Raw genomic sequence first — 55,177 nt, forward strand, 5'->3', positions numbered from 1 at the left:
TCGTTGTGGCTGTCGTGCTCAAGGCTTGTGCTCAGGGGTGGGCCGTGTCGAGCGCGCAGGCCTGCAAGCACCTCAGTCATGTCATCGATGGCGAACTCGTAAGCCAGGTTCGTCAGCCCTTTATCGGGATCGACTTCAAAGGTGGCCTGAGAGACGGGCAGTCGATCCAGAAACACATCGCGAGTCACGTAGCGACCGGACCGCTCTTCGTTCACGGTTTTCCCTTCACCCATATGGGTGGTCACCTGCTCCAACGGCATTCCCCAAGCCAACCCTTCAACGCACGCGTCCACGCGGCCTGCGCTGCACAACAACAGCAGCCCTAAACAGGCAGTGATCAGAAGGTTCTGGAGTTGGGGCAGCACCTTCATGCGGCGATCATTCACTGTGCAGATTTTGTTGGTTCGTGGGTCCGTTGCCTACTGCCTTTTGTGAAGGCAAGCCCTGAATCATCCGTTCAATCTTGAATTGCTGTCTCCTGAGCCGTCTTGGTGCCGATCAGCCCAGCTTCGGGTGCATCCCGAACCACTCGCAGCAGTAACCCAGCCTCAAGACCAAAGCGATCAAGACCGCAGAGGCTGCCGCCACAAAGGCGATTCCCAGAGAGACCTGCCGGTTCTTCTCGTCTTGCGCCGATCGGACCATTTGGAGGGAGAGGGTGTCAGTACTTAACCCATGTATTTTCCGCTTTTGCAAGGCGCACCTCAACTCCAGCAGCCAGTCCCGCTTTTCTCCCTGGACGGCTACAACGCGTGACTTCGGGGGCAGGAGCAGCGCTCAAGCGCTGGCTCGATGTACACGTCTCTGCGATGGATGGGGTTGTTTCAGCCTGTTTCGAGGCGAATGTTCCCCACCACGCAGGTCTTGTTGATCAGTGATGTCCGTGCTGCTCAGCTTCCTCGTGTTTGGCGCAGACCATCCACATGGACCCCATTTGATGTGCTCCCTTGCATCCGAACCTTGGAGCTGCTTCCTCTGCCTCCTGCTGGGTCTTGAACATCGCCTGTTTCGGCTGACCACCGTGGGGGTTGGCGAAGGCTGAACCTGCGGACATCACCAAGATGGAGCTGAACAAAAGAGCTGCGCGCTTCATCGGTTGATTGGATTCAACCCTCACGATGCAGTTGATGACATCAGTGCGCCGCAGAGGTTGTTGTGCCTCCAGCAACGGAGCAAAAGGGATGCCGTGTCTCGTTTAATCCAGGGCCACCATTTAGCTCCGCCCGCTTCTATGGCCTGATGCGAGGTTGTTGAAGAATCTTGTCCTCTTCTGTACGTCGCGGAGATTCAGTCTCAAAATACATGAGTCAAAAGACCTATGCATGCGTCACTTTCTTTCTCTCGCGCTGGCGGCTTTGATCGCTCTTATTGCCCCATCCATGGTATCCGCTGCTGATTCAGCGCATGGCGAGCAGATCTTCTCTGCCAACTGCGCTGCATGTCATATGGGTGGAGGCAACGTTGTTAACGGTCAACGCACGCTCCAACAGGACGATCTCAAGGCTTACCTGGCTAACTACAACGAAGGCCATGAAGAAGCCATCGCTTACCAGGTGACCAATGGCAAAAACGGCATGCCTGCGTTTGGCGGGAAGCTTGGTCCAGACGACATCGCTGATGTTGCCGCCTATGTTGAATCGCAATCGATCAACGGCTGGGCCTGAGCAGTCAACTCTACAGATTTGAGCCTTTGACGGTTTTTAATAGAGCCCCTGATTGGTCAAACAACCAGGGGCTTTTTCTTTGAGTAGATATAGAAGAGGGTATTTCCTTTGAAACGGACTCTTCCTCTTACAGGTTGTTTGATTGTTCGATCTGAGCGTGAACACGGCTTTCCTGATTCAGTTGTGAACAGCAAAGGGTGGAAGACCACTCGTTTTGAATTGATTTCTCCATTGCAGCGAGTGTTTAGGGCATTCAGTTGGGGCACTCATAGCCCTGTTGAGTGCCGGTGTTCGAGGGTGTCCACTGGCCTGCTCCATCGCTCTGCAGAATCACTGCATTGATGGGGAGCATGGTGGCTGGAACTGGTGTGAATCCTGCCGATCAATACTGGGCTTTCTGGCCGCTGCTGCCACTTGGCTTCCAGTTGTTGGAACAGGTCTGAAGGGCTGGTCCCCGAGTTGTCCCTGGAATTTTGTGCAACTGGGTGTGTTTATGAGCAACTCGCGATAATGCGGAGAGTCGATTCAATTCGCTGCATTGAGGAATCCATGAACGCTTCGCGTTTTGCGCATCTGTGTTCAGCTGCCGTGCGACAGAGCTTGGTTGGAGCCTTTGTAGTCGTCTCGCTGCTTTCAGCGAGTCAACCGCTTGAGGCGCATGGTGATGTGAAAGGGGATGCTGCGATGCCCGTCAACAGTGGGGCGACCGGGCCTCAGATGACGGTGTATCGATCGGCGAGTTGCGGTTGCTGTACGTCATGGGGATCCCACATCGTTTCAGCGGGATACCGCATTGAGGACCATGTCACCGAGGACATGGATGCCGTGAAGAAAGCGCGTGGCATCAGCCCACAACAAGCTTCTTGCCATACCGCGGTTGTGGAGGGGTATGTGATCGAAGGGCATGTGCCCGCTTCTGCGATTCAGCGTCTTTTGACAGAACGGCCCAATATCCGAGGTCTGGCAGTTCCAGGGATGCCAATGGGTTCTCCCGGGATGGAGGTGGCTGGCGTCGAGGCTGAACGTTTCGAGGTGCTTGCCATTGCCCATGACGGAACAACCTCCGTCTTCGCGCGTTATTAAGCGGTTTCAGGGAGACCGCTTCGGGGAACGGGGGTCATCGCGATGGTTTTAACAGCATCGCTGCACCCGAAACTGTGACGATGACGGTGAGCCCACCCAAGAGCATTGGGTAGACGGGCTGAAGATTCAGAACACCGAAATTCCCGGTGTGGATCTTCAGCAGCCAGAAGGCATCAATGTCTTGCTCCAAGAGCAAGCTGTAGAGAGATCCCGTGCCTGCGGTGATCAGCAACGGAACAGCGGCGATTGGAACCAGCCAACGGTGAACTTTGCGTGCTCGCCGTGAAAGCGGTCGTTGGTTCATTGCTTGCGAAGTTGGCGGTGGAGTTTACGCTCATCTGCGCAGGGCATCCACTTTCCGTTGTTCTGATGCAGCGTATTGCAACCAATCTCACTGGCACGTTGTTGCGCGTCAGCTTTGGATTGGTAGATGCCTTTGCTGTGAGCATGGCTGGCCATGGGATGGACAACGAAAGCAGCGACGAGGGCGAATGAGATGGAGATCCATCCCATCATCGTTGTGGTGAAGGCATTAAAAGTGATTGCTTTCACAGCGCGAAAAGGCCATCAAATTTGTAGTAGTCCGGCTTATTCAGTCCTCCGCTTTGCAGCATCTTGCGGAGTTCGATGATCTCTTTGCGCTGGGCGACGATGATCTCGCGCGCCAGGCGAAGGACGGTGGGGTTGGTGGAGTTTTGCCGAGCCTCATGGGCCATCTGAAGTGCGCCTCCATGGTGCTCAATCATTCCCTCTAAGAACCACTGCACCCTGTTGTCGCGCGTTGGCTTCGTTCCCGACATGCGCATCGCGGCAATCACATCAGGACTCATGCGCACCAGATCTGCCATGGAGTTGGGGTCCCCGTTAGGGCGCAATGCCACGGGATAAACCGGTGCATCCGGATACCAGGCTTTGCGCCATTGGCGCATCGCCTTGATCTCACGGGCCTGCTCGTTCCAGATGCTGTTTGCCAACGCCCCCACCCCAGGGGCGCCGATGTTGAAGACGTACTCACTCATCCGCAACGCCCCGGTGTGATGCTCGACCATGCCATCGATAAAGCGCAGGTCGTAGGTGCTGCCTGCTGGTCCCATGCCATGGGCATGGTGCTGATGGTTGCCGGAATGGGGGGGTGCAGCCTCTTTCGTTTTTTCAGGTGCTGGGTGATGCATCCCATGGTCCATTTGGGCCAATGCGACTTGAGGGGGCAGTGCCGAGATGGCGGCCAGAGCAAAAGCGATTCGACGCATGGAAAGAACAATCACGTCGCTATTGTGGAGTCTCCAGTAAGTGGAGAGTCAACCCTTCGTGCCTAAAGCGCCTGGCGATCTACTCAAGATTGGAGTTGTCTCTGCAAGAAGCAACATTTCGGTGAAAACGATTCGTTTTTATTGTGATGAAGGTTTATTGCTGCCAGTATCACGTACCGATTCCAGATATCGATTGTTTGATGAGTCTGTTTTTGACGATCTTAGTCTAATCCTTCGTCTGCGGGCCATGGACTTGCCTCTTGATTTGGTGAAAAAAGTAATTCAGGCACAGCGATCTGGAATCTGTACTTGCAGTGATCTCAAGACCACGATGCGCGAAAAATTAAGCGAGATTCATGAGCGCCTGGATGAATTGAAGGTGCTGGAGACTGAGATCAAAACGATGTTGAAGAGCTGGGAGCCTTGTGGCGGGGCTTGATCAGTCGCGTGATCAGCTCAGTACTCAGGCTTCGATCAAGATGTTGCCCATCATGCCGAGCTCCTCGTGATCGAGGATGTGGCAGTGATACACGCTCTTGCCAGCAAAGTCGCTGAAGCGGGTGCGCACGCGCACGGTTTCGCCAGGGCGCACCAGCACCACATCCCGCCAGGCCCGGTAGGGCTCAGGCCTGCCATTGCGGCTGATCACCTGCATCGGATTCACATGCAGATGGAAGGGGTGATCCATCACGCCTGTGTTCAGCAGCTCCCAGTCCTCTGTGTCTCCCAATTGCACGCGCGTGTCAATGCGCCCATGGTTGTAGCTCTGGCCGTTGATCAAAAAGGCCATGCCCATGCCTGGTGCCATGCCGTGATTCATCACAAATCGGCGCGTACGCAGCGGGCTGGGGAGCTCCTCCACCGCTAAGAGCTGCTGCGGCAGAGGCTGCGGCGCTACAACGCCATTGGTGCTCACCGTTGCGATGACATCAGCTTGTTCCTGGCCAGACACCGCTCTCCCCATGCCCATACCCATACCCATGCCCATACCCATGCCCATACCCATGCCGCCCATCATTGGGCGCCCCAGGCGCCTGTAGGGGAGGTTGTTCAAGCGAAACCGACCACCTTCGGGAGCCACCTGCACCAACACATCGGCACGCTCGCCGGGCACCAGCAGCAACTCCTGCAACGGCAGTGGTTGCTCCAGTGCACCACCATCAGTGGCAATCAGATGCATGGTGTGACCCTCCAGCGCCAGTCGCCAGAAGCGGGCATTGGAGGCGTTGAGAAGGCGTAGGCGCAGCAAGCCGCCGGCTGCAACCTGCAGCTCGGGCTTCACCTGGCCGTTCACGCTCAGAATCGAGCCTTCTCGGCCAAGCATCACACCAGAACCGGAGCGCTGGTTGGCGGCTGGAAGATCCTTGAGCACAAGCACTTCTTCCTGGGCCGCCTGCACTTCAGGGATGCGATCGAGATCGCCTCTCACCAGCAGCGCACCACCCAGGCCACCAAACACCTGGTCAGCCACCGTTCCATGGTGATGGGGGTGGTAGTAGAAGAGGCCCGCCGGGTGATTGTCCGGCAAGGAGAAGCTGCAGCTCTGTCGCTGGCCAGGAGCAACCCTCAGGAACACATTGTCGGCTGCTCCGCTGGGTGGAATGTGCAGGCCGTGGTAGTGCAGATTCGTTGGCTGAGTCAGGCGGTTGTGCAGCTGGATCCGCACCGCATCACCAGGCTGCAGTTCAAGCTGGGGGCCAGGGAGTAAGCCGTTGTAGGTGAGTGCCCGTCCTGATGTGCCAGGGATGCTGATGGACGTTTCCTGCGCTACCAGATCCAGCTCCAGCAGGCCAGCTTGAGAGCGCACTGGCGACGTCGCCGCCGCGTTGATGCTCCTCCGTGGATCTGCGGCCCAGCCATGGCAGCCATGGCGCAGAGCCGCGACTGAGGCTGCTGCAGTGCCACCGGCTGCCAGGGCGAGAAAGGAGCGCCGGCTGATCACAACGCACCCCCAGAAGCAAGAGCCATCACTGGCTGAATCAACATCGCCAAACCCATCAGCCCCATGATCAGATTCTCAGCGAAGCTCACCACCCCCAGCGGTGTGCGGGAGTTGCCGCCCACGCAGGCACAGTTCAGTGCCAGGTGATCGACGAACACGGCTTTGCCGACGGAGACCATGCCCATCACACCGAGAAGCACTGCTGTCACGCCAATCACAGCTTCAAGGCCCATACTCTCGGCCGATTGCAGCATCCCAAGTCCCACCAATAGCTCAACAGCGGGATACAGTTTTCCCCAGGCCTGCCAACGCTGCGTGAGCAGGTCATATTTGCGGAAGCTTGCAGCGAATGCCGCAATATCCATCAGCTTGAGCATCGCCAACAGGCAGATCGCCAGGCCCATGTAGCCCCGGATTTCGCCCCCTAATGCCAGGTTGATCAACAGAGCGCTCAGGAACACAGCGATCACTGGTGCGTAGGACACCTCTGCTGTTTCCGCGGTGACACCAAGCCGTTTCGCCAGCTCGGTGTAGCCCCCAATGCGCTCCGCGCCGGCAAACACCTGCGGCGTGGTGGTCACACCGTGGGCATGCTTGAAGGCTTCCACCTCCGCCTGGCTGCGCAGAGGATGATCCTCAAACGGAATCCCCTGGGCGCGCAGGAGCTGAAGCGCGCGCTGCCCCCACGGACAGGCATGCTCGGGCGTCTCCATCCTGTAGAGACGCACAGCGCTGAGTTCCGGCTTAGCCATCACCCTCCACCGTCTGGAAGGCTTGGGTCCGGCCGGATTCGGTGAAGGTGAACACCGTGTAGCTCTCTGTCTTGAACGGTGATTCCATGCCGGGCGAACCGAGCGGCATACCGGGTACGGCAATTCCGGCCACCTGTGGGCGTTCCTTCAGCAGCCGCTGAATCGCCGACACTGGAATATGACCCTCAACCGTGTAACCCCCAATCCGGGCGGTGTGACAGGACTGCAGCTGAGGTGGAACGCCGTAGCGCTGCTTGATGCTCGCAAGGTTGCTCGTCACGTAGTCCTTCACTGTGAAGCCGGCTTGCCTGAGGTGGTCCAGCCAGCCTTTGCAGCAGCCACAGCTTGGGGAGCGATAGGCGGAAACCACCGCAGGCACAGGTATGGCGGCGACTGGAGGCATCAACAGAGGCACAGGAGGACGGCGACTGCTTCCACCGTAAACACTCCAGTCGGTGGAGAGTCAATGGGGTGGCTCAGCCGCCGGAATCTCCAGGGAGAAGCAGCTGCCGCATCCAGTCCTGGAGTGCACCTGGATTGCTGCGCGATGGCGGACGGCGATGGCTTGCGCGATGGCCAGCCCCAGCCCACTGCCACCCTGGAGGCGTGAGCGAGACGGATCCAGTCGCGTGAAGCGATCAAAGATTCGGCCCTGCATCTCCTCAGCGATGCCAGGTCCGTTGTCGGTGATTGAAAGCTGGAAATGGCGACCCTGGTGCTTCAGGGAGACGTCGATCGCGCCACCTGCTGGGCTGTGCTGCATCGCGTTGCTCAGCAGATTGATCACAAGCCGGCTGAGTTCTGTCTCCGCCCCAAGCACCTTGGCACTGGACATCCATGACGTGTGAATCAGGCTCACCTGAGCAGCCGCAGCTGTCTCTGAAAAATCCTCCATCACATCGGCCGTGATCTCGGCGAGATCACACACCGTTGCCGGCTCCCGCTCGCAGGGTCGTTCAAGGCTGGCGAGCAACAACAGGTCGCCGATCAGGTTCTGCAGGCGCCGGCCCTGGGCCAGCACCCGATCCCAGCGTCCTGTCTCCACCACTGCCATCAAGTTGGCCAGCGGGGTGCGTAATTCGTGGGCCACATCGGCGCTGAACTGCTCCTGTCGCTGATAGGCCTCCAGTAATGGTGCCATCGCCAATCCAGCCAGCCACCAGCTGGCAGCGCCCATGGCCAGCAGCGCAACGAGGAAGACAGCATGTCCCAACCACACCAGCTGTTGTGCTTCCCGGTCCAGATCGTTCAGGCTGTGTGAAATCTGAAGGAATCCCCAGACGGGTTCTCTGTTGCTGTTGGAGTGATGCAGATGAATGGAGTAGGTGAGCCAGCGCCGGCCAGCGGGTTCTTGCGTGAGCTGCCAACCTTGATCAGCCGCTGGCGGGAGCAGGATCGGAGCCCCGGGGGAGCTGGCCAGCAGAGCACCGTTGGGATCGAGAACACGCAGCTTGTAGCGGTCGGAATCGGTGGCACTGATGGCATGGCGTTCAACCAATGAATCCGGTGCCTTGCAAGGCTCTCCTGCAATACAGAGGCCCGGTAGAACCGAAACAAGTGCGGGCGTGGGCCGGGCCGCCTGCGGCAGCAGGACAGGCTTGAGACTGTCGTGCAGGGTGCCGGCAAGAGCTTGCAGTTCACGCCGGATGGCGCTGTCCTGGCTCTGCAGCAACAGCCGTCCCATCGCGAACCCCGCGCCGTAAAGGAGTGCACCCATCACCAGCAAGGAGAGTCCCGCCAGTCTCAATCGAGCTTGAAATAACAGGCGATGCGCTGGCGTTTGGATGGTCATCACAGCAACACCGCAGCATGCGGGTTCAGCCGATACCCCTTACTCGGTATGGTTTCAATCGGAGAAGCAAGCCCATGAGAAGCAAGCTTGCGCCGCAGCAATCGCACCTGGGCGGCAACAACATTGCTGATGGGATCCTGCTGCAGATTCCACAGTTGGTTGCGCAAGCGTGAGCCGGAAATCACCTCACCGGGGTGTTCCAGGAAATAGCTCATCAGTTGCTGCTCTTTCGTGGAGAGCTCAATGCAAACCTCAGCTGCGGCTGTTGCCACGAGCAACTGCCCCGCGGCGAGATCCAGCCGGAAGCAACCGGCTTCCAGGAGCGGCGCCCGATAGCTGGGCTGTCGCCGCTGCAACGCCCGTACCCGTGCGAGCAGCTCCTCCATCGCGAAGGGCTTGCTCAGATAGTCGTCCGCGCCGGCATCCAGGCCCTCAACCCGGTCGGCTGTTTCGTTACGGGCCGTGAGCAGCAAGAGCGGTAGCGCCAGGCCCCGCGATCGCGTTCGCCTGCACAGATCGAGGCCGCTGAGCTCCGGGAGCATCCAATCAAGAATTCCCAGGTCGTAGTGGGCCTGATCACTCCCCAGAAGCACCCAGCCGTCCTGACCGCTGACGCAGTGATCCACCACATGGCCCTGGCCCTCCAGGACTGCCTGGATGGATCGCGCTAGATCCATCTCGTCCTCCACCAACAGGATCCGCATGGGCATCGGCGTGGCGGATCAACAGGGCACAGATCTTAGTGAGGGCAGTGGATTTCATCTGTTTTTCATCCCGGTTGTGCCAACTTCCGCCTATCCAGTGCTTCCCCAGGCCTTTGCTTCCCCGAATCCTGCAGCTGGCGGCCAGCGCCAGCCTTGCTGCCACAGCCTTACTCGCAGCGCCCATCGCCACGCCCCTGGCCCTGGCGCATGTGGGCCATGGCGATGAGTTTCAGCAGCAGGGCGACGCACGCCAGGTGCGCCGCAACGCCGAAACCGATGCCCTGTTGGGGGTGGCCACGGCAACGCCGGAAGACGGGCCGGATGGGCTCTCGGTTCCCTCCACTGCTCTAGTCGATGCGAATGGCAAGCCACTGCTGTTCGTGCAAACCCAGACCACCTACGACCCTGTTCTCGTGGTGACGGGTTCCAGACAGGGTGACCGGGTTGTGATCACCGAGGGCCTTGATCCCACCGACGAGGTGGTGATCTCTGGCGCCCTCTCGCTGTACGCCGAATCGAAGAAGACACCACAGGCTGAGCCGGCAGCAGATAACAAAGCCGCTGCGCCACAGGACAGCGCGACGGCGAGCCCGTCCGCTCTACCCATTCCCGCCCTGGCAGCTGGCGCGGTTGTCGTACTCACCGCTGGGGCTATCTGGCTGAACCGCCGCAGGAAGACGGATGCTTGAGCGGTTGCTCAACACAACGCTGCGGTTTTCGATCGCACGCCGCTGGCTGATCGTTGCCGCCGCGGTGGTGATCAGCCTCTGGGGCCTGCTGGCGGTGAGCCAGATGCCCCTGGATGTGTTTCCCCCCTTCGCGCCGCCGCAGGTGGATGTGCAAACCAGCGCCGCTGGGCTCTCACCGGAAGAAGTGGAAACCCGCATCACGCTGCCGATCGAATCGGCAGTGAATGGCATTGCCGGGGTGGAGACCGTGCGCTCCTCCTCCAAGCCGGGTTTGTCGATGGTGCAGGTGGTGTTCAACCAGAACGCCGACATCTACCGCGCCCGCCAATCCGTGGCGGAGCGGCTGCAACAGGTGAGCGCCCAGCTGCCTACCAATGCAGATCCCCCCGAGCTCTCCCCGCTGGTGTCGCCTCTGGGCACAATCCTGCAGGTCGCCTTCACCGTGAACGGCGATGGCGCCACATCGCTGATGGATCTGCAGCAGCTGGTGTTGCGCTCCTATCGCCAGTCGATCCTGGCGGTGCCCGGCGTCGCCCAGGTGACGATCTACGGCGGCGATGAGCAGCAATTTCAGGTGCTCCTTGATCCCCAGGAGCTGCAGGCTCAGGCTGTCTCGCTCAAGGCGGTGATGGAGGGTGTTGGCTCGGCGATGGCCACCAGCCCTGGAGGCTTTCTGATCGGGGGTGGCCAGGAGCGGTTGATTCGCCCCTTGGCTCAGGTCACACAGGTGAGCGATCTGGCGGATGCGGCGGTGAAGAGCGAGCAGGGACGATCGGTGCTGCTCTCAACACTGGGAGAAGTGAAGCGCGGTGCAGCGCTCAAACGCGGTGACGCCAGCTTCAACGGCAAGCCAGCTGTGGTGCTGATGGTGACCAAGCAGCCCGATGTGGACACCCCCACGGTGTCCCGGGCAGTGGAGCAGCGCTTGGCCGAGCTGAACCGCACGCTGCCGAGCGATGTGCAGGTCCAGACCACATTTCGTCAGAGTAATTTCATCGATAGTGCCATCCGCAATGTGAGCGAGTCGCTGCTCCAGGGGGTGGTGATCGTTTCGGTGGTGATCGTGCTGTTTCTCATGAACTGGCGCGCCGCCGTGATCAGCCTCAGCGCCATTCCGCTGTCACTGCTGATTGGCCTGATGTTGATGAAGAGCCTGGGCCTGGGCATCAACACCATGACCCTGGGTGGGCTGGTGGTGGCGATCGGTTCGGTGGTCGACGACTCGATCGTCGACATGGAGAACTGCTATCGGGGGCTGCGCCGCAACCGGGCCAGCGACACGCCCAAATCGCCCCTGCAGGTGGTGTTCGACACCTCGGTAGAGGTGCGCCAGCCCGTGCTGTTCTCCACCGTGATCATCGTGGTGGTGTTTGCGCCGATCTTTTCGCTCACCGGCGTAGAAGGGCGCATCTTTGCGCCGATGGGCCTGGCCTACCTGCTGTCGATCGCGGCCTCCACCCTCGTAGCGGTAACGCTCTCTCGCGCGTTGTGCGCCATCTTGCTTGCGCCTGCGGAGCTGCCAGAGGAGAACACCTGGCTGGCTAACCGGGCTGAGCGGCTCTACCGGCCAATCTTGGATCTAGCGCTGAGATCACCGCAGCGCGTGCTGGCCATCGCTCTGGCGCTGATCGTCGCCACCACAACGATCCTGCCGGCACTGGGCCGGGTGTTTCTACCGGAATTCCGCGAACAATCGCTGGTGAGTTCGATGGTGCTCTACCCCGGGGTGTCACTGGAGATGACCAACCGAGCGGGGCTTGCACTGACCCGTTCGCTGCAGAACAACCCGTTGTTTGCATGGGTGCAGGTGCGCACGGGCCGCGCCCCCGGTGATGCCGATGGGGCCGGCGTGAACCTAGCTCACGTGGATGTGGAACTGAGCGATCAAGCCATGGCCAATCGGCCCGCTGCCATTGCCGAGCTGCGGCAGGCTTTTTTAAAGCTGCCCGGTGTGGCGCCCAACATCGGCGGCTTCATCTCGCATCGCATGGATGAGGTGCTCTCGGGGGTGCGCAGCGCGATTGCAATCAAGATCTACGGCACCGATTTAGGCGAACTGCGCCGCATCGGTGAGGCGGTGGAGAAGGCCATCAAACCCATTGATGGAGTGGTGGATCTGCAGTTGGAACCGCAGCTGCCGATTCCCCAGGTGCAGATCCACTACGACCGCCCGCTTGCGGCGGCGCTGGGGCTCACGGTGGAGGAGCTGTCGCAAGCAGTGGAGATCGCGCTCAACGGCAAGGTGGTGGGCCACGTGGTGGAAGGGGGTGTGCGCAGCGATGTGCTCGTGCAGCTTCAGGAGAATGCTCGCCAGAACCTGGAGGCCATCCGCTCGTTGCCGGTGGCCTTCAGCAATGGCATGACCGTTCCTCTCGGCAGTGTTGCCTGGGTTGAGGAAGGTCTGGGGGCCAACATCGTCAACCGAGAAGATGTTTCCCGCATGATCGTGGTCTCCACCAACGTCAGCGGCCGGCCCCTCGGCACTGTCGTCAAAGACATCCAGCGCACCATTGCCCGTGAGGTGCCACTGCCTCAGGGCTACACGATCCGCTACGGCGGCCAGTTCGAATCAGAAGAACGGGCAACCGCGTCTCTGGTCTTCTACAGCGCTGTTGCCGCAGTGGTGATCGGTGTGCTGATGGTGATTTCGGTGAAATCAGTGCCCGCCACAGTGGCGATCATGCTCAACCTGCCCCTGGCCCTGATCGGAGGTGTGGTGGCGGTGTTGCTCACGGGAGGAGTGCTATCGATCGCCTCGTTGATCGGCTTCATCACGCTGTTTGGCATCGCCGTGCGCAATGGGTTGTTGCTGGTGGACAACTACAACCGCCGCCACGGCGCAGGGCAACCCCTGGGCGAGGTGATCCGTGAGGGAAGCCTGGAGCGCCTCAACGCCATCCTGATGACAGCCCTCTCCTCGGCACTCGGAGCCTTGCCTCTTGCACTCGCTTTCGGGGCCGGGAATGAAATCCTGCAACCGTTGGCTGTGGTGGTGCTCGGTGGATTGACCACCTCCACGGCCCTGACCCTGCTGGTGCTCCCGGCGCTCTATGCACGCTTTGGCCATTGGCTGCTGCCCGCCCGCGACGGTTCGGCGTCGTCTCTTGCCTCTCTCCCGTCATGAACCTGAGCCTTAACCACCTCACGCATCACCTGCGCCAACCCGGCGTGCTTCTTCCTCTGGCGATCTCCGCATCTCTGCTGGTTGGAATCGGTGTGGGTCGCCAGAGCAGCCGGCCGGTCTCTGCGCCATCGGTTGCGGCGATGGACCGTGCGGATGCCAATGGCAGCGTGGCTCTCAGCGAAGACCAGCTTCGGCGATTGGGATTGACCACTGTTCGCCCCGAACTGAGCTCGGGCACGGAACGTCCGATCACTGGTTTTGTTGAAGCAGCAACATCGTCGCGCTCAAGCGTGGGGATGCCTGTGGCGGGACGTGTTTTACGTCTGATGGTGTCACCGGGCACCCGTGTTCGTGCTGGCGAACCGATCGCAGAAGTCCAAAGCGCTGATGCGGCTGCTGTACGCGCCGATGCCGATGCAGCGCAGGCCACGGCGCACTCGCTCGCATACCTGTACCGCCTTGCCGAACCCATGGCACGGCAAGGTGCACTCTCGACCCAGGAGCTGGAAAGCCGCCGCATCGCCAGCGTTACAGCCGCGACGACAGCCAGGGCAGCCGCTGCCAAGGCTTCAGCGCTAGGGAAGCCTGATGATTCAGGGCGTCTGTTGATTCGCAGTCCAATTGCCGGTCAGGTCACTGCTGTGAGCACCTCACCCGGTGCCGTCCTGTCTGTGGGGGAAGACGTGGCCCAGATCAGTGATGTCACAGGGGGTGAGCTTCGCTTCCTCGTGTCACCGGGACTCGCCACGAACATCAGGACCGGACAGCTGCTGCGCGTTCGAGCGGGAGCTCAGACGCTGCAGGCACGGGTGATCGCTGTGGCACCTGATGCGCAAACCGCCGGGCGCGTGATGCTGCTCCGCGCGCAACCTATTGATGCTCAACTCCCACCGATCGGAACAGCTATCACGGCCTTTGTGCAGATCCCATCCTCCGAGCAACGGTTCATTGTTCCGCAGGATTCCATTGCCCTGATCAATGGATCACCGGTGGTCTTTCGCTATCAACGGGGGGCTGTGGAACAGGTTGCTGTGGTGGTGGCCCAGCAAACGGCGGGGCAAGCGGAAATCCTTCAGGGTGTTCGTCAAGGTGATGTGCTCCTGAGAGGCAACACGCAGATGTTGCGCAACGCACTGGATGCTTCCAAGGACAGCAGCCAGAACTGAGTGAAGTTCAGCAACCCGATCAAACCGATGGCATCCTTGAGATGCGGTCAACTCTCTGGCTTCGCTGCGGCCGTGCTGTTCGGATGCAGCGCCCCACTGATCAGTACGTTCACGGCCAGCGGTTCGTCCCTGAGCATTGCCGGGTTGCTCTACGCAGGGACGACTCTGGCTCTGGCGATTGTTCGGCTGATGAAAGGCCGAACCCAGGATGAAAGCCCCCTCCAACGGCGTGATGCGCCTGCCTTGGCTGGGTTGATCCTTCTGGGCGGGATCGTCGGGCCCGTTGCCCTGGTTCACGGCCTGGCGCGGTTACCAGCCGCATCGAGTTCACTGTTGCTCAACCTTGAGACCGTCTTCACCCTGGCCATCGCTGTTCTGGTGGGGCGTGAACATCTCGGCAAACGCGGCGCTGCGGCAGCAGCGCTCACCATCGCTGGGGCCATCGTTCTTTCGGATGGATCACTCGGCGGTGTCAATGCCACCGGAGCTGCCCTGATCGCTCTGGCGACCCTGGCCTGGGGGATCGACAACAACCTCAGCCAACGCCTGAGTCTGCGCGATCCGATTCAGATTGCCACCGTCAAGGCACTGGGTGCATCGCTGCCCATGCTCGTTCTTGCCTGGGTCCTGGGGCATCCCTTTCCACCTGCCGCCGTCTGCGGGCCATGGATCTACCGCTGGCGACGGTTGGCACTGTGCTGGGTGCACGGCGATCCGGGAATTGCACCTGCAACGATCTCCAGGCCACGATCCGCGGCAAGCTCACCGAGATTCAGCAGCGCGTCCACGAACTACAGAGCCTGGAAGCCGAACTCAACACGATGCTGAACACCTGGGAGCGCTGCGGCGGCCGTTGATGCGTTGCGCGATCAGCGCAGTGCTCAGGCTTCGGTTGAATCTGGTCTTTTGCTGCGGGTGCTCGATCGGTGATCAAGACCTGTGATCATGGGGGTGGAGCTATCGAATCCAGGGTGCGCGAGAGGCTTGGCCATGAATAGTCGTGCCGACCAGTACTGGGGTTTCTGGCCGCTGCTGCCGCTTGAGAGTGTTTATTTGCAGTGGATTTAAGGGTCGTGTCTCTGAAATGTCCCTCGTTTGTTGTGCAACTGGGCAGGAGTGTGTGCAACTGCAGCCTGGGGTTAGAAGCGATTGTTTTAGGTGTGACGGTTTTGCCTTGGATGGTGGCGATGCCGGTGCTTGATCGTCGGTGATGCAGGACCTGTACCTGGTGAGGTGACGTCGATCTCTCAAAAAATGCGCTTAAGGCAAGTCTTCTATAGAGCGTTTTGCCTTAACGGCATTGTTTAGGTAGCGGTAATTCCCCCAGAATCTTGGACCGACCGTCTCCGCAGCGCTTCCATTGGCCACCGAGCTGTTTGACGATGACGCCAATGGCTTTTACCGCGTTGGCTGCTTTGTGCTTTGAGCGACTGGCCCGAACTTGGAGAGTGCTGGACCGCTTAAACAGCTCTATTGCCTCTGGTGACTGCAGAACCTGACCACAGGCAACGATCTGGGGGTCGTTCTTGGGTCTAGGCGTCCCGTCACATAGCTGAACTAACCCTGAGCGCTGCAAGAGATCAACGACCTTGGCTGCGTTGGCTCCGACCAGATCAACGAGGCCACCGCCAACTGCCTTGCGTTCAATGGCTGCGACTTCTTCCGCGTTCAATAGACCAATCAGACCCTTAAGAATCAGCTGCTTGACAGGTGACAGCTCCTCAAAGGGTGTCATTCCCAGAATATTGGCTACTTTGGCGACCCGTTTACGTCCCCTCTGACCGTGCTCAAAATCGCCTAATGCTTCTAAGGTCCAACCGTCTTGATGTAAGTACGCCAAGGCATAGTCAGTGAACAACGCAAGTTCTGTGATCGACCGCTCGTAATAGGCGAGTGATGTAGCGATCATCAGCTCCTCGACCGGGCCAAGGGTGTTGATGTCGCGGTCATGTTCGAGCAACGCCTTATGGATGACCTTGGCATTCTCCTCTGGATCTGAAGTGAAGAACGGACAGCTCTGGTCGACCTCGGTGCGAGGCAGGTAGCCATAGCAAGTCCCCAGGGTCCGCTCTCTGCGCGCGCCTTGCGAGACGCAGTTTGGCGGCAGAGTCAGGCCACCAGCAACGAAGCCGACTTGATGGAAGTCACCGATAAAGGAGAAACCCGACTGAGCGACGGGCGTGACAATGACGACGTCCGCGATGCCCATGTCTTTCTCCATCAGGATCTTCCGCTGCTCGGTCTCGTCTTTATTGAGGCTGTCGATTACGACAACATGCAAACGTGAGAAGGTCACCGGATGGTCCAGCTGGGGTGAAGTGATCTCCTCGGCTGTCTCGATTTCGATGAAACGCTTAAGTGCCCAGGCAGATATGCCCCTAGTGGAGTCGTCTTTCTCCTCCCCCTTAGCGCCCGTGACAACCAGTACAGGCTTTGTTCTATCGGCGTCCTGAATCGTCTCCAGTAGCGCTGCTCTCCAGATGTTCTGCTTGTTCGTCCAGCGGAACACCCCGCCGTTTTCTTCCCTTGGGTTGCCGATCACAGGCAGAGACCTATTTACCTCGCGGACGCTGTTTATGAAGTCGATCTCAGGTGCGCCTAGCTGAGCATCCATCCCGTAGACCTGGGCGGCGTTGCGGATTGTCCAGACCAACCGACAGAACGTCTCAACGCGCTCCCCAGGCGACCCCCAGAACTCCCCTGGCCCAGCCTTGCCTAACAACACGGCCTCCATTACCTGGCGGAGCTCGTCGATGATCAACAACCCTGCTGCTGGCATGACACCGTCGCGCCAGAGCAGCTCGTTGCCATGGCGCTTGTGATCTAAACCCCAAGACTGGAGGCAGGCTATGTAGAAGTCCTCTAGAGACCCGCGACCTGTGGAAACGTCGCGGCCACCTGTGATCTGAGCGTTCTGTGCGTTGATTGTTCGACGGGGGCTGATGCAGCCAACAGAGAACTTCGAGCGATCACCATTCCGCTGGCGGCTTTCCCGGTGCATGTCGACTGCCTCCCCGAGGGCTTGCTTTGACTTGCCCTTCCCGGTCCGGCAGTTGGTCAGGATCGATCGTCCCTTGAGAGTTGCCCGTAGCTCCTCCTCACTGTTGATGAGCTCTGTAGCGGGGTCAGCAACGATTGAGGTGGAGGCCCTGGGACGTTCCCAGCCGTACCTGGTAGCGGCCATCGAGATGAGCCGCGCAGTGGCATCTGCTGGATTTACTGGCTCTACAAACGACGAGCACCACTCCAATAGGCCCTTGAGGTCATGCTCACCGACCTTGTCGTAATGGCCTTGGTCGTAGAGGAGCTGGGCGGCTTGTTCGGCTCCTAAAACAGATGTGAGATTGGCGACCAGTGGCAGAACCTTCGGATAAGTGGCCTCACCTGGAATGCGCTTGTCCCAGACCTGAGCAATCGTCGCGAGGATTTGCATGGCCTCGTCGCCCTCGTAACCGAGGACACGGCCAGCGGTGCAAGTGCAAGCGACTGCTCGCCGGGTGGTCGACTCTTTTCGGAAGTCATCGACATCCTTAGGGCCACACTCGATCTGCTCGAGGGAGCATTGCTTGCCGAGTTGCAGCACTGTGGCGACTTCTCCGGTCTTCTTATGAATTGCACCAGGCAGCCGCATGGCTTGAGTGATTCGGCTTACGGCGTCGTCGGCCTTGTAGTGGATGTCGTCTATGCGAGCCACATCTACTAGCCGTTCGTGGAAGCACCGGCACACCAGCTGATAGCGCTCCACGGTGATGACCTCATTTATTGAGAGATAGGCATGAAGCGATTTACCTCCTGTGTCGACGATCGTGAAGCGGACGTCGTAGGTGTGCTCGAAGGCCCGCAGCACTGCAAGTTGCTGATCCTTTGGCAGCATGTCGCACTCAACCTTGAGGCACGGCGAGCCCTGTGACTGCGCCTTGGTGCTGCCGCCAAACATCGGGTAAAAACCGAGTTGGTGACCCTGACGATGGAATCCATCAATTGACCAGTCCAGAATTTGTTCCTGGATCAGATTGATATCGACAGGCCTGCAGTGGGTTGCACCATCAACCTTTTGCCAGTGCCAGTTACCGCCATCTCCGCCATAGAGCGTGAGACATACCTCCGATGCCTTAATGCCTATCGCTTCAAGAAATTCGGGAATTCGCCTGATTTCTGCCTGGACTTTCTGAGAGTCATATCCGGGCTTACCAAGTCTCTGATGACCACCTTGCCGATCAGAGGAGTTGTGAGGACGTGATTTGCTTACCAACGACTAGAGAGCTGATTCTTCAAATTACTGGGGGTTACTTGAGCTTCTCTTTGCTTTTAGATCGAGATGTAGTTGAAGCCGTTTAGGTCTCTCTGACGCTTATTGGAACCCTCAAGGAAAGAGCAGCTAACGATGACCTCCTTTCCCCAGCTTCCCGGCGAGCCCGCAGATTCCTTCGAGCAGCTCCTTGTGCACCGGGAATTTGGACCTGCTCGTCAGTTCAGGCAGACAGCAGTTGTCGTGGGTTGCTCTGAGTCAACCCTTCGCCGACGAGCGGATCATTGGAACTGGAGTGAGCGCCTAGCTGACTACGACTCAGGGCAGCTGAAGACAGTCTCAGAAGCACGAACTGAAGCAGAGCTCGAGCGATATGAGGAACAGCTCGAGACCTTTAGACAAGAACAGCTCGCAAGAGCACGAACCGTTGCAGAACGAGCGGACGAGCTGCTTGCCTTGGTCGAGCGCAGCTTGAAGCACCATCTCGAGGCCGGCACTGTCCTCCATGGACGAGAGCTACCTTCCGTGATTGCCGCAATCTGCAAAGCAGTAGAGGGTTCAATGAACATCGAGGCAACGGCGCTCGGAATATCTGAGCTTTTGAATGACAACTGAGCTGATGCGAATCCTGAATATCACCTGAGTTGCAGGCGATTATCCGCAAAGGTGAGAAGACACAACTAAGTTCGCTGATGGCTTCACTTTCAGCTCCTTCGATCAACACGGGTAGTTTGTAGTAGATGGTTGATTCACATGTCGAACACTCCGATTACTTGGATGCGTACAAGAGAGTTGACCTCTTGTCTCGGGGTGCATCGCAACACTCTTGGGAACATGCTCAGGGCAGGTCTTCTTCGGGATGGGCTTCACCGCCGCAAGATCAACCCGTTGTCACCGCGCGGCGAATTCCTCTGGAATCAAGAAGCAGTTCTGATGACATTGGGGCGTCTGTGACGGCCTGAGTGCCATTTCAGGGACAAAATGAGACTTGCCACAGTGATTGCTGTCTTTTAAGTGGCTTGGCAAGCCTCTATTCCAGTTCGCCCGCAGCAACTTTTGCGCGAATCTTCCGTAGGAGCGTCTCAACATCTTCCTCAAGGCCCGGCACAGGCGCTGTAGCTCCCTGCCATCGATCGGCTCTCGCGAGATGGAATAAGGCGCATCGAAGTTCAGTAAGTGTTCGTGCAGTGTGAATAGAAGAGCGTTGATCTGTCTGCTTGATCAATGGGTCAACTTCGTAGCCGTTAATGGTGTGTGCGAAGTGGATCCATCGATCACTGCCACTTTCAGGATCAGGAATCTGGATGACTCTCAGATCTTCGTTGGAGATTTCTTTCATAGCCTTTATTGAACTCAGAGATCTACCCGAAGACCTCTCTGATGATCTCGTTCGAGCGGAAGCGGTGATGGTCGGAATACGTCCTCCTGAGCATGTCCTCAGATGTTGAGAGAAGACCTGCAATCTGTAGAAGGTCGAGCTGTTTCACCTCCAGCAGTCGTCGCGCAGCGTTGTGCCGAAGAGTGCGTAGCCCGATGAAATCGCGATCAGCTCTCAATCCGCGCTCTTCTGAGAATTCTCGCCAGATCCAGCCATGAATGGCGTTGAGCTCTTGTTCTGTTCTCCTCTGTTGTTCTTGGTTGGGTTTCTCATTCCATGGACTGGCGGCATCTCGGAGGCGTTGCGGAGGAGTGCTCAGTTTTTCAATCCCAACGGCTTCAAGAAGCTCTTTCCATGAAGGACAGAGTTGTGCCTGCCGATTCCTACCCCTTTTGCTATCACGGCATTCCACATAACCCCCAACGACTACTTCCACCCTTCCTGGAGGAGTCCACAACAGTTGTGAGGCCATTACCATCGCGCCACGAGCACCGGTGAGAGCAACCCAAGACGTCAGCCATGCGGCTGCATGAGCAAGCTCAGAGGTTTCAGCTCGATCCCAGAGTTTCAAGATGACGCGCTGTACCTCTTCAGGATCAATCGGTCGTCCCTGCCCTGCCTGGGGTTCTTGGTAAGCAAACTCTTTGCCTGGGTTGAGTTGCTTGCCATCTGTCGCGATCCCGAAGATCAGGCATGCAGAGGAGATGGCATCGCGACGACTTCTCGCTTCTGCTGGCCAACTTGCGATCCAACGCAGCAGATCCTCTCGGCTCGTAGCCCTGCCGTTGTTTTCGGAGAGCCACTGAACGCAGCTCTTAAGCCACTTCACACGACGAGCAGCGTGCTTCTCAGAGTTCCCGTCTGTTTCGATGCGGCTTAAAGCCTGTCTTTGATAGACACCAAGTGAGCTACCAACAGGACCACCCGCATTCCTTTTGACGTTGCTGTCGAAGTCGGCTAAGGCCTGATCGATGGCACGCGAAATAGCGAGGTCTGTGTCCTCATAGGACGCATTGAGTTTCAGCCACTTCTGATCTCCCCCCCCATCAGGTCGCGTCCTGAACGAGAGGTAGATCAGCTCCTGACCGTTAGGTCTGCTTTTGCGCCTGAGAGATAGGCCATACCGCTCTGAATGAACGGTCCGGAGATACTGGGAGAGCTGCTTCAGCCTTGCGCTGTTTCGGCGTTGCCCAGTGGTGTCTGTCATCTAGGGACAGGGCGGCTTGTCTGCCTATTTTATCCCTAAGTTGTCCCTAAAACCACTTGCACAAGGTTATGCCCACTTGCACAACCTGGAACAACGGAACAGTCAATTTGAGTGATGGCAAGTGATCTGAGTGCAACTGAGGGCATCTCGCCAGCCGACCAACGCTGGCCTTGGTGGCCGCTGCTGCCGCTCTATCCCTATGGCCGCCGCCGCACGGTGTTCAGTGAGCTGATCCCCGGTGAGCTCTGGAGCTTTGAGCAGCTGCAAGGGGTGTACTACGTGGCTGTGCCGATTCGTCTCACGGTGGTGAGGGTTCCCGGCGGCTTGATGTTGGTGAATCCCCTGCCGCCCACCCGGGAGCTTCTGAAGCAACTCGCGGATCTGGAGGCTGTGCATGGCCCCGTGCAGACCATCGTGATGCCGACGGCATCGGGGCTCGAGCACAAGCTTCCTCTAGGACCTCTGGCTCGCGCGTTCCCGCAGGCCGATCTGTGGGTGTGCCCTGGCCAGTGGAGTTTCCCTGTGCAACTTCCCCTCAGCTGGTTGGGGGGACCGAAACGTCGCACCCGGGTTCTGCTCGACGACGGGGTGCCCCATCCAGAGATCTGCCACTGGGTCTCTCTCGGTCCACTGGACCTCGGCGTGGGGCGATTTCAGGAGATCAGCTGTTTTCACCGTCCTTCCGGGGCCCTTCTGGTGACCGATGCACTGGTGGGGATCAGTGCTGAGCCCCCCGCGGTGTTCGATCCAGACCCCACCCCGCTGTTGTTCCACGCCCGCGAGCGGGGCGATGAGCCGCTTTTGGATTCAGTTCAAGCACGCCGTCGCGGTTGGGCCCGGCTTGTGCTGTTCGCCTCCTACCTGAGGCCGGAACCACTGGAGGTTCCTTCGTTGCTGCAGGTGCTTCGCCAGGCGTTTCGTCCGGGTTTGCGCTCGCCCCGTGAGCACTTCGGGCTCTATCCCTTCTCCTGGCAGGACGGCTGGCAGCAGGCGGCGGCGGCGTTGATGGGGGATCCAGCCCCGCGTCTGCAGGTGGCTCCGGTTTTGGAGCGACTGGTGCTGCCGCGGGCACGCCAGGCCCTGCTCGGTTGGTTGGATGAAGTGGCAGGCCTTGAGTCCATGCGTTGGCTCGTGCCAGCGCACTACAGCGCTCCTTTGGCGTTTACTCCTGAGATCGCCAATGTGTTCAAGGAGGAACTTCTCCAGAGGCCGTGGGCCCCAGATCAGGGAAGCTGGGACTTTCTTGCCGGGATCGACACAACGTTGTTGCGCTACAAGCTGGTGCCGCCTGACCCCTTCAAAGATTGAGTTCGTCGTCGGGGCCGATGGCCATCTCCTCGTCGCCAAACATCGCTTCTTCCAATTCCTTGCGCTGCTCCATCTGACGCAGGAAATACCCGGTCATCATTGCGGAGGCCAGCATGTTGGCCAGGTTGTCGCGATTGGCGGTGACCTTCACCTCAAATTGTTCGCCGGGGAGCATTCCCAGCAGACCCTGCACGTTGTGTCGAATCACATCCTGAATGTCGTTGCTCGCAGATTTCGCGACGCGCTGCAACACATCAGGTGATTGATCCTGCAGGTACTGAATCAGTCCGTTGACGGGTTGTCCGTCCTGGCTGTCCGTGGTCAGGAACTCCGGGTTGAACATCCCGCCGCTCTCCGTCAGGACCCTGAACCTATCGCAGCTGTGTGCTGCGTCACAGTTGAATCCGGTTGTGAGAACCGAATCGGACCGAACCGTGCCAGGGGCCAGTAGCGCCACACAGCCGTTCCGATCACCAGGTTGTCCGGAAGCGCCCCCCACAGATGGGAATCAAGGCTGGCATTGCGGTTGTCGCCCATCACCCACACCGTGCCATCGGGCACGGTGATTGGTTCCATGGCGTAGTCGATCGCTTCATCCAGCCAGGGTTCGTTCACCACGCTGTTGTTGCGCAGCAGCTGTCCATCTCGAACCTCGAGCTGATCGCCGGGCAGACCCACCACCCGTTTGATCAGCGCCGCATTCGGGTCGTAGCCGGCCGCTGCCAGTTGGGGGGGGACAGCGAAGACCACGATGCTGTTCAGGGGAAGGGTCTGGTGTGTGGCGCGATCGAACTTCGGCCTCAGCTTTTCCACCAGAATTCGGTCCTGAAGCTGAAGGGTTGGCAGCATCGACCCCGATGGAATCCAGCGCGGTTCCAGCACCTGCCAGCGCAGCAGCAGTGCCAGAACCACCCACAGCAGCAGGGAGATCCAGCCACTCCGGCGTGTGGCGGACTGATCGGGTTGGCTGGGCATCGAAGGGACGGACCCGGGGGTAGGCGTTGGACGAGGATCGCATCAGCGCTGCCGACCGGTCTGAGCCACGCCATCGCCAATCTCAAGGCAGCTGTGAGCCTCCTGGCCCATCTGCAGCAGCAGGGACTTCGGCAGATCGTTCTGTGCCCTGGCAGCCGTTCCGCACCTCTGGCCCTGGCGGCCGGCGGCTTGGCCAGGCAGGGGGAGCTGACGCTGGTGACCGCGATCGATGAGCGTTCAGCTGCTTTCCATGCCCTCGGGCTGGCCCAGGCCTCCGGTCGTGCCACAGCGGTGATCACCACCTCTGGAACGGCTGTGGCCAATCTGCTGCCCGCAGCCGTCGAGGCTGATCGGTCCTGCATTCCCCTGCTGCTGCTCACGGCCGACCGACCGACGCGCCTGAAGGACTGCGGCGCCAACCAAACCGTGAATCAGGAGCAGTTTCTCGCCCCCGTTTGCCGCGCGTTTCTGAGCAGCCCAGGCGAGGGGCTTCACCACGAGAACGACGTTCAGCTGCAAAGCCTGGCGTCGTCGCTCTGGCAGAGGGCGCTGGGATCGGCAGGGCCTGTGCACCTGAATCTGCCGTTCGAGGAGCCACTCCATCCCAACGAGGCCGAGCAGCAGGCGTTTTGGTCGGCGTGGCAACCCCTGCCGGCTGCTGGTGGCGGGCATCACCCTGCTGAGCCACGCTCCACCCCCTGGGATGGTCCGGTTCCGGACTGGTCCCGTCCGGGCGTGGTGGTGGCAGGACCCTGGCGTGGTCTGGAGGCGGATCGTCCGGCTTACCAGCGGGCGCTGCAGGAGTTGGTCCTCACCACCGGCTGGCCTGTGCTCTTGGATCCTCTGGCTGCCGCGCCCCAGGACCTCCCAGGGGTGATCCGCCATTGGGACCTGATGCTGCCGGCCGGTCTGCCCACGCCCGAGCGATCGCTTCAGGTGCTGCGCCTCGGTCCTCTTCCGGCCAGCCGCCGGCTTGAAGCCTGGCTGCGCGCGCTGGGGCCGGGGCAATGGCTCATCAGCGAGGGGGACTGCCGCAGCCTCGACCCCCTCGGCCTGGCCAGCCAGTGCAGCCTGGGGCTCTCCAGCTGGTGGCAGGGCGTCTCTGGCCAGCAGGTGTGCTCTGAGGAACGTCCCAGCGCCTTGCTCAAGGCCTGGTGTGCTCTGGATGCGGCCGTGGAGCGTGCGCTTGCCCAGCAGTTGCCCCAAGTCGGCCCCGTCAGTGAACCGGCCTTGATGCGGTGTCTGCCTCAGCTGTTGCCTCCAGCGACACCGGTGATGCTGGCCGCCAGCAGTCCCGTTCGGGACTGGCAGGCTTTTGCAGCTTCTGATACCGGCCAACGCCGTTGCTTCAGTTTTCGCGGAGCTTCCGGCATCGATGGGACCCTTTCTCTGGCCGTTGGTCTTGCACGGGAGCTCGGCCCCCTCGTGCTGCTCACCGGCGATCTCGCACTCCTGCATGACAGCAATGGCTGGCTGCTGGCGGCGGCCTCAGCACCGCCCTTGCTGGTGCTGTTGATTGACAACGGCGGCGGCGGCATCTTTGGGCAGCTGCCGATACCTGCCGGTTCGGCGGCTGAGTTTGACCATCTCTTCGCCATGCCCCAGGCAGTGGATCCGCTGGCGTTGGCCAGGGCCCACGCCGTGCCCTCCCGTCAGCTGGCCTGCCTCGAGGATCTTCCCCATGCCCTGGAGTGGGGATTGGACCAGAGGCGACCGGTGCTGCTGCGGGTCTGCACGGATCGGATTGCTGATGCAGCCTTGCGGCAGACGCTGCGGCGAGAGGTGGAGCAAGTGCTCCGCTGTGATCAAGGCAGTACAAAAGAACACTGATCCCCACCGCCTCCATGGCCGATCCCACCTCCCGATCCGTGCTTCCTGGTGATCCGGGAGTGGTGTGGCAGCCCTGGGGGGATTACAGCGATGTGTTGCTGGATCGAGCCCAGCCGGGCATTGCGCGGGTGGCGATCAATCGCCCGCACAAGCGCAACGCCTTCCGGCCTCGCACGGTGGTGGAACTCTGTGATGCCTTCACGCGCATCCGCGACGACAGCAGCATCGGCGTGGTGCTGTTCACCGGAGTCGGTCCTGCGGACGACGGTGGCTACGCCTTCTGCGCCGGTGGTGACCAGAGTGTGCGCGGTGATGGCGGCTATCTCGATGAGGACGGGCTGCCCAGGCTGAATGTGCTCGACCTGCAGCGGATCATCCGCAGCCTGCCCAAGGTGGTGATCGCCCTGGTGGCTGGGTATGCCATCGGTGGCGGACAGGTGCTGCATCTTCTCTGTGATCTCAGCCTTGCCGCAGAAAATGCCGTGTTCGGTCAAACCGGCCCGCGGGTCGGCAGCTTTGATGGCGGTTTCGGTGCGGGGTATCTGGCCCGGGTCGTGGGTCAGCGCAAGGCCAGGGAAATCTGGTTTCTCTGCCGTCGCTACGGAGCGGAGGAGGCCCGGCAGATGGGACTGATCAATGCCATCGTTCCGCTGCACAAGCTTGAAGCCGAAGGCGTGCGTTGGGCTCAGGAAGTGCTGCAGCACAGCCCCACGGCGATCCGCTGCCTGAAGGCGTCCTTCAATGCCGAAACCGATGGCCTGGCAGGCATTCAGGAATTGGCCGGTCAGGCCACCCACCTCTTCTACCGAACGGACGAAGGGCAGGAGGGGCGCAACGCTTTCCTTGAGAAGCGGGACCCTGATTTCTCAGCCTCCCCCTGGCTCCCCTAGCTAAAAAAGTTGCATCGTTCCCCTCGTTTCGGCGCCGCGATGCTCCAGCGCATCCTTCCAGCATCCATCGGATTGCTTGCCCTGGCTGCGCTTCCGTCGCTGCCCTGGCTGCGGTCTGTGCATGCGGCGGATGTTCCCCAGGCTGAGGCGTCTGAGGCTCCAACGCAACGGGAACCGGATCCGATTCCTCCGCTCGCGGCACCGGTCAGCGATGCCGTTTCGATGGCTCGCGTCCCAGAGGATCTCCTGCAGCGTGTGGGTCTGCAGCTCGTGCTTGATCGTCAGCATCGGCAGCTACTCGTGCTGCACGATGGTTTACTCACGCGCCGATTCCCCGCGGCCGTCGGCACTGTTGGCTGGGAAACCCCTGCTGGGCGGTTCCGGGTGATGCAGATGGTGAAGGAGCCGGTGTGGACGCACCCTGTCAGTGGCGAATTGCTGGGCCCGGAGGAGGCCACCAATCCGTTGGGATCCCGATGGATCGGCTTTTATCGCGACTGCAAGGGCCGCGAAGGCTGGGATGGTGAGCAGTATCTGGATATCGACGGCTGCACGGTGGCAGGGTTTCACGGCACCCCTTACCGATGGACGGTGGGACGGGCTGTGTCCCATGGCTGTGTGCGTCTCTATGAGGAGAACGTTCAGGAGATCTTTGAGATGGTGCGGGTCGGTACTCCGGTGACAGTGCTTCCCTGACCGACCTCAACCCAGCTGAATGCGCTTAAAGTCGCGCCTCACAATCGGTTGACCTGACCATGCGCGTGCTCTTTGCTGCCGCTGAATGTGCACCGATGGTGAAGGTGGGTGGCATGGGCGATGTGGTCGGCTCGCTTCCGCCCGCCCTGGCGGAGCTTGGTCACGATGTGCGTCTGATCATGCCCGGCTACGGCAAGCTCTGGAGCTCTCTGGATATTCCTGCAGAACCGATCTGGCGGGCCCAGACCATGGGCACGGAATTCGCTGTCTTTGAAACACGACACCCGACGAATGGTTTGCCGCTCTACCTCGTGGGACACCCTGTTTTTGATCCCGAGCGGATCTATGGCGGTGAAGACGAAGACTGGCGGTTCACCTTCTTCGCCAGCGCAGCGGCGGAATTTTCCTGGAATGTCTGGAAGCCTCAGGTGCTGCATTGCCACGACTGGCACACCGGCATGATTCCGGTGTGGATGCACCAGGATCCTGAAATCAGCACGGTGTTCACGATCCACAACCTCAAGTACCAGGGACCCTGGCGCTGGAAGCTGGATCGCATCACCTGGTGTCCCTGGTACATGCAGGGAGACCACACCATGGCCGCTGCGCTTCTTTACGCCGATCGGGTTAACGCCGTATCACCCACCTACGCCCAGGAAATCCGCACCTCTGAATACGGCGAGAAGTTAGAGGGCTTGCTCAACTACATCTCCGGCAAGCTGCGCGGCATTCTCAACGGCATCGATCTCGAGGCCTGGAATCCATCCAAAGACAAGGCTTTGCCGGCGACCTTCAGCTCCACCAACCTGGCTGGGAAAGCCACCTGCAAGCTGTTGCTGCAGGAACGGATGGGTCTGGCTGTGAACCCCGACACCTTCCTGCTCGGCATGGTGAGCCGTCTGGTGGATCAAAAGGGTGTGGATCTGCTGCTTCAGGTAGCCGACCGTCTTCTGGCCTACACCGACACCCAGATTGTCGTTCTGGGAACCGGGGATCGCGGACTGGAATCCGGCCTTTGGCAACTTGCTTCACGCCATCCAGGTCGGGTTGCGGTGTTTCTCACCTATGACGACGCCCTGTCGCGTTTGATCTACGCAGGCAGTGATGCCTTCCTGATGCCCAGCCGCTTCGAACCCTGCGGGATCAGCCAGCTCTACGCCATGCGCTACGGCAGCGTGCCTGTGGTGCGCAAGGTGGGTGGATTGGTCGACACCGTGCCGCCCCACGATCCCCGCCACAAGACCGGGACGGGCTTCTGCTTTGACCGGTTCGAACCTGTGGATTTCTACACCGCTTTGGTTCGGGCCTGGGAGGCCTTCCGCCATCCGGAGAGTTGGACGGAGCTCCAGCGGCGCGGGATGGAGCAGGACTACAGCTGGGCTCGCTCAGCACTGGAGTACGACCGCATGTACCGCGATGTTTGCGGGCTCAAGGAGCCCAGTCCCGACGCCGCTGCTGTGGAACAGTTCTCCCAGGGACAGGAGGCCGATCCCTCCCGTCACGGTGGAGCCTCGCAGACGCTCTCTCCCTCAGAAGAAGCCCCCATCGAAAGCAGTGAGGCGTCGAGTGCATCAACCCCGGTGCGCACCAGCCGCAACCCTCTCGCCAGGCTGCTTGGCAAACAGCGACGATGATGGAGTATGGCTGATCCCCCGGACAAAAGCGCTTTACCCGCTCCCTACGAGAGTCCATGGGAGGCCTTGCGCCGTGATGTGCCCGCTGCCCTGGCCGACCTGCGCCTCCGGGCTCAGGAACTCTGGCGACGCAATCGAGAGGGGGATCTCTCCACACCTGGGTTCTGGCCCCAGGACCTCGCGCCGCTGTTCTGGCCGCTGCTCCTGCTGCTGATTGTTGGTGTGTTGGTGTTGGGGGGACTGCAACTCCAGGGAGCCCTTGCCTCGAAAGAGGACCCGGAGCCTCCAGGTATCGAGCGCATTCTCACCACGCCGCTGCCCGAGGCCAGACCTCTGGCGGTGATTCCAGAGCCTGCTGCTTCTGAGCCCCTCGCCGTGCCGAGCGAGCCTGTACAGCCTGAGTTTCCTGAGCCCGTGGCCGCTGAGCCTTCGGCCGTCGAGCCAGAGGTCCCTCTGTTGCAGGTCACACCCCTTTTAAGCCTGCTCGCTGATGCGGATCGTGATTCCGCCATTCCCCAGGGGTTGCTGTTGACAGCCCAACCAGTTCCGGAGCGCAATGGGGCTGTGCTGACGCTTGATGCCCAGCAGTGGGTGGCCCTGGAACCATCCCAACGGCTTGATCGCGCTGAAGCCTGGTGGCAACAGCTCCAGGAGGAAGGATATGACGATCTCACCCTCGAAGATGCAGGCCACCATCTGCTGGCACGGCCATCCCGCGTCGGGAACGGCATGATCATGTTCGATCCGCTGAACACGCCGTGACACTGCAGCTCTCCCAGCTGGTGGAGCTCTGGGGGCAGCCCCTCTGGGCGGGTGGTCCTGCTCCGGATCTGTCGAAGGCCCTTGGACCGGTCTGCACCGATAGCCGCACACTCGAGCCGGGATCGTTCTTCATCCCGCTGCGCGGGGAGCGATTCGATGGCCATCGCTTCCTCAGCAGTGCTGTTGAGCGTGGTGCCCAGGCTGCTTTTGTGGCCAGCGACTGTGCCCATGCCGTGCCAGACGGCCTGCTGCACTGGAAAGTGGCGGACACGCTCGAGGCCTACCAGCAGCTGGCCACCTTGCATCGCCGCCAACTGAATGCGTCCGTGGTGGCGGTGACCGGATCAGCCGGAAAAACCACCACCCGCGAATTGATTCGCTCTGCACTGGCACCCCTGGGCGATGTGCAAGCCAGCGACAGCAACAACAACAACGACATCGGCGTGCCGCTCACCCTCCTGGGGGCGCACCGCAGCCATGCAGCGGTGGTAGTGGAGATGGGAATGCGCGGAGCCGGTGAGATTGAACGGCTCTCGCGCTGTGCTGAACCGCAGATTGCAGTGATCACGAACATCGGCACCGCTCATATCGGCCGGTTGGGGAGTCGGGCGGCCATCGCCTCAGCCAAATGCGAGATCACTGCGGCTTTATCGCCCCTCGGGATTGTGGTGATCCCAGCTGGTGACGCACTTCTTGAGGATGCTCTGTCGCGCTGTTGGACGGGCCGCATCTTGCGCGTGGCTCTCGATGGGGATGAGCCTGAGGATGGACCTGAGGTGAGTGGGCTGACCTCAGGAGACCTTCCCACCCCCGATCTTGTGGGTCATTTTCAGCCCGAGGATCAGTCGCTGGCCTTCAACGGCCTGCGCTTTCACTGTCCTCTTGAGGGACGTCACAATGCCCGCAACTTCATGTTGGCTCTGGCGGTCGCCCAAGAACTCAAGGTTCCTCTGCAAACCATTCAGGCCTTGGATGTGCAGGTGCCAGGAGGTCGGAACCGGCGACTGTCCTTTGGGGGAATCGCTCTGCTCGATGAGACTTACAACGCATCACCGGAAGCGGTTTTGGCCGCTCTGGAGTTGCTTGCTCATCAACCGGGACGTCGTTTTGCTGTGTTGGGAACCATGCTGGAGCTTGGCAGTCGCAGCGTTGATCTGCACCGGAGGGTGGCTCAGAAGGCCATCGATCTGCAGCTTGATGGATTGGTGGTCGTCGCGGGCGGTGAGGAAGGCGAAGCGATGGAGGTCGCTGCAGGCTCCCTCAGTCGATTTCAACGGGTTGAGACCCCTGAACAGGCGGCCCTTCCTCTGGCGGGATGGCTGAAGCCTGGAGACACAGTGCTTCTCAAGGCCAGCCGTGGTGTGGCGCTAGAGCGCCTGATTCCTTCCCTGCAGAACACACTGATCGGCTGATCAGGCGGCAACCAGGCTGGAGTGGCCTTCTTCGCAGCGGATCAGATCGATGGCATTGGGATGGTCTTTGATGTACTTGATCATCTCCATGGCCAGCACTCGAGCCTCAAAGGCATCGCCGGCGTAGTAGCAACCTTCAACGCGATTGCTGTTGGCATCGCGGTATCGCACGGTGTAACGCTTTTGGTCGTGCATGAATCCAGAGGATTGATACCACCAACCTCACGCATGAATGACCTTTTGCCATCATCGTGAAGTGAAGAGAATCTGGTGATTTGAATAAGTTTCTTGGGAGTTAATTCTTCCTTGATCTTTCCTTCTCAATGACGCAATTTGATGGTGATTCGCTGACCACTGCATCAGAACAATCCTGTTTCTTTCAGGAGTTCCAGCCCTCTTTGACCCATTGTTTGGCACGGCCCAGGGCGAGGGAACCATCAGGGACATCCTTGGTGATGGTGGAACCAGCACCGATCGTCACATCGTTGCCGATGGTGACAGGGGCGACCATGACGGAGTTGGCACCTGTCTTGCTTCGGTCTCCAATCACGGTGCGGTGCTTGTTGACACCGTCGTAATTCGCCGTGATGGTGCCCGCACCCACATTCACATCCGCTCCAAGCTCAGCATCACCGATGTAACTCAGGTGATTCACCTTGCTGCCTGCGGCCAGGGTGCTCTTCTTCACTTCAACGAAGTTGCCGATGCGGCAGCCTTCGCCGATGTCAGCCGCTGGCCTGAGATGGGCAAAGGGGCCAATGGCCACATCCCGGGCCACCTTGGCGCCGCGGACCACTGAATGCAGCACGCTCACATTCTCGGCCAGTTCGGAATCCTCCAGCAGGCTTCCAGGCCCGAGGCGGCAGTTGTCGCCGATGCTGCACACACCACGCAGATGGGTCTGGGGTTCGATCACAACGTCGCGTCCAAACCGGCATGACTCACTCAGGGTGCAGCTGGATGGATCCACGAAGGTCACGCCCTGATCCATCCAATGGTCGCGAAGACGCTGCTGGAGAAGGGTTTCGCACTGGGCCAGCTGACGACGGTTGTTGATTCCGTTCACTTCGTCGGCGTCGGCCACCTCCACATGCATGGCGCGCTCCAGCATGGAGACGGTATCAGTGAGATACAGTTCACCCTGGTCGTTGTCGGTGCTGAGGTTGGGCAGCACGGCGAGCAGCTTGCTCCAGTTGAAGCAGTAGATCCCAGCGTTGGTGAGGGAATTGCGTCGCTGCTCTTCGGTGCAATCACGGTGCTCAACAATGGCGCTCACGCGACCGTCGTCATCGGCGAAGACGCGGCCGTAACCGGTTGGATCCTCAAGGCGGGCGGTGAGCAATGTCACATCAGCACCGCTGTTGCGGTGCGTTTCCACCAGCTGCTCAATGGTTGCGGCCCGAAGCAAGGGAACGTCTCCATTGAGAACCAGCAATTCCCCGGTAAAGCTCTGAAGGGGAGCGATCAATTGCTGAACGGCATGGCCGGTTCCGTTCTGCGGTTGCTGAAGAACAAATTCCAGGCCTTCGATGTGATTCAGTTGCTCCTCTACGCGTTCGGCTTGATGCCCCACGATCAGGATGCGGCGTTCTGGTGCCAGTGTTCGCGCACTGGCCAGAACCCGTTCCACCAGCGTGGCTCCTGCCAGGGGCTGCAGCACCTTCGGCAGAGCACTCTTCATTCGAGTGCCTTTTCCTGCGGCCAGAACGGCAACGGCGAGCATGGTCTGCAGAACGAACCCGGGGGAATCTACCGGCATCAGCCGGTGGCGTCTTGCCGCCAGCGCCTTTGCCAGGCATTGGTTGCTTCGAGGTTGCAGCTCGCCTGCTCAAGGCTCCGGCGCTGCAGGATGGCAGTGCTGTCATCAGCGCTGCTGGGATCACGAAAGGGCACGGCGGCGCGGGTGTGGAGGTGCTCTTCCTCCATTGCCGATAGTGCTCTCCACCCAGGCCCTGCCTCAGGAATCGGCGGTCCCGGTCGCACGGCCATCGTGCCGCTGCTCCAGCCTGGCCGTTCGCCGGGCGCTGGCAGGAGCGAGTACAGCGTCAGACCGTGTCGTCGCAGGCTGGCTCTCACCGCCGCTGAACGGCTGTAGGTGAGCAGACGGCCGCCTGGTGCCAGACGTCCGGCCAGGCCTGCCAGGAACTCCTCACTCCACAGCTCTGGACAGCGCTGGGGCGAGAAGGCGTCCAGAAGAATCAGGTCAAAGCGCTGACTATCGGCAATCTGCCGCATCGTGCTGCGGGCATCTCCCCAGAGCAATCTGCCGCTGCTGTGGTCCTGATGCCAACCGCCGCGGTCTCGCATCTGTTCCAAAACCTTCAGAACGGATGCCGACCAGCTGCTGCGGAAGTGCGGCTGGGCTAAGGCCAGCTCCAGAGGACGCCGGTCCAGTTCCAGCCCCCACCACATCAGCTCGGGAGCTGCTGAGGGGAGCGCTTCCAGCACCGCGGCGCTGTTGTATCCGAGGCCCACACAGACATCGAGAACCCTGAGCGGTGTGCCGTTGCCGAATCGCTCGAGCTGGGCGGGAACCGCGAATTTTGCGATGGCTTCGTTGCGGGCGCCGGCTGAGTTGTGAAAGGCCTCGCCGAAGCGTTCGCTCTGCAGGCTGAAACTTCCGTCCGCCGTCGGGTAGGCGTGCAAAGGCCCGAGATCAGATGCGCAGTCGGGCAAGGTCATCCCAGAACGATGGGTAAGACACGGCTGCGGCTTCGCTTTGAGCCAGTGTTGAGTCACCGCTTGCCAGCAGCGATGCCACCGCCAGGCTCATGGCCACGCGGTGATCCGTTTCACTGTCAAGTGCGGTCCCGCGCAGGGAACGACCACCACGAATCACAAGACCATCCGGGTGTTCATCGATGTCAGCGCCCATGGCTTTGAGTTGTCGGGCCATCACCGCCAGACGATCCGTTTCCTTCACCCGCAGCTCGGCGGCTCCGCTGATGTGGCTTTCGCCGTCGCAAAAACAGGCCGCCACCGTGAGGATCGGCACCTCATCCACTAGTCGGGGCATGATCTCCTCTCCGAAGCGGAAGGGTTGCAGCGGGCCGCAGGTCACCCGCAGATCGCCGACGGGTTCTCCAGCCACATCACGGCGATTGAGCACGTCGATCTTGGCTCCCATCTGTTCCAGCACATCCAGCACGCCGGTGCGGGTTGGGTTCAATCCCACGTTCTCCACGGTGAGATCAGCGCCCGGAACCAGGGCACCGGCCACCAGCCAGAAGGCTGCAGAACTGATATCTCCCGGGACCACCACGTGCTGTCCCTTCAGCCGAGCACCTGGCTGCACGGTGATGTGCCGCCCCATTTCCCCTCCAACGGTGAGATCGGCTCCGAACGCCTTCAGCATCCGCTCGCTGTGGTCGCGGGAGTGGGCTGGCTCGATCACGGTGCTGGAGCCTTCGGCTGTGAGTGCCGCCAGCAGCAACGCCGATTTCACCTGGGCACTGGCCACAGGGGTTCCCACCACGGCCCCCCGCAGCCGGCGACCCTGAACCGCTAACGGCGCATAGTTGCCATCACCGCGGCCCCGGACCTCGGCGCCGAGCATGGCCAGGGGCTGACCCACCCGTTGCATCGGTCGTCGGCGCAGGGAGGCATCGCCGGTGAGCACGAAGTGACGCCCGTTGCGGCCTGCCAGCAGCCCGAGCATCAGGCGCATGGTGGTGCCTGAGTTGCCGCAGTCGAGCACGGTGTCTGGCTCCTGCAGTCCATCGAGGCCGACGCCGGTGACGCGAATCAGTTCACCTTCGGCGATCGGGCTGATGTCAGCTCCCATTGCCCTCAGGCAGGCGGCGGTGCTGATTGGGTCTTCCGCAGGAAGCAAGCCTTCGATTGTGGTTTCACCTTCGGCAATGGCTCCGAACAGCAGGGCTCGGTGGGAGATTGATTTGTCTCCAGGAACTCGCACACGACCCTTAAGGCTTCCGCCTGCTTTCAGTTCACGGGCAGCGGCGGTGGATCCCGTCACGTGATTCAGGAAGGTTTGGATGACGGCGATCCTATGGGTCGGTTCTGCAGCAGAGCATCGAGGGCATAGCCGAACAGGCTTGGATCCGGCTCCTTGGTCGCCAGATCTGCCAGGCCCAGCTCCTCCAGCCGGTCCGACACCCGTTGTTCGAGATCGTCGGGTCGGCTCAGGGGCTCTCCCCAGTCGTGGTTTTTCTCCGGTCCGATTTTGGTGGTGGCATCAATGGCCATGCGACCACCCAACCCCAGTTGTTCGCTTGCGAAGTCAAGGGTGTCAAACGGCGTGTTCTCGAGAACGAACAGATCCCGCTGGGGATCCACCTGAGCAGCGATGGCCCACACAACCTGCCTGGGATCACGCACGTTCAAATGGCTGTCGATCACCACAACGAATTTGGTGTAGGTGAACTGGGGCAGCGCACTCCAGAAGGCCATGGCTGCCCGCTTCGCTTGCCCTGGATACGCCTTGTCAATCGAGATCACCGCCAGCTTGTAGCTGAGGGCTTCCATGGGAAGGAAGAAATCCTTGATCTCTGGAATCTGCTGTCTCAGGATCGGTGTGTAGATCCTGTTCAGAGCGATCGCCAACATCGCTTCTTCCTTCGGTGGACGGCCACTGAACGTTGTGAGGAAGATCGGGTCGCGGCGCTGGGTCATGCAGTGGAAGCGCACCAGTGGGGAATCCTCGACGCCGCCGTAGAACCCCATGTGATCTCCGAAGGGGCCATCGGGCAACACTTCCCCAGGGGAGATCGTTCCTTCAAGCACCACTTCGCTGTGGCTGGGGACCTGCAGATCCAGGGTCTTGCAAGGTGAGAGCCGCACCCCTTCGCCGGCATAAATCCCCGCAAACAGCCACTCGCTCAGTTGCACGGGGATCGGCGTGGCTGCTGCCATCACCAGCAGAGGATGGACGCCGATGGCAACGGCCACCTCGAGTTTTTTGCCCATGGCCGCAGCCTTGCGCAGGTGGCGCGCACCACCGCGCACGCTCAGCCAGTGCACCGTCATGGTGTTCACCGACTGTCTTTGCAGTCGATAGACCCCCACATTCGGCACCCCGGTTTCCGGGTCCTTGGTGATCACAAGTCCAAGGGTGATCACGCCGCCGGCGTCGCCTGGCCAGGGCCTGATCAGTGGGATCCGGCCCAGATCCACCTCATCACCCTTGAAGATTTCCTGCCGGCAGGGAGGCAGCAGATCCCGATCGGGTCGCGCCTTCACCAGATCCCAGAACACCCTTGCGAACTTCTTGGTTTCCCCGAGACCTTTGGGGGGGCGGGGCTGTTGCAGCAGGGCCAGCCGTTCTCCAAGGTCTTCCAGTTGCTCCGGCCGCTCCAGGCCCATGCTCCACACCACCCGTTCCACCGTTCCGAGCAAATTCACGGCCACCGGCATGGAGGAGCCGATGACGTTCTCGAAAAGAAGTGCTGGTCCGCCACTGGCCAGAACGCGATCGGCGATGGCGGCCAGTTCAAGATCGGGATCAACGGGGGCCTGGATCCGCTTCAGTTGTCCGCGCTCCTCCAAGAGTTGGATGAAGGAACGCAGATCCCGGGTGCCGGGACCTGGGCGGAACAGAGCCATGAAGACGACACCTCATCGGTGGGTGGTCTCGGTACTGTGACGCACGCCGATCAAGAGCGTGGCCATGCAGGTTTCCTATTTCCATGTGGCTGCTGATGTTCCCGATGCCATCGGCACGCCGGATGGGCCCGATGCCGCTGTGGTGATCGATGTGCTGCGCGCCACCACCACCATCGCCTGGGCGCTTCACAACGGGGCCGAGGCGGTTCAGGCTTTCGCCGATCTGGATGAGCTGCGCTTGCAGTCGCGAAACTGGCCTGAGCAAACCCGCCTGCTGCTGGGCGAACGGGGCGGTCGGATGCTCGAAGGGTTCGATCTCGGCAATTCTCCTGTGGCCGTGACTCCTGAAGTGGTGCAAGGAAAACGTCTGTTCATGAGCACCACCAATGGCACGCGTGCTCTGCAACGCGTGCGCGAGGTTTCTGCGGTGATGACGGTGGCTCTCCCCAACCGAGACGCTGTGGCCCAGCGACTCCTTCAGGACAAGCCGGAGCGGGTGTGGATGGTGGGCAGTGGTTGGGAGGGCACGTATTCCCTTGAGGATTCCCTGGCGGCAGGAGCGCTAGCCGAGCGGTTGGCGGCTTCTGGTGCCGAGATCTCCAACGATGAAATGCAGGCCGCCCTCGCCCTCTGGTTGCAGTGGAAGCACGACCCTGAGGCCTGTCTGCGCATCGCGTCCCACGGACAGCGACTGACGCGGCTGGGGAATCACGACGCCGATTTCAGTTGCTGCGCCGCTCTGGATCAGCTGAATGTTGTGCCAACCCAGACCGAACCTGGGGTTTTGAAGGCCATCCGGGTCTGAGCAGCCATATCATTTGCTTCGACCGCATACCGATCTGTGAGTGATTTTCTGGCGGCTGCCGTGCAACTCACCAGCACTTCCGATCCAGAGACCAACTTCAATGCTGCTGAGGAACAGATTGATCTGGCGGCCCGTCGGGGCGCCGAACTGATCGGACTTCCTGAGAATTTCGCCTTCATCGGTGAATCCGACCAGCGTCTGGCGATCGCGCCGGCACTCGCCGATCAGGCGTCTCAGTTTCTGATCACCATGGCGCGTCGCTATCAGGTGGTGATTCTCGGCGGGGGATTTCCTGTTCCGGTGGGAGATGGTGCTCACACCTGGCAGAGAGCTCAGCTGGTGGGACGGGATGGTCAGATCCTGGCCAGTTACGACAAAATCCATCTCTTTGATGTGGATCTTCCTGACGGGAGTTCCTACCGGGAATCCAGCAGTTTCATGCCGGGTTCCTCACCGCCTCCAGTCGTGGATGTGCCTGGACTGTGTCGGGTGGGGGTGTCCATCTGCTACGACGTGCGCTTCCCTGAGCTGTATCGCCATCTCGTCGGCGCTGGCGCCGAGTTGCTGATGATTCCAGCTGCCTTTACGGCTTTCACGGGTAAAGATCACTGGCAGGTGCTGCTTCAGGCCCGCGCGATCGAGAACACGGCTTATGTGTTAGCTCCGGCTCAGACGGGGAGCGATGTCGGACGCCGTTTCAGTCATGGTCATTCCATGGTGATCGATCCCTGGGGAACCGTTCTCGCAGATGCCGGGGTGTCCCAGGGGGCTGCCGTCGCCCCAGTGGATCTGGATCACCTCGCCCGTATTCGCAGTCAGATGCCCTGTCTGCAACACCGCCGATCCCCGGTGTTCTGAGCTTGCTCATGCCACGGCTGCCTCTCCGTTTCAGTGCCTTGCTGGTTGCCGCTGCTTTGCAGTCGACAGGATGGTTGATGGGATTACCCGCAAGGGCGGCAAGTGCTCTCGCGGCGTGGTCTTTCGGGAAGGATGGGGTCCTTCAGCTGCGCACGTCGACCGGCGCCCGTCTGGATGCGTTCTTCGAGGCCGGTGATCGTCGTCAGGGGCCGCGGGTTTGGATTGATTTTCCCGGTGAGCTCAGCCGTCCCCGGCGGATTCCAGGTTCGGGGCCGGTGCGTGAGTTCCGCCTGGGCAAGCCAACACCCGGTGCCACCCGGCTGGTGATCGAGTTTCAGCCGGGGGTGACCCTCGACCCAGGGAACCTTCGGCTGGTGGGAACAGCTCCCGATCGCTGGAAATTACTGTTTGAGGGGCTTCCTACCCAGGGGCTGCGCTCGATTGGCGAAGGCGATCTCAACCGTGCCAGCAGCGGGCGTTGGGGCGGCGTGCGCATCCGGCCGACGCAAACACCTGTGAACGCTGAGGGCTTGCCTGACGTGGCCAGGGGGCGGTACCGGGTTGTGGTGGATCCAGGGCATGGAGGCCCTGATCCCGGTACTGTGGGCATCAACGGAATTCGTGAGGCTGAGATCGTTCTCGATATCTCCCTGCAGGTGGCCCGCCTTTTGGAAGCCAAAGGGGTTCAGGTGACCCTGACGCGCACCGCTGAAGTGGATGTGGATCTGCCCCCTCGGGTTTCACTGGCGAACCGGATTGGGGCCACGGCATTTGTGAGCATTCATGCGAATGCGATCAGCATGTCGCGCCCGGATGTGAATGGAATCGAAACGTTCTACTTCTCGGATCCTCGATCGGCCCGCCTTGCGGCCCATATCCAGCAGCAGGTGCTGAATGTGTCACCAGGCAGCCCGAACCGAGGGGTGCGTCGGGGGCGATTCTTCGTGATTCGACGTACCACCATGCCTGCAGCGCTGGTTGAAACAGGATTTGTGACCGGCGATATCGATGCCTCCAGGCTCGCCACCGCGTCCCATCGCCGCCGGCTGGCACTGGCCATCGCCGCCGGCATCCTTGAGTATCTGCAGGGGGTCCGTTGAGCATCCGTCTCGGCTTTTTTGACAGCGGCCTTGGGGGGCTCACGGTGCTTCGGCGCGTGCTCGAACGTCATGGGGGAGTTCCCACGATCTATCTGGGAGACACAGCCAGGGTTCCCTACGGCAGCCGTTCTCCATCCGAGATCCGAGCCATCGCCTCCGAAGTGGTCGCTTGGTTGCGTGATCAGCAGGTCACCACTGTGGTGATGGCTTGCAACACCACCAATGCCCTCGCCAGGGACGTGACTGAAGGACAAGCAGGCGTGCCCGTGGTCGGGCTGATTGGTGCCGCCGCCGCGATGGTGCGGGACTCGCGGGTGGGCGTGTTGGCCACACCAGCGACCGTGGCCTCCGGGGCTTATAGGGAAAGCATCGAAGCCCTTCATCCTGGAACGCTTGTGGTTCAGCAGGCCTGCCCAGACTTTGTTCCGCTCATCGAGGCGGGAGACCTGGGTTGTGACGCCCTGCGCAGCGCTGCCATCCACTACCTCCAGCCACTCCTGGAGGCCTCCGTGCAATCGATCGTGCTCGGATGTACTCACTACCCTTTGCTCCTTCCCCTGCTCTCCAACCTCTTGCCTGAGTCGATCCGACTGATCGATCCGGCCTTGGGTGTGGCAAGCCAGCTCGATGCACTTCTTGGCAAGCCTGTGCCCGGTGGCCTTGATCAGCCGCTGGCCCTTGAGGCCACTCGCATCTGTGTGACATCCGATCCGCAGGGATTCGCTGATCGTTCCACGCCCTGGTTGGGCCAACGCCCGAAGGTCGAACAGATTGCCCTGCAGTCGCCGGTCGAGGCCTTCTAGGATCTCGCCACCGAGAGGACCCATGACCACCGTCACCGAGTTGCTGCAGCCGGTCGAAGCGGATCTGGAAATCCTGCTGAGCGACCTGCGCAGCCTGATCGGTGCCGGGCACCCGATTTTGCAAGCTGCTGCTGAGCATTTGTTCAGCGCAGGGGGAAAGCGTTTAAGACCCGGCATTGTGTTGCTTGTTTCCCGGGCACTGTCCCCGGAAGGTGAGCTCTCGCCAAGGCATCGTCGTTTGGCTGAGATCACCGAGATGATCCATACAGCGTCTCTCGTGCACGACGACGTCGTGGATGAAGCGGGCACTCGCCGGGGCGTTGAAACGGTGCACAGCCGTTTCAACCATCGAGTTGCTGTTCTTGCAGGCGATTTCCTCTTCGCTCAGGCCAGTTGGCACCTTGCCAATCTGGACAATCTCGATGTTGTGAAGCTCCTCAGCCGCGTGATCATGGATCTGGCTGATGGAGAGGTAAAGCAGGGATTGTTCCGCTATGACACCGGACAAACGTTTGAGACCTACCTCGAAAAGAGTTACTGCAAAACGGCCTCTCTCGTCGCCAACAGCGCGCGGGCGGCAGGCGTTCTGAGTGGGTGCACCGAGCCCCAGCTGGAATCCCTCTATCACTACGGCCGGCAACTGGGTCTGGCTTTTCAAGTGGTGGACGACATTCTCGATTTCACTGGAAGTGAACAGCAGCTGGGTAAACCCGCTGCCAGCGACCTCTCCAGCGGATATCTCACGGCTCCTGCGCTCTACGCACTCGAGCAGAATCCCTCGCTTGGTGTGTTGATTGAGCGCGAATTCAGCAATGAGGGTGATCTGGATGAAGCCCTTCAGATCGTGCGGCAATCGGATGCCATCGCCCGAACCCGTCAGCTCGCTGAACGCTTTGCTCAGGAATCCCGTGAAGCGCTGAGCTGGCTGCCGGAATCCCCGAGCCGGACTGCTCTGCTCGAATTGCCTGATTTTGTGCTCAGTCGTCTCTACTGAACGATTTTGCGCAACTGGCGCTCCGCCTCGGCCAGTGCATGGATACAGATGATGTCCTCAAGCGGTGAGGACGCGCTCAAAGCATTGGTTGGCATCAAGCGCCAAACCGTGCAACCGGCTTGACGCGCTGATTGGCAACCGGCATCGGAGTCTTCGAAGGCCCAGCAATCCTGCGGTCGCACATTCAGCTTCAAGGCAGCGAGCTGGTAGGGGTCTGGAGCTGGCTTCCCTGCTTTGAGAGCGCTGTCGTCCCCACACACCTGCACCTCCAACAGATTCACCCAGGGATGGTGGCGGATCTTCAGTTGCAGGGAGTTGCGGTCACTGCTGGTGACCAGGGCCATCGGCAGATTCAGGGAATGGATGTAGCGCAGGAGAGATTCGGCTCCCGGCATTGCCGGGGCTGTGCTCAGCAAGTCAGCGGCGAGCGGTTGACGCACCGCGAGCAACTGCTCTGGGCTGATGGGCTGACGGATCCAGGAACAGACTTGCCGGGCATTCTCAAGTCGGCGCTGGCCTTGCAGCTGGGCAAGCTGTGCATCGCTCAGATCCGTTCCAAAGTGAGCTGCCGCCTGCCGCCAGGCGATGGCGTGGAGGGGTTCTGTATCCAGAAGCACGCCATCGAGGTCGAAGAGAAAAGCCTCAGGCATGCGAGCCATGGTCCTCCAGCCTCCATTCTGTCGCTCGTTGCTGCAGGGTTCAATCACGGGGATTGATGCCTGGCAACGCTTGGCAACGACCCACTGTCTGTGGCGCTTCATGCTGGATAACCTTGCCGTGACACTGCAAGCGGCTGCTGGCGATGAGCGAAGGTTCCACGATCGAAAGCGTGCTCAAGGAGCAGCGCGTTTTTGCTCCGCCCATTGAGCTCACCCAGTCAGCCCGGATCGGTGGCATGGAGGCCTACCAGGCCATGGCCGATGCAGCCAGGAAGGATCCAGACGCGTTCTGGGGTGATGCGGCTCGTCGGGAACTCGACTGGTTCACACCGTTTGAGCAGGTGCTCGACTGGTCCAATCCTCCCTTTGCTCGCTGGTTTCAAGGGGGCACCACCAACCTTTCGCACAACTGCCTTGATCGCCATCTTCACGGTGAGACGGCCAACAAGACGGCCCTGATCTGGGAAGGGGAACCCGGCGATGTCCGCCGCTTCACCTACCGAGAACTGCACGCTGAGGTGTGCAAGGCGGCCAATGCGCTCAAATCCATGGGCATTGGCAAAGGGGATCTGGTGGCCCTCTACATGCCGATGATTCCGGAGGCGGCGATTGCCATGCTGGCCTGTGCCCGCATCGGCGCTCCCCACTCAGTGGTCTTTGGTGGCTTCTCCGCAGAAGCGCTTCGAGACCGCCTGATCGATGGAGAGGCGAAGGCCGTGATCACGGCTGACGGTGGCTTCCGCAAGGACAGGCCCGTTTCACTGAAACCTGCCGTCGATGCCGCCCTGGCCGGCGGTGCCTGTCCATCGGTGACCTCCGTGCTGGTGGTGCAGCGCACCCAACAGCCGGTGGAGATGGCCCAGGGCCGCGACCAGTGGTGGCATGTGCTCGTGGATGGCCAGTCCAGCGAATGCCCAGCGGAGCCGATGCAGAGCGAAGATCGGCTCTTCGTGCTCTACACGTCTGGATCCACTGGCAAACCCAAGGGGGTGGTGCACACCACCGCGGGATACAACCTCTGGGCCCACCTCACGTTTCAGTGGATCTTTGATCTCCGCGACAACGACGTGTACTGGTGCACAGCGGATGTGGGCTGGATCACCGGTCACAGCTACATCGTGTATGGCCCGTTGTCGAACGGGGCCACCACAGTGATGTACGAGGGTGCGCCACGACCTTCGAAGCCTGGGGCGTTCTGGGAGGTGATCCAGAAGCACGGGGTCACAATCTTCTACACCGCTCCCACAGCGATCCGGGCGTTCATGAAGAGCGGCCGAACCGTGCCGGATCAGTTCGACATGAGCAGCTTGCGATTGCTCGGAACCGTCGGTGAACCCATCAACCCTGAAGCCTGGATGTGGTATAGGGATGTGATCGGTGGTGGCCGCTGTCCGATTATTGACACCTGGTGGCAGACCGAAACCGGCGGCGTGATGATCAGCCCTCTTCCTGGGGCCACCCCGACCAAACCTGGCTCAGCCACCCTCCCGCTTCCCGGAATCGAAGCCGATGTGGTGGATGCTGAGGGCAACAGTGTGGCGGCCAATGAGGGGGGATATCTGGTGGTGCGTCGTCCCTGGCCCGGGATGATGCGTACGGTGCATGGCAATCCAGAGCGATTCCGTCAGAGCTACTGGGAGCACATCCGTCCAGACGATGGCAGCCACATCTACTTCGCTGGTGACGGTGCGCGTCGCGATGCAGATGGTTACTTCTGGGTGATGGGACGCGTGGACGACGTCATCAATGTGTCGGGCCACCGTCTCGGCACCATGGAAATCGAATCAGCCCTGGTCAGTCACCCTGCGGTGGCGGAGGCCGCTGTGGTCGGGCGTCCTGACGATCTCAAAGGCGAGGGCATCGTGGCCTTCGTCACCCTTGAGGTGGAGCGCGAAGCCAGTGATGCACTGATCGCTGAATTGCGGGCTCATGTGGGAACCGAAATCGGTCCGATCGCTCGCCCTGATGAAATCCGCTGCAGTGATGCCCTTCCCAAAACGCGCAGTGGCAAGATCATGCGCCGGATTCTCAGGGCACTGGCAGCTGGGGAGGATGTGACTGGTGACACCAGCACCCTGGAAGATCGCTCCGTGCTGGATCGCTTAAGGGCCTGATCTCAGGCCCAGGCAAGCAGGAGGTCGACCAAGCGGCGGATGCGTCGACTGCGACCTGGGTCATCAGCCCAGTCGCCCAGAAGTCCCTGGCGCAGTCCTGCACTCGCTGGGGTGAGGTGGTCGCCAGTGGTCTGCACAAAGCGGCTTTGGTCCCCAGGTCTGCGCTGGAGCGCCTGAATCAGATCGTCGCTTTGATCGAGGGCATCCTCCCCGAAGCGCACAACCAGATTGCGGTTCTGCCGGTAAAAACGCTCGATCATGTTGAGCGTTTCCGTTGGCCCGGGGCTGAACTCGGTGACCACACCGAGCTTCGGAGCCAGGCTCCCAAGCAGGGGAATGGAGCGTTCGGCGGTGAAGTTGTTGAAACTGAGCGCTGCTAAACCGCTGCAGCCGCGCCCATCGTCCGGAGCGAGAAGATGGAGCTTGCAGCCAAGACTGTGCCCGAGTCGCAAGGGTGTGTAAGTGGTGTTGAGCCGTTCTTCGAGGCGGAGTCGACACGTCCTGAGTTGTTGCCAGCCCTCGCGGGCCTGCAGTTGGTGGTCGAATCCAGGAACGTAACTCCAGGCGTGGATGGCATAGCCCTCATCAGCCAACCATTCCAGGAGGCGTCGGTAGCTGATTTGGGGATTGGTGGCGAGATAACTGCCACCAATGAAGTCCACGAGGCCTCGGACGGAGTCCTTTGGCCACAGACACCAGCACTGACCGCGTCGCTGCCAACGGGTCACCCTGCGGCCAGAGTGCGCACGACCGCCTCTGCCTCCTTCACATGGGCTGGTCCATCGAGGAGGTTGTTGAAAACCAGTTGAATCACGCCCTGCTGATCGATCACGTACGTCACCCGTGCGGGGAGGAGTCCGAAGGTTTTGGGAACGCCAAAGGATCGGCGCAGGTTGCCCGTGTTGTCGCTCAGTAGCGGAAAGGGCAATTGATGGCGTTCAGCGAAACGACGATGGCTGACAGCGTCGTCCCCGCTCACGCCCCAAACTTCAGCACCCAGTGCCGTGAGATCGGAGTGCTGATCCCGGAACGTGCAGGCTTCGGCTGTACACCCGGGAGTGTCGTCCTTCGGGTAGAAAAACAGCACAAGAATCTTCCCTTTGAGGTCTTCGAGCCGGCGCATCTGACCGTCTTGATCTTCCAGAGCAAAGCTCGGAGCTGCGTCGCCAGTCTTCAGAGCCATCGGGATTTTGCGCTGAGGCCAGCTTAGGAAGCCTTTGCTGGTGACGAGAGAATGGGCCTGCTGAGATCTGATGACCCCACCCATGACTGACAGTTCCCTGGAGTCCGGTCAATTGGATCTGCTGCAGGACTTCAAAACGCCGTCCGATCCAGTGTGCGCGATCGAGACGCCGTCGAGCGCAGAACCCTCATCGGAAGGGCCTCCATCCCGTTTGTTGATTGTTGATACGGAAACGACAGGCCTGGATGCTGACCGTGATCAGTGCCTCGAACTGGGAGCCATCCTGTTTTCCATCCCCCATCGTCAGGTTCTGGCTCAGATGTCGTGTCTGCTGCCGGTCGATCGCAATCCCGCAGAAGCGATCAATCGAATCCCTGCGGAGGTGAGTCGCCTTGATCAGCCCTGGGGGGATGGGCTGGCTTGGTTTGAGCGCATGATGGCCAGCGCTGATTACCTCGTGGCGCACAACGCAGCCTTTGATCGCCAATGGTTCGGTCGCGGGTCGTTGCCAGAAGCAACACGTCCCTGGCTTTGCACCCTTGAAGATGTCCGTTGGCCAGAAGCGCGCAATCTGCGAGCCAGGCCTTCGGTGATCGACCTTGCTCTGGCCTATGGAATTCCTGTGTGGTCAGCGCATCGTGCTCTCACCGATTGCATCTATCTGGCCGAGGTGTTTCAGCGCTGCGACGACCTCGAGCGACTGATCGCCCATGCGCTGGAGCCACGCCGACTCGTGCGTGCTCAGGTGTCCTACGACCAGCGCCATCTCGCTCGAGACGCGGGCTTCCGTTGGAATGATCCGATCAAGGGTGCCTGGGCCAGGCGGCTTTCGGAGCGAGAAGAGCGGGAGCTTCCCTTCCGCGTGGTGCCGGTGGAGGCTGCGTTGCCGCAGGCATCCTGATTTGCTTCAGCAGTCCGAAGCCACGCGGGGTTTTTGCCGAGGGTTGCCTCTCAGCGGCCACCCTGACGGTATGAACGTCTCGACGCAACGCCATTCCGTTCGATTGCGCCTGCAGCGATGGCAGCAGGTCAGAACCTGGGCGCGTTTGATCCGTGAGGCGGAATGTCTTTGGCATGTGGATGTCCGCGAGCTGAAAAGGCTTGGAGCACTGGAACTTTCCCAACTGCTGAATGAGGTTCCTTCCTGTCAGCGCAGTCGGGTGAATCGTTGGCTCACCCGCTACAGCGTGTCGACTCGCCTTCCCTTCGAGAGCGGCGGAACGCGCTCACGTTCTTGCAGCTCGCCTGAGACCAAAGATGAGTCTCGACGGCCCTGAACTGGCTTTGCGCACTCCCTTAACCTACTGCTAACGACCAAATCCGTTTCGGTTAGCTACTCCTAGGACGCCGATTTCTCCCAGGCTTCCCATGAGCTTCGCCAAGAAGGCTCTCATTTTTTCCTCTTTGCTGGCTCTTGGAGCTGGCGTTTCCGCTTCTGCCGCTGATCGTCTGAACGGTGCAGGTGCGTCTTTCCCAGCCAAGATCTACCAGCGCTGGTTCGCTGAACTGGCCAAGGCCGGTGGCCCTCAGGTCAACTATCAGGCTGTTGGATCCGGTTCCGGCCGTAAGGCTTTCATCGACCAGACCGTGAACTTCGGTGCTTCTGACGATCCGATGAAGCCCAAGGACATGGCCAAGGTGAAGCGCGGTGTCGTGCAGATCCCCATGGTGGGCGGCACCATCGCCTTCGGTTACAACAAGCCCGGTTGCAACCTCAAGCTGACCCAGAAGCAGGCTGTTCAGGTGGCGATCGGCAAGATCACCAACTGGAAGCAGCTCGGTTGCGCCCCCGGCAACATCACCTGGGTGCACCGTTCCGACGGTTCCGGCACCACCAAGGCCTTCACCAACTCCATGCAGGCCTTCTCCTCTGAGTGGACCCTGGGTACCGGCAAGTCCGTCAAGTGGCCCGGTAAGAACGCTGTGGGTGCCAAGGGCAACTCCGGCGTCGCTGGCACCATTCAGAACAAAGTTGGCGCCATCGGTTACGTCAACCAGTCCTACATCAAGGGCAAGGTTGTGGCTGCAGCCCTGCAGAACAAGTCCGGTGAATTCCTCAAGCCTTCTGTGAAGGCCGGTGCCACCGCACTGAACGGCATCAAGCTGGATTCCAACCTGGCTGGCAAGAACCCCAACCCCACTGCCAAGGGTGCTTATCCCATCGCCACCCTCACCTGGGTGCTGGCTTACAAGACCGGCAATGGCAAGAACGCTGATGTTGTCAAGGAAGCCTTCAACTTCATGCTGAGCGACAAAGCTCAGAACCAGGCACCCAAGCTGGGTTTCGTTCCTCTGAAGGGCGCCATCCTCAGCAAGGCCAAGGCTGCTGTGAACAAGATCGGTAAGTGATTCACTGAATCAACTTCAATGATCGAATGAACGAGGAGGGGGTAACCCCTCCTTTTTTATGTTTCCTTTATCTTTCCGAACTTTTAGGGGACCCTTAAAGCTCTGATCCCCATCCCTTTGCCTGCGAGGGATGTTGTGCTCCATACACTTCGTTGTATCGAGAGCTTCAGCCATGGTCTCTGCTCCTCAGTCCGCACCCAGCCGTCGTGACGGTTTTCTTGAGCTGCTCGAGAACAATTTTCAGAAGCGCAACCTGGTGCATCTTGCGGCGGGCAGTGTGGTGCCTTTGCTGAAGAACAGCCTCTGGCTTGTTGTGAGAGGCATGGTGAAGCTCGGTGCCGTTTCCGTGCATGGTGATGAGCTTTTGCTGGGTTTGGCTGGGCCCAATGAGCCGTTCGGCGAGCCTCTGAGCACCGTGGAGGCCTATGAAGCCGTCACCCTCACAGATTGCGATCTCCTGTGCGTGACGATGGCGGAGGTGAGCGAATCCTCTGATCTCGCCAAAGCACTTCTTGATGCTGTTGTTCTGCGTTATCGCCAATCGGAATACCTGCTCTCACTTCTTGGGTTGCGCCGCGTTGAAGAGAGGGTTCGCGGTTTTCTTGAATTGCTGGCCCAGGATTACGGTCAGCCCTGTGATGAAGGATTGCGCCTGAACCTGCGTTTGACCCATCAGGAGATGGCGAGCGCCTTGAGTACAACACGCGTGACAGTGACCCGTGTGATTGGTCTCCTCAGGGATGAGGGTTGGCTCAAGATTGATGCCCAGCGTCACCTTGTAATCACCCATCTGCCCAAGAAATAAATCAACCGGATTGTCAGCTCCAGGGAGTCTCCCTAGAAATGAGTTGATGGTTTAAGGCCTTGGCTGATTCCTCGTTTCCATTGGTCCTGTTGGCCCTGCATGCCGTGCAGGGTTATTGGTATGCAGGCCTGTTGATGGCCATTCTGTTCTCACTGTTCGGTGTGCAGGCGATCGATCCGGCGGCCAAGGGGTGGTCCCACCCTCTGTTCCGACTGGTGATCATTCCTGGCGTGTCACTGTTCTGGCCACTCCTGCTTGTGCGCTGGGTGCGCCATCAAGGGCCACCGCAGGAGCGCAATGCCCATCGCCTGGCTGTGCGGCCATGATTCGTTCCCATCGCATCGTACACAGGCGCCTGTTTCCGCTGATTGCGCTGCTTGCGCTGGTGCTGTCTGTTTCGGCTCTGGCTCTACGACCGGCTGTCCCCATTTCGTCGCCTGCCGCAGCCCCGCTGTTTCAGTCACTTGGTTTTTCCAGTGCACCTCTTTCGGCGTCGAAGAGTGTTCGGGTCAAGGTGAATGGTCATCCCGTCCTGCTGGGTTACCAGCAGGACGCATTGGGTCAGCCAACGCTTTTGATCCAACCCCTGCAGATTCAATCCGAGGCCCAGGTTCAGGTCTTGTGGACCCGCGGCAATGCTTCAGGTGACACGCCTCCAGCGGCGGTGTTTCTCGGACAGCTCTCTGGCGCATCGGCCCTTGCCTTGCCTTTGCCAAGCGACTTTTCCACGGACCGCCCCGGTGGGCTTGTGTTTCGCAGTCTTCCCCTAGCCAAAACCCTCGGACGCGTTGATCTGGCTGCGCTTCCTTCCAATCTGTTTCAAGAGAGTCGCTGATCATGGGGCATCCGTATCAAGCCGTTCAGTGGACCCGTAAGAAGCTGATTTACGACGGCATTCTTCTTGCCCTGGTGATGGGCTATCTGGTGGTGTTCACCCAGATCACCTATGCCCTCAACCGTGCTGTTGGTTCTGTTGCTGAATGGGAAGGGGTCGAAATCAGGGCCTACGGAAGCGCCGCCTTCATCCTTCTCAGCATCATCCTCTGCATCGGTCCTCTCAGTCGTCTGAACAAGCGCTTTCACGTGCTGCTGTTCAATCGGCGACACATGGGTGTTCTCGCCTTTCTGCTGGCGTTGTTCCATGTGCATGGCTTCCGTTTGCCTGCCCAGCCGTTTCAAGCCCTCGGACTGTCTGTTCCCAGAATTCCGTTTCAGTTCTTCGGAGCCCTGCCCTGGTACAACGATTTCGGCGATCTCGATCCCCTCGTGTCCCTGTTTGTGGGGAATCGCCATTTCGACAGCCTCACGTTTTTTCCGTTTGAACTTCTCGGGCTTGGGGCTCTGCTGGTGATGTTCGTGATGGCTGCCACCAGCCACGACTTCTGGCTTGTGAATCTCACGCCTCCGATCTGGAAGGCCATTCACATGGCTGTGTATGTCGCCTATGCCCTGCTTGTCGGACACATCCTCCTTGGTCCTCTGCAGACCAACCGTGACCCCTGGCTCACGGCTCTGGCTCTGGTGTCGTTTGTGTGTGTGATCGGGTTGCATCTCATCAGTGGCTGGCGGGAACGCAAGGCCGATCGATCCCTTATGTCTCAGGCGGATGCTCGTGCTGGCGAGGGGTTTGTGGATGTGATGGCGCTCGCTGACCTAGAGGAGGGCTGCGGCACACCGGTGGTGATCCGCGGTGAACGCGTTGCCCTCTTCCGTCAGGGCGATGCGGTCTATGCCCTCAGCAATGTCTGCGCCCATCAAAACGGTCCTCTGGCCGATGGTCGCCTCAGCCATGGCTGTGTGGTGTGTCCCTGGCATGGCTGGGAATACCGCGCGGACACTGGCGTTTCCCCTCCGCCGTTTGAGGAGCGTGTTCCGGTGTTCCCCGTGCGCATTCAAGAGGGCCGGGTGTACGTGGCGCTCCAGCCCGTTCTCAACGCAGTGAGTTGATCGTTATGCCACAGAGCAAGACTCCTTTTTTTGTTCATTACCTGCCACTGCCGCCGGGGCTGCGTGCCTTCGTGATTTGGCTTGTGTTTGGCCTCAGTGTGCTCACGTTGATCCTCTCGATCGTAGTTCCAGCCCTTCAGGATCAGTTCGGTCCTGGCTGGCGCCAACCAACCCGGGAGATCAGTGGTTTGCTCCTCGATGGTCCTGGTGCACCGCAATTGCTGATCCCAAGGCCTGAGGGGTCGGGCGAGTCTGCATATTCCAGGGTTCTGCTGGCGAGCACCGTGAAGCTCGCGCCGCCAGCATCGGTGCTGGATAAGTCCGGTGAATGGGTGAAGCTGCGCGGAGCTTTGTTTTCCAATGGGAGCCTGACGGTGATGAACACCAATCGCGCCACGGTTCTGGATGCGCCTCTTTCGGCCCAACCGGTTCCGAGCGAAGCGACGCCCCTTGGGACATTCACCCTGAAGGGAGAGATTATCGACGCCAAATGTTTCTCCGGGGTGATGAAGCCCGGTGCTGGTAAAACCCATCTCGGTTGTGCCGTTCGCTGCATCAGTGGAGGTGTGCCTGCTCTGTTCCACACGCGCAACGCGCAGGGTCAGGAACTGGATCTCCTGCTTCTTGATGAGCAGGGTGATGCCGTCAACGACAGGGTGCTTGATCGCGTTGCCCTGCCTCTCGAGATCCGCGGGGAAGTGCTGAAGTTGAATGATCTCCTGTTGCTGCGTGCCGACCCTTCCACATACCGCTCGCTGCTCTGAACGTTTTCGTTGTTTCGCCTGCCGATTCAGTCCATGGTTTCCCCCCAGCTCGAGGTCCTGTTTTCGCGATCTCTGGCCTCCCTTCGCCCGGTCATCGTTTCGTTCCTGATCGTTCATGCCATGAGTCTCAGTGGCGGACTCGATCAGGCGTTGTCACCTTGCAACGTGCTGTTGGTCGGCAATTTCTGTGCCGCGATGCTCGTGCTCACGTTGTTCAAACCGGCAGCCATCCTCAGGGAGATTTCTGATCTTCCGTGGTCGATCAAGGGCTTGATGTTGCTGGATGGTGCGCTGACCGCGTTGATATCGGCCCTGATCTTCACCGGACTTGAGTACACCACTGCCAGTAACGCCATCCTCATCGGCCGCATGGCTCCTGTTCTGTACGCCTTAATCGGTGCCCTTGCTCTGGGCACCGTGCTGTCAAGGCCTGTTTGGATTGGCAATGGCTTCATCATTGTTGGTGTGTTGATGATTGTGTTATTCAGTACCGGCGGCAATGTCAATAAAGGCGACGCAATGATGATCGCTTCGACGTTCGTTTTTTCGATTGTCTCGATCATTGGCAAAAAGCTGGTTGCCAGGAAGATCTCGATGCCGGTGTTGCTCTTTGCGAGGAATCTGTCTGGCAGTGTGATTTTCTTCTTCGTTGCTATCTATTTGTTTGGTGTACATCATTTCGCCGATGTTTTTGCCGGCTCTCTCTGGGTTGTGATGCTTGTTTATGCTGGTTTGATTATCGTTGTTTCCCAATGGCTTTGGTATAAGGCGTCTGCTGAATTGAGCTCCGTGAGTATGGGGCGTTGGGCTTCGCCAGCCCCGCTTGTAGGCCTCACCTTCGCCTACTTTGTGAATAACAACATCCCCGATAGCAAGCAGTTAATCGCAGCAGTTGTGATTCTGGTGGGGATCGCCATCACCACCTTCGGAAAGCCAGCACCTGTGGCGCAAGTCGCGGAAGATAAGCGTGAAACCAGCAGTAAGGCTGATCTGTTGATGCAAGGGGACAACGTCGTTTCCCCGTCCGTATGACGGTGGGCATTGGTGTGATCTGCGATGCCCTGGCGTATCGCGATCAACCCGGATCTGACGTGATCCGCTTCTATCAGGCATTGGCCAGAGATCAGGCGTTTGAGTCGTTTCATCTCCCTCTGCCCGATTTGCGAGTGTCGTTGATGAGGGGTGATACCAACAAGCTTCCTGCTTTTCGTCTCAGCGATCGAGCCGCAGCCACCCTCTGGACGGCAGAGCCTCTCAGGGATCTGCAGCTTCTGCCTGCAGAGCGCTTTGATCTGCTGTTTTGCAGAACGCTGAAGCCGTTCCCTCCCCGGCACCTCGAATTGCTGCAGCAGCTGGAGCCACTCACGCGCTTTCTGAACCGGCCCTCCAGCAAGATCAGGCAGCTGGCTTCTTGGTTCCTGGCTGATATTGCCGGGTCCTTTATGCCTGCGTCGCGGTTGATTCGCTCGTCCGAGGCCCTGGCCGACGTTCTTGAGCTCTGGGGCGACATCGTGATCAAGCGACCGAACAGCACCCAAGGCCGTGGTGTGTCCCGCTTGCGTCGATCTGCTGGGGGTGTGCAGTTGAGTCAGGGGTTACGCCAGGTCGAGACCTTTCCCTCTCTGGAGCCTGTGATGGGTTTGATCGGTGATGTTGCTGAGGAATGGTTGGTCATGCCGTTCCTTCCTGGCACTTGCAAGGGAGATAAACGCGTTCTGGTTGTGGATGGGGAGGTCGTCGCCGGCTATCGCCGGCGATCGCGGAGTGGTCATTGGATCAACAATGTCTCCTTTGATGCCGACTGTGAACTGGAACCGGTCTCAGAGGACGAGCGTTGCGTTGTTGCAGCCACGGCCCCGGCCTATCGATCGATGGGGCTGCGGGTGCTCGGTTACGACTTTCTCACTGGTGACACGGGAGAGCCCGTGGTGAGCGAGATCAATGTGGGCAACATCGGCGGTTTTTCCAGGGTGGCTGAGCTGGGTGGTCCTGATGCCATGCAGCAATTGTTGGGATGGATGCGGATTTTCGGTCAGTCCGAAGGCGACCCGTTGATCGAGTCAGCCCAGAATCACCATGCGCCAGCGATGGCTGCGATTTACCAGCAGTCGGTTGATCAGGGCGGCGTCACCATGGACGCCGGCTTGATGACGGCAGAGTCCTTCCGGCAGCGGTTGAGCGCCTGCGGAGAGAGGTCTGGCTTCTGGGTGCTCACCCTGGGCGGGGAGGTGCTGGGGTGGACGGAGTTGCGGGCTTATTCGCCGCGCTGGGGTTATCGCTTCACGGCAGAAACATCAACCTATGTGCATGCGTCTGCACGGGGAAGGGGATTGGGTTCCAAGCTTCAGAGCTTTGTGATTGGCAAAGCGCGGGAGATGCGCTATCGGCATTTGGTGGCCAAAGTTGTGTCCAGGAATGACCAGAGTGTGGCGTTTCATCTGAGGCATGGGTTTGAGCATGTCGGCATTCAGAAAGAGGTGGGATTTCTCGGAAATTCGTGGCACGATGTTGTGATCCTTCAGTGTTTGTTGGTTTGAGATGGCTGTGCCTGGAACAGCGCTTGGCATGTCTCGGCGTCTACAAGCGCTGATTGCATCAATTGGTGAACAGCCTCCCTCGAGCCTTGCCCAACTTGAGCGCCGCGTTGCTGATGCTGGATTGGTTGAGCAGGATCTTTTGCCATGGGCAGAATTCCATCACCCTTTGGAAGATAGTTATGGGCGGCGATTGGTCTGGAAATCTGATTTTGTTGAGCTCATGGTGATGAGCTGGATCCCTGGTGATTTCAGCGCAATCCATGACCATGGTACGGCCCACTGGGGAGTCGTTCAGTCTTTTGGTCCTGCAACGCATTCGTTGTTCAGGCTTAATGGATCACAGCTTGAATTTGAGCGTCAAAGTGACTACTACCCTGGTCAGATTCAAACAGTTGATCATCGCCTGATTCATCAGATGGGCAACGCCAGCAGCAATCCTTTTGTGAGTTTGCATGTTTATGCGGCTCTCCAGCCATTAGCCACCATCACCGCCAATGCCCGTGTATTCGATGTGGTGGAAGGGGTAATCCAGTTCACTGATGGAGGCGTGTTCTTTGCCTTGCCTGACAGTCAGGTGAAACGTCAGATCACGGGACTGAGGGCCAATTCCTCGCTCGTCTCCCATCAACGTCGGTTGCGGGATGCGCGTCTGCAAGTGATGGCCCACGCCTGAACAAAAAAAATCCCTCCGTAGAGGGATGAAATGCCCTGAAAAGGCGACGGTGAAATCGGAGCGGCGGGATTTGAACCCACGACCCCCACTACCCCAAAGTGGTGCGCTACCAAGCTGCGCTACGCCCCGTCAGAATCAAGTTATCACAAGGCATCCACGCTCTTGATCCGTCGTCGGATCCGGGCGAGAAGACGGACGGTCAGCCGCTCGCGTGATTCGCCTGAATACCCCCAGATGCGCAGTTCTCTCGACAGCTCGCGCAGCTCTCGCATGCCCATGGAGGCAAGCTGCAACTCCGGCAAGGTCCTCCAGGCTCGCGAGCTCATCGGCAACGGTGCTTTCGCCCCCCGCTCTCCGATGTTGATCGTGCCGTCCGCGATCCATTCCGGGATCAACACCACGAGCACCGCAATCAGGCCATACAGCTCCACGAGACCTCTTGGCAGAGGATGGAGGCGACGCTTTGCGGTTGGTTTGGGAGGGGAGGACACAGGGCTGTCTTGGTCAGATCGCGAGGGTTCCAGGATTGCTCGGAGTGCTGTCGAGCGTTGGTCCAGAGTCTCGCCATAGGAAGGGCTGGCCGTCTGGGGACGGTGCTCGGAGGGAGAACGCCAGGGCGAACACCATGAGCACGGTCGCGACCAGAATGGCGATCACCCAGCGATCCGGGAGGGTGCGATTCACGGATTCAACGCAATCGGACTGTTGTCGCCACGCAGCACGCAATGGCTGATGGTCCAGTCGTAGTGACTCCAAACCGTGTCGGGCAAGCGGTAGTCAGCCCCGTCGAAGTCTCCGAGGGCGACCCCTGTGGGCATCGCCGAGCAATAGGGCCTGCTTCCTGGTCTTGCCAGGTACTGCTGGTGATAGCCCTCAGCGAAGTAATACGGACGATCGGCGGCGATCTCTGTGGTGATGTCACCGTGGCCAGCCGCGGAGAGGGCGGTTTGATACCAAGCACGACTGGCCTGGGCCAATTGCATCTGGCGGGCATTGGTGGTGTAGATCGCTGATCGGTATTGGCTGCCTCGGTCGTTGCCCTGGCGATCACCCTGGGTGGGATCGTGACACTCCCAGAACAGTTTGAGTAGGTCACTGACGTCGATGGCAGGGGTGCTCCACACCACGCGCACCACTTCGGTGTGGCCGGTTCGTCCGCTGCAAACCTGGTCGTAACTCGGTTGGTCGGTCTGACCGCCTGCATATCCCACAGACGTTGAAATCACGCCTGGGAGCCTCCAGAAGCCTTTTTCGGCGCCCCAGAAGCAACCGCAACCGAACACGATCTCTTCCTGGTCCTCCATCAGGGGAGCGCGCAGGGGAGATCCGAGCACGACATGGCGCTCGATGCCATCGCCCTGCTCACGAGTCCCCGTGGACCCTGTCAACCAATTGGGGAGCATGCCAAGGACACATCAGAGCCCAAATTAGGGGGTTGTCACTGGATCGAGGCGAATGTGATTGAGCAAGGTGGTGACAAAGGCAAAGAGCAGGAACGGCAGGCTCAGAACGAGAAT

57 protein-coding genes, 1 tRNA gene and 1 pseudogene (2 of these 59 cut by a window edge) are annotated in these 55,177 nt (G+C 60.0%); 32 read left to right on the forward strand and 27 right to left on the reverse strand.

Annotated features, from left to right (window positions below; all coding sequences use genetic code 11):
* Positions 1-371 carry the 5' portion of a hypothetical protein gene (locus tag SynBMKMC1_RS05805; RefSeq protein ID WP_006041169.1) on the reverse strand. It extends 121 nt beyond the left edge of the window, so only the first 371 of its 492 coding nucleotides appear in the window; the start codon lies at positions 369-371; its stop codon lies beyond the left edge, outside the window.
* 500 nt (positions 372-871) lie between these two features.
* The gene (locus SynBMKMC1_RS14840; protein ID WP_006041171.1) at positions 872-1,093 is read right to left on the reverse strand and encodes a DUF3721 domain-containing protein; all 222 of its coding nucleotides are present in this window, start codon (positions 1,091-1,093) and stop codon (positions 872-874) included.
* Between the two features lie 229 nt (positions 1,094-1,322).
* Here SynBMKMC1_RS14840 and SynBMKMC1_RS05815 point away from each other — a divergent pair, with 229 nt between their 5' ends.
* Together SynBMKMC1_RS05815 and SynBMKMC1_RS05820 are read left to right on the forward strand one after the other, a co-directional pair.
* Positions 1,323-1,664: a c-type cytochrome gene (locus tag SynBMKMC1_RS05815; RefSeq protein ID WP_038004231.1), complete on the forward strand. Its 342-nt coding sequence runs from the start codon at positions 1,323-1,325 to the stop codon at positions 1,662-1,664.
* A 549-nt stretch (positions 1,665-2,213) separates the two neighbouring features.
* A complete protein-coding gene (locus tag SynBMKMC1_RS05820; RefSeq protein ID WP_185189735.1) occupies positions 2,214-2,747 on the forward strand; it encodes a DUF411 domain-containing protein in 534 nt (177 codons plus the stop codon).
* Positions 2,748-2,781: 34 nt separating this feature from the next.
* Here the strand turns inward: SynBMKMC1_RS05820 and SynBMKMC1_RS05825 are convergent, their stop codons facing one another.
* The 3 genes from SynBMKMC1_RS05825 to SynBMKMC1_RS05835 are packed head-to-tail and all read right to left on the reverse strand — an operon-like array spanning position 2,782 to position 3,997.
* Positions 2,782-3,051 carry a hypothetical protein gene (locus tag SynBMKMC1_RS05825; protein ID WP_131455619.1) on the reverse strand — a complete coding sequence of 90 codons (270 nt, stop codon included), beginning with the start codon at positions 3,049-3,051 and terminating at the stop codon, positions 2,782-2,784.
* A complete protein-coding gene (locus SynBMKMC1_RS05830; RefSeq protein WP_131455963.1) occupies positions 3,048-3,263 on the reverse strand; it encodes a DUF3721 domain-containing protein in 216 nt (71 codons plus the stop codon). The genes SynBMKMC1_RS05825 and SynBMKMC1_RS05830 overlap by 4 nt, the downstream gene beginning before the upstream one ends.
* A gap of 32 nt (positions 3,264-3,295) precedes the next feature.
* On the reverse strand, positions 3,296-3,997 hold the full coding sequence (locus tag SynBMKMC1_RS05835; protein ID WP_186473044.1) for a DUF305 domain-containing protein: 702 nt from the start codon (positions 3,995-3,997) through the stop codon (positions 3,296-3,298).
* Positions 3,998-4,037: 40 nt separating this feature from the next.
* Here SynBMKMC1_RS05835 and SynBMKMC1_RS05840 point away from each other — a divergent pair, with 40 nt between their 5' ends.
* Positions 4,038-4,436, forward strand: a complete 399-nt coding sequence (locus SynBMKMC1_RS05840) for a MerR family transcriptional regulator (RefSeq protein ID WP_186473045.1) — start codon at positions 4,038-4,040, stop codon at positions 4,434-4,436.
* A gap of 24 nt (positions 4,437-4,460) precedes the next feature.
* Here SynBMKMC1_RS05840 and SynBMKMC1_RS05845 read toward each other — a convergent pair whose 3' ends face one another.
* Genes SynBMKMC1_RS05845 through rppA form a run of 5 tightly spaced genes read right to left on the reverse strand, consistent with a single transcriptional unit; the run spans position 4,461 to position 9,193 of the window.
* On the reverse strand, positions 4,461-5,939 hold the full coding sequence (locus SynBMKMC1_RS05845; RefSeq protein WP_370586622.1) for a multicopper oxidase family protein: 1,479 nt from the start codon (positions 5,937-5,939) through the stop codon (positions 4,461-4,463).
* Positions 5,936-6,691 (reverse strand): MauE/DoxX family redox-associated membrane protein, encoded by a 756-nt coding sequence (locus tag SynBMKMC1_RS05850; protein WP_115070382.1) that lies wholly within the window; start codon positions 6,689-6,691, stop codon positions 5,936-5,938. The genes SynBMKMC1_RS05845 and SynBMKMC1_RS05850 overlap by 4 nt, the downstream gene beginning before the upstream one ends.
* Positions 6,684-7,094 (reverse strand): DUF411 domain-containing protein, encoded by a 411-nt coding sequence (locus SynBMKMC1_RS05855; RefSeq protein WP_115070381.1) that lies wholly within the window; start codon positions 7,092-7,094, stop codon positions 6,684-6,686. The genes SynBMKMC1_RS05850 and SynBMKMC1_RS05855 overlap by 8 nt, the downstream gene beginning before the upstream one ends.
* Positions 7,095-7,154: 60 nt before the next feature.
* The gene (locus SynBMKMC1_RS05860) at positions 7,155-8,483 is read right to left on the reverse strand and encodes a cell wall metabolism sensor histidine kinase WalK (RefSeq protein ID WP_186473046.1); all 1,329 of its coding nucleotides are present in this window, start codon (positions 8,481-8,483) and stop codon (positions 7,155-7,157) included.
* Entirely contained in the window at positions 8,483-9,193 is a 711-nt protein-coding gene (rppA, locus tag SynBMKMC1_RS05865) for a two-component system response regulator RppA (protein ID WP_363159579.1), read from the reverse strand. Before rppA ends, SynBMKMC1_RS05860 begins: the two co-directional genes overlap by 1 nt.
* 107 nt (positions 9,194-9,300) lie before the next feature.
* On the opposite strand from rppA, the gene SynBMKMC1_RS05870 reads away from it, so the two are divergent.
* The 5 genes and pseudogenes from SynBMKMC1_RS05870 to SynBMKMC1_RS14685 all read left to right on the forward strand — a co-directional run bounded on the left by SynBMKMC1_RS05870 (position 9,301) and on the right by SynBMKMC1_RS14685 (position 15,023).
* Complete coding sequence (locus SynBMKMC1_RS05870) at positions 9,301-9,876, forward strand: hypothetical protein (protein WP_226424080.1); 576 nt, start codon at positions 9,301-9,303, stop codon at positions 9,874-9,876.
* Complete coding sequence (locus SynBMKMC1_RS05875; RefSeq protein WP_186473047.1) at positions 9,869-13,000, forward strand: efflux RND transporter permease subunit; 3,132 nt, start codon at positions 9,869-9,871, stop codon at positions 12,998-13,000. The genes SynBMKMC1_RS05870 and SynBMKMC1_RS05875 overlap by 8 nt, the downstream gene beginning before the upstream one ends.
* Positions 12,997-14,166 carry an efflux RND transporter periplasmic adaptor subunit gene (locus SynBMKMC1_RS05880; protein ID WP_115070378.1) on the forward strand — a complete coding sequence of 390 codons (1,170 nt, stop codon included), beginning with the start codon at positions 12,997-12,999 and terminating at the stop codon, positions 14,164-14,166. Before SynBMKMC1_RS05875 ends, SynBMKMC1_RS05880 begins: the two co-directional genes overlap by 4 nt.
* Positions 14,167-14,193: 27 nt before the next feature.
* Positions 14,194-14,607 (forward strand): annotated as a pseudogene (locus SynBMKMC1_RS14680) (EamA family transporter); the annotation flags it as partial.
* 224 nt (positions 14,608-14,831) lie between these two features.
* Positions 14,832-15,023 (forward strand): MerR family DNA-binding protein, encoded by a 192-nt coding sequence (locus SynBMKMC1_RS14685; protein WP_255442426.1) that lies wholly within the window; start codon positions 14,832-14,834, stop codon positions 15,021-15,023.
* Between the two features lie 434 nt (positions 15,024-15,457).
* Here SynBMKMC1_RS14685 and SynBMKMC1_RS05890 read toward each other — a convergent pair whose 3' ends face one another.
* Positions 15,458-18,418, reverse strand: coding sequence for a hypothetical protein (locus SynBMKMC1_RS05890; protein ID WP_186473049.1), 2,961 nt, complete (start codon positions 18,416-18,418; stop codon positions 15,458-15,460).
* A gap of 1,358 nt (positions 18,419-19,776) precedes the next feature.
* Positions 19,777-21,000, reverse strand: coding sequence for a hypothetical protein (locus SynBMKMC1_RS05895; protein ID WP_186473050.1), 1,224 nt, complete (start codon positions 20,998-21,000; stop codon positions 19,777-19,779).
* Positions 21,001-21,114: 114 nt separating this feature from the next.
* Between SynBMKMC1_RS05895 and SynBMKMC1_RS05900 the strand changes: the two genes are divergently transcribed.
* Positions 21,115-22,308 carry a DUF4336 domain-containing protein gene (locus SynBMKMC1_RS05900; protein WP_186473051.1) on the forward strand — a complete coding sequence of 398 codons (1,194 nt, stop codon included), beginning with the start codon at positions 21,115-21,117 and terminating at the stop codon, positions 22,306-22,308.
* Here SynBMKMC1_RS05900 and SynBMKMC1_RS05905 read toward each other — a convergent pair.
* Together SynBMKMC1_RS05905 and lepB are read right to left on the reverse strand one after the other, a co-directional pair.
* The gene (locus tag SynBMKMC1_RS05905) at positions 22,298-22,651 is read right to left on the reverse strand and encodes a DUF760 domain-containing protein (protein ID WP_011932927.1); all 354 of its coding nucleotides are present in this window, start codon (positions 22,649-22,651) and stop codon (positions 22,298-22,300) included. The genes SynBMKMC1_RS05900 and SynBMKMC1_RS05905 overlap by 11 nt on opposite strands.
* A gap of 14 nt (positions 22,652-22,665) precedes the next feature.
* A complete protein-coding gene (gene lepB / locus SynBMKMC1_RS05910; RefSeq protein WP_011932928.1) occupies positions 22,666-23,283 on the reverse strand; it encodes a signal peptidase I in 618 nt (205 codons plus the stop codon).
* A gap of 93 nt (positions 23,284-23,376) precedes the next feature.
* Here lepB and menD point away from each other — a divergent pair, with 93 nt between their 5' ends.
* From menD to murF, 6 genes are read left to right on the forward strand one after another with little or no spacing between them, the layout of a single operon-like run.
* Complete coding sequence (gene menD / locus SynBMKMC1_RS05915; RefSeq protein WP_186473052.1) at positions 23,377-25,113, forward strand: 2-succinyl-5-enolpyruvyl-6-hydroxy-3-cyclohexene-1-carboxylic-acid synthase; 1,737 nt, start codon at positions 23,377-23,379, stop codon at positions 25,111-25,113.
* Between the two features lie 14 nt (positions 25,114-25,127).
* Positions 25,128-26,003 (forward strand): 1,4-dihydroxy-2-naphthoyl-CoA synthase, encoded by an 876-nt coding sequence (gene menB / locus SynBMKMC1_RS05920; protein ID WP_186473053.1) that lies wholly within the window; start codon positions 25,128-25,130, stop codon positions 26,001-26,003.
* A gap of 39 nt (positions 26,004-26,042) precedes the next feature.
* Positions 26,043-26,699 (forward strand): L,D-transpeptidase, encoded by a 657-nt coding sequence (locus tag SynBMKMC1_RS05925; protein ID WP_186473350.1) that lies wholly within the window; start codon positions 26,043-26,045, stop codon positions 26,697-26,699.
* Positions 26,700-26,758: 59 nt separating this feature from the next.
* Entirely contained in the window at positions 26,759-28,333 is a 1,575-nt protein-coding gene (glgA, locus tag SynBMKMC1_RS05930) for a glycogen synthase GlgA (RefSeq protein WP_186473054.1), read from the forward strand.
* A gap of 6 nt (positions 28,334-28,339) precedes the next feature.
* On the forward strand, positions 28,340-29,095 hold the full coding sequence (locus SynBMKMC1_RS05935) for a hypothetical protein (RefSeq protein ID WP_186473055.1): 756 nt from the start codon (positions 28,340-28,342) through the stop codon (positions 29,093-29,095).
* Positions 29,092-30,507, forward strand: a complete 1,416-nt coding sequence (gene murF / locus SynBMKMC1_RS05940; RefSeq protein WP_186473056.1) for a UDP-N-acetylmuramoyl-tripeptide--D-alanyl-D-alanine ligase — start codon at positions 29,092-29,094, stop codon at positions 30,505-30,507. Before SynBMKMC1_RS05935 ends, murF begins: the two co-directional genes overlap by 4 nt.
* On the opposite strand, the gene SynBMKMC1_RS05945 is transcribed toward murF, so the two are convergent.
* The 5 genes from SynBMKMC1_RS05945 to SynBMKMC1_RS05965 all read right to left on the reverse strand — a co-directional run bounded on the left by SynBMKMC1_RS05945 (position 30,508) and on the right by SynBMKMC1_RS05965 (position 36,069).
* Positions 30,508-30,702 (reverse strand): hypothetical protein, encoded by a 195-nt coding sequence (locus SynBMKMC1_RS05945; RefSeq protein ID WP_006041182.1) that lies wholly within the window; start codon positions 30,700-30,702, stop codon positions 30,508-30,510.
* Between the two features lie 184 nt (positions 30,703-30,886).
* On the reverse strand, positions 30,887-32,230 hold the full coding sequence (gene glmU / locus SynBMKMC1_RS05950; RefSeq protein ID WP_186473351.1) for a bifunctional UDP-N-acetylglucosamine diphosphorylase/glucosamine-1-phosphate N-acetyltransferase GlmU: 1,344 nt from the start codon (positions 32,228-32,230) through the stop codon (positions 30,887-30,889).
* Between the two features lie 35 nt (positions 32,231-32,265).
* Positions 32,266-33,189 (reverse strand): tRNA (5-methylaminomethyl-2-thiouridine)(34)-methyltransferase MnmD, encoded by a 924-nt coding sequence (locus tag SynBMKMC1_RS05955; RefSeq protein WP_186473057.1) that lies wholly within the window; start codon positions 33,187-33,189, stop codon positions 32,266-32,268.
* The gene (aroA, locus tag SynBMKMC1_RS05960; protein WP_186473058.1) at positions 33,164-34,483 is read right to left on the reverse strand and encodes a 3-phosphoshikimate 1-carboxyvinyltransferase; all 1,320 of its coding nucleotides are present in this window, start codon (positions 34,481-34,483) and stop codon (positions 33,164-33,166) included. The genes SynBMKMC1_RS05955 and aroA overlap by 26 nt, the downstream gene beginning before the upstream one ends.
* Positions 34,484-34,488: 5 nt before the next feature.
* Positions 34,489-36,069 carry a UbiD family decarboxylase gene (locus tag SynBMKMC1_RS05965; RefSeq protein ID WP_186473059.1) on the reverse strand — a complete coding sequence of 527 codons (1,581 nt, stop codon included), beginning with the start codon at positions 36,067-36,069 and terminating at the stop codon, positions 34,489-34,491.
* A 64-nt stretch (positions 36,070-36,133) separates the two neighbouring features.
* Here SynBMKMC1_RS05965 and SynBMKMC1_RS05970 point away from each other — a divergent pair, with 64 nt between their 5' ends.
* From SynBMKMC1_RS05970 to sds, 5 genes are read left to right on the forward strand one after another with little or no spacing between them, the layout of a single operon-like run.
* Positions 36,134-36,874 carry a 2-phosphosulfolactate phosphatase family protein gene (locus SynBMKMC1_RS05970; RefSeq protein WP_186473060.1) on the forward strand — a complete coding sequence of 247 codons (741 nt, stop codon included), beginning with the start codon at positions 36,134-36,136 and terminating at the stop codon, positions 36,872-36,874.
* A 36-nt stretch (positions 36,875-36,910) separates the two neighbouring features.
* On the forward strand, positions 36,911-37,732 hold the full coding sequence (locus tag SynBMKMC1_RS05975) for a carbon-nitrogen hydrolase family protein (RefSeq protein WP_186473061.1): 822 nt from the start codon (positions 36,911-36,913) through the stop codon (positions 37,730-37,732).
* Between the two features lie 8 nt (positions 37,733-37,740).
* Positions 37,741-38,832, forward strand: a complete 1,092-nt coding sequence (locus tag SynBMKMC1_RS05980; RefSeq protein WP_186473062.1) for an N-acetylmuramoyl-L-alanine amidase — start codon at positions 37,741-37,743, stop codon at positions 38,830-38,832.
* Complete coding sequence (gene murI, locus SynBMKMC1_RS05985) at positions 38,829-39,635, forward strand: glutamate racemase (RefSeq protein ID WP_186473063.1); 807 nt, start codon at positions 38,829-38,831, stop codon at positions 39,633-39,635. The genes SynBMKMC1_RS05980 and murI overlap by 4 nt, the downstream gene beginning before the upstream one ends.
* Before the next feature lie 22 nt (positions 39,636-39,657).
* Positions 39,658-40,629, forward strand: a complete 972-nt coding sequence (sds, locus tag SynBMKMC1_RS05990) for a solanesyl diphosphate synthase (RefSeq protein WP_011932946.1) — start codon at positions 39,658-39,660, stop codon at positions 40,627-40,629.
* Here sds and SynBMKMC1_RS05995 read toward each other — a convergent pair.
* A complete protein-coding gene (locus SynBMKMC1_RS05995) occupies positions 40,623-41,279 on the reverse strand; it encodes an HAD family phosphatase (protein WP_255486340.1) in 657 nt (218 codons plus the stop codon). The genes sds and SynBMKMC1_RS05995 overlap by 7 nt on opposite strands.
* 152 nt (positions 41,280-41,431) lie before the next feature.
* Between SynBMKMC1_RS05995 and acs the strand changes: the two genes are divergently transcribed.
* Positions 41,432-43,402: an acetate--CoA ligase gene (acs, locus tag SynBMKMC1_RS06000; RefSeq protein WP_186473065.1), complete on the forward strand. Its 1,971-nt coding sequence runs from the start codon at positions 41,432-41,434 to the stop codon at positions 43,400-43,402.
* Positions 43,403-43,404: 2 nt separating this feature from the next.
* Here acs and SynBMKMC1_RS06005 read toward each other — a convergent pair whose 3' ends face one another.
* The gene (locus SynBMKMC1_RS06005; protein WP_186473066.1) at positions 43,405-44,130 is read right to left on the reverse strand and encodes a DUF1350 family protein; all 726 of its coding nucleotides are present in this window, start codon (positions 44,128-44,130) and stop codon (positions 43,405-43,407) included.
* A complete protein-coding gene (locus SynBMKMC1_RS06010; protein ID WP_186473067.1) occupies positions 44,127-44,585 on the reverse strand; it encodes a peroxiredoxin in 459 nt (152 codons plus the stop codon). The genes SynBMKMC1_RS06005 and SynBMKMC1_RS06010 overlap by 4 nt, the downstream gene beginning before the upstream one ends.
* Before the next feature lie 82 nt (positions 44,586-44,667).
* On the opposite strand from SynBMKMC1_RS06010, the gene SynBMKMC1_RS06015 reads away from it, so the two are divergent.
* The 11 genes from SynBMKMC1_RS06015 to SynBMKMC1_RS06065 all read left to right on the forward strand — a co-directional run bounded on the left by SynBMKMC1_RS06015 (position 44,668) and on the right by SynBMKMC1_RS06065 (position 53,660).
* A complete protein-coding gene (locus SynBMKMC1_RS06015) occupies positions 44,668-45,486 on the forward strand; it encodes a 3'-5' exonuclease (RefSeq protein WP_186473068.1) in 819 nt (272 codons plus the stop codon).
* 70 nt (positions 45,487-45,556) lie between these two features.
* Positions 45,557-45,862, forward strand: a complete 306-nt coding sequence (locus tag SynBMKMC1_RS06020) for a hypothetical protein (protein ID WP_186473069.1) — start codon at positions 45,557-45,559, stop codon at positions 45,860-45,862.
* Between the two features lie 91 nt (positions 45,863-45,953).
* On the forward strand, positions 45,954-46,934 hold the full coding sequence (gene pstS / locus SynBMKMC1_RS06025; RefSeq protein WP_186473070.1) for a phosphate ABC transporter substrate-binding protein PstS: 981 nt from the start codon (positions 45,954-45,956) through the stop codon (positions 46,932-46,934).
* A gap of 172 nt (positions 46,935-47,106) precedes the next feature.
* On the forward strand, positions 47,107-47,739 hold the full coding sequence (locus SynBMKMC1_RS06030; protein ID WP_186473071.1) for a Crp/Fnr family transcriptional regulator: 633 nt from the start codon (positions 47,107-47,109) through the stop codon (positions 47,737-47,739).
* Between the two features lie 59 nt (positions 47,740-47,798).
* Positions 47,799-48,065 carry a hypothetical protein gene (locus SynBMKMC1_RS06035; RefSeq protein WP_186473072.1) on the forward strand — a complete coding sequence of 89 codons (267 nt, stop codon included), beginning with the start codon at positions 47,799-47,801 and terminating at the stop codon, positions 48,063-48,065.
* The gene (locus tag SynBMKMC1_RS06040) at positions 48,062-48,574 is read left to right on the forward strand and encodes a hypothetical protein (protein WP_186473073.1); all 513 of its coding nucleotides are present in this window, start codon (positions 48,062-48,064) and stop codon (positions 48,572-48,574) included. Before SynBMKMC1_RS06035 ends, SynBMKMC1_RS06040 begins: the two co-directional genes overlap by 4 nt.
* Positions 48,575-48,576: 2 nt before the next feature.
* The gene (locus SynBMKMC1_RS06045; RefSeq protein ID WP_186473074.1) at positions 48,577-49,686 is read left to right on the forward strand and encodes a Rieske 2Fe-2S domain-containing protein; all 1,110 of its coding nucleotides are present in this window, start codon (positions 48,577-48,579) and stop codon (positions 49,684-49,686) included.
* A gap of 5 nt (positions 49,687-49,691) precedes the next feature.
* Positions 49,692-50,450 carry a hypothetical protein gene (locus tag SynBMKMC1_RS06050; protein ID WP_186473075.1) on the forward strand — a complete coding sequence of 253 codons (759 nt, stop codon included), beginning with the start codon at positions 49,692-49,694 and terminating at the stop codon, positions 50,448-50,450.
* Between the two features lie 9 nt (positions 50,451-50,459).
* Entirely contained in the window at positions 50,460-51,482 is a 1,023-nt protein-coding gene (locus SynBMKMC1_RS06055; RefSeq protein WP_011932959.1) for a DMT family transporter, read from the forward strand.
* Entirely contained in the window at positions 51,479-52,987 is a 1,509-nt protein-coding gene (locus tag SynBMKMC1_RS06060) for a GNAT family N-acetyltransferase (protein WP_186473076.1), read from the forward strand. The genes SynBMKMC1_RS06055 and SynBMKMC1_RS06060 overlap by 4 nt, the downstream gene beginning before the upstream one ends.
* Position 52,988: 1 nt before the next feature.
* Positions 52,989-53,660 carry a cysteine dioxygenase family protein gene (locus SynBMKMC1_RS06065; RefSeq protein WP_186473077.1) on the forward strand — a complete coding sequence of 224 codons (672 nt, stop codon included), beginning with the start codon at positions 52,989-52,991 and terminating at the stop codon, positions 53,658-53,660.
* Between the two features lie 55 nt (positions 53,661-53,715).
* Here the strand turns inward: SynBMKMC1_RS06065 and SynBMKMC1_RS06070 are convergent.
* From SynBMKMC1_RS06070 to SynBMKMC1_RS06090, 5 genes are all read right to left on the reverse strand, one after another.
* Positions 53,716-53,789 (reverse strand) — tRNA-Pro (locus SynBMKMC1_RS06070).
* A 14-nt stretch (positions 53,790-53,803) separates the two neighbouring features.
* Positions 53,804-54,151 carry a hypothetical protein gene (locus tag SynBMKMC1_RS06075; RefSeq protein WP_041428467.1) on the reverse strand — a complete coding sequence of 116 codons (348 nt, stop codon included), beginning with the start codon at positions 54,149-54,151 and terminating at the stop codon, positions 53,804-53,806.
* A gap of 13 nt (positions 54,152-54,164) precedes the next feature.
* Positions 54,165-54,344: a hypothetical protein gene (locus tag SynBMKMC1_RS06080; RefSeq protein WP_186473078.1), complete on the reverse strand. Its 180-nt coding sequence runs from the start codon at positions 54,342-54,344 to the stop codon at positions 54,165-54,167.
* Positions 54,341-55,063: a peptide-methionine (S)-S-oxide reductase MsrA gene (gene msrA, locus SynBMKMC1_RS06085; protein ID WP_011932964.1), complete on the reverse strand. Its 723-nt coding sequence runs from the start codon at positions 55,061-55,063 to the stop codon at positions 54,341-54,343. The genes SynBMKMC1_RS06080 and msrA overlap by 4 nt, the downstream gene beginning before the upstream one ends.
* A gap of 24 nt (positions 55,064-55,087) precedes the next feature.
* Positions 55,088-55,177, reverse strand: the final stretch of a protein-coding gene (locus tag SynBMKMC1_RS06090) for a hypothetical protein (protein ID WP_011932965.1). It continues 168 nt past the right edge of the window; only the last 90 of its 258 coding nucleotides appear in the window; its start codon lies beyond the right edge, outside the window; it ends in the stop codon at positions 55,088-55,090.

This window comes from Synechococcus sp. BMK-MC-1 (genome assembly GCF_014279955.1).
Taxonomy (GTDB): Bacteria; Cyanobacteriota; Cyanobacteriia; order PCC-6307; family Cyanobiaceae; genus Synechococcus_C.

Bases quoted from the DNA above. Each gene is read 5' to 3' on its own strand.
- menB (WP_186473053.1), top strand. From the start codon at position 25,128: ATGGCCGATCCCACCTCCCGATCCGTGCTTCCTGGTGATCCGGGAGTG.
- SynBMKMC1_RS06050 (WP_186473075.1), top strand. From the start codon at position 49,692: ATGCCACAGAGCAAGACTCCTTTTTTTGTTCATTACCTGCCACTGCCG.
- SynBMKMC1_RS05895 (WP_186473050.1), bottom strand. From the start codon at position 21,000: ATGACAGACACCACTGGGCAACGCCGAAACAGCGCAAGGCTGAAGCAG.
- SynBMKMC1_RS05850 (WP_115070382.1), bottom strand. From the start codon at position 6,691: ATGGCTAAGCCGGAACTCAGCGCTGTGCGTCTCTACAGGATGGAGACG.
- SynBMKMC1_RS14840 (WP_006041171.1), bottom strand. From the start codon at position 1,093: ATGAAGCGCGCAGCTCTTTTGTTCAGCTCCATCTTGGTGATGTCCGCA.
- SynBMKMC1_RS05965 (WP_186473059.1), bottom strand. From the start codon at position 36,069: ATGGCTCTGTTCCGCCCAGGTCCCGGCACCCGGGATCTGCGTTCCTTC.
- SynBMKMC1_RS06040 (WP_186473073.1), top strand. From the start codon at position 48,062: ATGATTCGTTCCCATCGCATCGTACACAGGCGCCTGTTTCCGCTGATT.
- SynBMKMC1_RS05900 (WP_186473051.1), top strand. From the start codon at position 21,115: ATGGCAAGTGATCTGAGTGCAACTGAGGGCATCTCGCCAGCCGACCAA.
- SynBMKMC1_RS05830 (WP_131455963.1), bottom strand. From the start codon at position 3,263: ATGATGGGATGGATCTCCATCTCATTCGCCCTCGTCGCTGCTTTCGTT.
- SynBMKMC1_RS05925 (WP_186473350.1), top strand. From the start codon at position 26,043: ATGCTCCAGCGCATCCTTCCAGCATCCATCGGATTGCTTGCCCTGGCT.
- glmU (WP_186473351.1), bottom strand. From the start codon at position 32,230: ATGCTCGCCGTTGCCGTTCTGGCCGCAGGAAAAGGCACTCGAATGAAG.
- SynBMKMC1_RS06045 (WP_186473074.1), top strand. From the start codon at position 48,577: ATGGGGCATCCGTATCAAGCCGTTCAGTGGACCCGTAAGAAGCTGATT.
- sds (WP_011932946.1), top strand. From the start codon at position 39,658: ATGACCACCGTCACCGAGTTGCTGCAGCCGGTCGAAGCGGATCTGGAA.
- SynBMKMC1_RS06020 (WP_186473069.1), top strand. From the start codon at position 45,557: ATGAACGTCTCGACGCAACGCCATTCCGTTCGATTGCGCCTGCAGCGA.
- SynBMKMC1_RS05905 (WP_011932927.1), bottom strand. From the start codon at position 22,651: ATGTTCAACCCGGAGTTCCTGACCACGGACAGCCAGGACGGACAACCC.
- SynBMKMC1_RS05935 (WP_186473055.1), top strand. From the start codon at position 28,340: ATGGCTGATCCCCCGGACAAAAGCGCTTTACCCGCTCCCTACGAGAGT.
- SynBMKMC1_RS05855 (WP_115070381.1), bottom strand. From the start codon at position 7,094: ATGCCTCCAGTCGCCGCCATACCTGTGCCTGCGGTGGTTTCCGCCTAT.
- SynBMKMC1_RS05835 (WP_186473044.1), bottom strand. From the start codon at position 3,997: ATGCGTCGAATCGCTTTTGCTCTGGCCGCCATCTCGGCACTGCCCCCT.
- SynBMKMC1_RS05880 (WP_115070378.1), top strand. From the start codon at position 12,997: ATGAACCTGAGCCTTAACCACCTCACGCATCACCTGCGCCAACCCGGC.
- lepB (WP_011932928.1), bottom strand. From the start codon at position 23,283: ATGCCCAGCCAACCCGATCAGTCCGCCACACGCCGGAGTGGCTGGATC.
- SynBMKMC1_RS06015 (WP_186473068.1), top strand. From the start codon at position 44,668: ATGACTGACAGTTCCCTGGAGTCCGGTCAATTGGATCTGCTGCAGGAC.
- glgA (WP_186473054.1), top strand. From the start codon at position 26,759: ATGCGCGTGCTCTTTGCTGCCGCTGAATGTGCACCGATGGTGAAGGTG.
- SynBMKMC1_RS05980 (WP_186473062.1), top strand. From the start codon at position 37,741: ATGCCACGGCTGCCTCTCCGTTTCAGTGCCTTGCTGGTTGCCGCTGCT.
- SynBMKMC1_RS05825 (WP_131455619.1), bottom strand. From the start codon at position 3,051: ATGAACCAACGACCGCTTTCACGGCGAGCACGCAAAGTTCACCGTTGG.
- SynBMKMC1_RS06030 (WP_186473071.1), top strand. From the start codon at position 47,107: ATGGTCTCTGCTCCTCAGTCCGCACCCAGCCGTCGTGACGGTTTTCTT.
- rppA (WP_363159579.1), bottom strand. From the start codon at position 9,193: ATGCCCATGCGGATCCTGTTGGTGGAGGACGAGATGGATCTAGCGCGA.
- SynBMKMC1_RS05995 (WP_255486340.1), bottom strand. From the start codon at position 41,279: ATGCCTGAGGCTTTTCTCTTCGACCTCGATGGCGTGCTTCTGGATACA.
- SynBMKMC1_RS06065 (WP_186473077.1), top strand. From the start codon at position 52,989: ATGGCTGTGCCTGGAACAGCGCTTGGCATGTCTCGGCGTCTACAAGCG.
- msrA (WP_011932964.1), bottom strand. From the start codon at position 55,063: ATGCTCCCCAATTGGTTGACAGGGTCCACGGGGACTCGTGAGCAGGGC.
- SynBMKMC1_RS05820 (WP_185189735.1), top strand. From the start codon at position 2,214: ATGAACGCTTCGCGTTTTGCGCATCTGTGTTCAGCTGCCGTGCGACAG.
- acs (WP_186473065.1), top strand. From the start codon at position 41,432: ATGAGCGAAGGTTCCACGATCGAAAGCGTGCTCAAGGAGCAGCGCGTT.
- pstS (WP_186473070.1), top strand. From the start codon at position 45,954: ATGAGCTTCGCCAAGAAGGCTCTCATTTTTTCCTCTTTGCTGGCTCTT.
- SynBMKMC1_RS05945 (WP_006041182.1), bottom strand. From the start codon at position 30,702: ATGCACGACCAAAAGCGTTACACCGTGCGATACCGCGATGCCAACAGC.
- SynBMKMC1_RS05875 (WP_186473047.1), top strand. From the start codon at position 9,869: ATGCTTGAGCGGTTGCTCAACACAACGCTGCGGTTTTCGATCGCACGC.
- SynBMKMC1_RS05970 (WP_186473060.1), top strand. From the start codon at position 36,134: ATGCAGGTTTCCTATTTCCATGTGGCTGCTGATGTTCCCGATGCCATC.
- SynBMKMC1_RS14685 (WP_255442426.1), top strand. From the start codon at position 14,832: ATGGATCTACCGCTGGCGACGGTTGGCACTGTGCTGGGTGCACGGCGA.
- SynBMKMC1_RS05860 (WP_186473046.1), bottom strand. From the start codon at position 8,483: ATGACCATCCAAACGCCAGCGCATCGCCTGTTATTTCAAGCTCGATTG.
- SynBMKMC1_RS05815 (WP_038004231.1), top strand. From the start codon at position 1,323: ATGCGTCACTTTCTTTCTCTCGCGCTGGCGGCTTTGATCGCTCTTATT.
- SynBMKMC1_RS06010 (WP_186473067.1), bottom strand. From the start codon at position 44,585: ATGGCTCTGAAGACTGGCGACGCAGCTCCGAGCTTTGCTCTGGAAGAT.
- SynBMKMC1_RS05955 (WP_186473057.1), bottom strand. From the start codon at position 33,189: ATGACCTTGCCCGACTGCGCATCTGATCTCGGGCCTTTGCACGCCTAC.
- SynBMKMC1_RS06060 (WP_186473076.1), top strand. From the start codon at position 51,479: ATGACGGTGGGCATTGGTGTGATCTGCGATGCCCTGGCGTATCGCGAT.